The organism is Candidatus Margulisiibacteriota bacterium (assembly GCA_041658645.1).
Lineage (GTDB): Bacteria > Margulisbacteria > WOR-1 > O2-12-FULL-45-9 > XYB2-FULL-48-7 > JBAZZV01.
Window position 1 is genome coordinate 172403 of sequence record JBAZZV010000002.1, and the last position, 57671, is coordinate 230073.

50 protein-coding genes, 3 tRNA genes, 3 rRNA genes and 1 pseudogene (2 of these 57 running past the window's edge) are annotated in these 57671 nt (G+C 53.2%); 18 read left to right on the forward strand and 39 right to left on the reverse strand.

Annotated features, from left to right (window positions below):
• Positions 1-308, reverse strand: partial view of a serine/threonine-protein kinase gene (locus WC903_02470; protein MFA5892815.1) — the start only. 655 nt of this gene lie to the left of the window's left edge; the window shows 308 of its 963 coding nt (coding positions 1-308); its start codon is at positions 306-308; its stop codon lies off the left edge, out of view.
• A gap of 158 nt (positions 309-466) precedes the next feature.
• Here WC903_02470 and leuD point away from each other — a divergent pair, with 158 nt between their 5' ends.
• Positions 467-970 (forward strand): 3-isopropylmalate dehydratase small subunit, encoded by a 504-nt coding sequence (gene leuD, locus WC903_02475; GenBank protein MFA5892816.1) that lies wholly within the window; start codon positions 467-469, stop codon positions 968-970.
• On the opposite strand, the gene WC903_02480 is transcribed toward leuD, so the two are convergent.
• Positions 945-2108 carry a protein phosphatase 2C domain-containing protein gene (locus tag WC903_02480; protein ID MFA5892817.1) on the reverse strand — a complete coding sequence of 388 codons (1164 nt, stop codon included), beginning with the start codon at positions 2106-2108 and terminating at the stop codon, positions 945-947. The genes leuD and WC903_02480 overlap by 26 nt on opposite strands.
• Before the next feature lie 188 nt (positions 2109-2296).
• Positions 2297-3349: a 3-isopropylmalate dehydrogenase gene (locus WC903_02485; GenBank protein MFA5892818.1), complete on the reverse strand. Its 1053-nt coding sequence runs from the start codon at positions 3347-3349 to the stop codon at positions 2297-2299.
• Between the two features lie 83 nt (positions 3350-3432).
• Between WC903_02485 and WC903_02490 the strand changes: the two genes are divergently transcribed.
• Positions 3433-4260: a hypothetical protein gene (locus WC903_02490; GenBank protein MFA5892819.1), complete on the forward strand. Its 828-nt coding sequence runs from the start codon at positions 3433-3435 to the stop codon at positions 4258-4260.
• On the opposite strand, the gene WC903_02495 is transcribed toward WC903_02490, so the two are convergent.
• From WC903_02495 to WC903_02505, 3 genes are all read right to left on the reverse strand, one after another.
• The gene (locus tag WC903_02495) at positions 4238-4690 is read right to left on the reverse strand and encodes a thiamine-phosphate pyrophosphorylase (protein MFA5892820.1); all 453 of its coding nucleotides are present in this window, start codon (positions 4688-4690) and stop codon (positions 4238-4240) included. The genes WC903_02490 and WC903_02495 overlap by 23 nt on opposite strands.
• Positions 4680-5531, reverse strand: a complete 852-nt coding sequence (locus WC903_02500) for a M23 family metallopeptidase (protein ID MFA5892821.1) — start codon at positions 5529-5531, stop codon at positions 4680-4682. The genes WC903_02495 and WC903_02500 overlap by 11 nt, the downstream gene beginning before the upstream one ends.
• 335 nt (positions 5532-5866) lie before the next feature.
• A 16S ribosomal RNA gene (locus tag WC903_02505) occupies positions 5867-7363 on the reverse strand.
• A gap of 470 nt (positions 7364-7833) precedes the next feature.
• Here WC903_02505 and lexA point away from each other — a divergent pair.
• The 3 genes from lexA (at position 7834) to WC903_02520 (ending at position 10451) form a co-directional block, all read left to right on the forward strand.
• Entirely contained in the window at positions 7834-8421 is a 588-nt protein-coding gene (lexA, locus tag WC903_02510) for a transcriptional repressor LexA (protein MFA5892822.1), read from the forward strand.
• Between the two features lie 141 nt (positions 8422-8562).
• Positions 8563-9732, forward strand: coding sequence for a putative DNA modification/repair radical SAM protein (locus tag WC903_02515; protein ID MFA5892823.1), 1170 nt, complete (start codon positions 8563-8565; stop codon positions 9730-9732).
• A gap of 113 nt (positions 9733-9845) precedes the next feature.
• Positions 9846-10451, forward strand: a complete 606-nt coding sequence (locus WC903_02520) for a DUF4130 domain-containing protein (protein MFA5892824.1) — start codon at positions 9846-9848, stop codon at positions 10449-10451.
• 23 nt (positions 10452-10474) lie between these two features.
• On the opposite strand, the gene WC903_02525 is transcribed toward WC903_02520, so the two are convergent.
• From WC903_02525 to WC903_02570, 10 genes are all read right to left on the reverse strand, one after another.
• The gene (locus tag WC903_02525; protein ID MFA5892825.1) at positions 10475-11152 is read right to left on the reverse strand and encodes a hypothetical protein; all 678 of its coding nucleotides are present in this window, start codon (positions 11150-11152) and stop codon (positions 10475-10477) included.
• Between the two features lie 122 nt (positions 11153-11274).
• Positions 11275-11742, reverse strand: a complete 468-nt coding sequence (gene greA / locus WC903_02530) for a transcription elongation factor GreA (protein ID MFA5892826.1) — start codon at positions 11740-11742, stop codon at positions 11275-11277.
• Positions 11743-11763: 21 nt separating this feature from the next.
• Positions 11764-11836: transfer RNA gene (locus WC903_02535), tRNA-Ala, on the reverse strand.
• A 20-nt stretch (positions 11837-11856) separates the two neighbouring features.
• Positions 11857-13656, reverse strand: a complete 1800-nt coding sequence (gene typA, locus WC903_02540) for a translational GTPase TypA (protein ID MFA5892827.1) — start codon at positions 13654-13656, stop codon at positions 11857-11859.
• A 66-nt stretch (positions 13657-13722) separates the two neighbouring features.
• Positions 13723-13795: transfer RNA gene (locus WC903_02545), tRNA-Ile, on the reverse strand.
• 101 nt (positions 13796-13896) lie between these two features.
• Positions 13897-14014 (reverse strand): 5S ribosomal RNA (rrf, locus tag WC903_02550).
• Positions 14015-14120: 106 nt separating this feature from the next.
• Positions 14121-16994, reverse strand: a 23S ribosomal RNA gene (locus WC903_02555).
• 228 nt (positions 16995-17222) lie between these two features.
• A complete protein-coding gene (locus WC903_02560; protein MFA5892828.1) occupies positions 17223-17528 on the reverse strand; it encodes a hypothetical protein in 306 nt (101 codons plus the stop codon).
• A complete protein-coding gene (bioC, locus tag WC903_02565) occupies positions 17519-18262 on the reverse strand; it encodes a malonyl-ACP O-methyltransferase BioC (protein MFA5892829.1) in 744 nt (247 codons plus the stop codon). The genes WC903_02560 and bioC overlap by 10 nt, the downstream gene beginning before the upstream one ends.
• Positions 18244-18867, reverse strand: coding sequence for an alpha/beta fold hydrolase (locus WC903_02570; GenBank protein ID MFA5892830.1), 624 nt, complete (start codon positions 18865-18867; stop codon positions 18244-18246). The genes bioC and WC903_02570 overlap by 19 nt, the downstream gene beginning before the upstream one ends.
• 23 nt (positions 18868-18890) lie before the next feature.
• Here WC903_02570 and bioB point away from each other — a divergent pair, with 23 nt between their 5' ends.
• From bioB to bioD, 3 genes are read left to right on the forward strand one after another with little or no spacing between them, the layout of a single operon-like run.
• On the forward strand, positions 18891-19874 hold the full coding sequence (gene bioB, locus WC903_02575) for a biotin synthase BioB (protein ID MFA5892831.1): 984 nt from the start codon (positions 18891-18893) through the stop codon (positions 19872-19874).
• A complete protein-coding gene (bioF, locus tag WC903_02580; protein ID MFA5892832.1) occupies positions 19874-21049 on the forward strand; it encodes an 8-amino-7-oxononanoate synthase in 1176 nt (391 codons plus the stop codon). The genes bioB and bioF overlap by 1 nt, the downstream gene beginning before the upstream one ends.
• Positions 20995-21597, forward strand: coding sequence for a dethiobiotin synthase (bioD, locus tag WC903_02585; protein ID MFA5892833.1), 603 nt, complete (start codon positions 20995-20997; stop codon positions 21595-21597). The genes bioF and bioD overlap by 55 nt, the downstream gene beginning before the upstream one ends.
• 177 nt (positions 21598-21774) lie before the next feature.
• On the opposite strand, the gene WC903_02590 is transcribed toward bioD, so the two are convergent.
• From WC903_02590 to WC903_02600, 3 genes are read right to left on the reverse strand one after another with little or no spacing between them, the layout of a single operon-like run.
• Complete coding sequence (locus tag WC903_02590) at positions 21775-22308, reverse strand: epoxyqueuosine reductase QueH (GenBank protein ID MFA5892834.1); 534 nt, start codon at positions 22306-22308, stop codon at positions 21775-21777.
• Positions 22305-23837: a glycosyltransferase family 39 protein gene (locus WC903_02595; protein ID MFA5892835.1), complete on the reverse strand. Its 1533-nt coding sequence runs from the start codon at positions 23835-23837 to the stop codon at positions 22305-22307. The genes WC903_02590 and WC903_02595 overlap by 4 nt, the downstream gene beginning before the upstream one ends.
• On the reverse strand, positions 23830-24312 hold the full coding sequence (locus tag WC903_02600; protein MFA5892836.1) for a VIT1/CCC1 transporter family protein: 483 nt from the start codon (positions 24310-24312) through the stop codon (positions 23830-23832). The genes WC903_02595 and WC903_02600 overlap by 8 nt, the downstream gene beginning before the upstream one ends.
• A gap of 78 nt (positions 24313-24390) precedes the next feature.
• On the opposite strand from WC903_02600, the gene bioA reads away from it, so the two are divergent.
• From bioA to prmC, 5 genes and pseudogenes are all read left to right on the forward strand, one after another.
• Positions 24391-25674, forward strand: coding sequence for an adenosylmethionine--8-amino-7-oxononanoate transaminase (gene bioA / locus WC903_02605; GenBank protein MFA5892837.1), 1284 nt, complete (start codon positions 24391-24393; stop codon positions 25672-25674).
• A complete protein-coding gene (locus WC903_02610; protein MFA5892838.1) occupies positions 25671-26498 on the forward strand; it encodes a glycosyltransferase in 828 nt (275 codons plus the stop codon). Before bioA ends, WC903_02610 begins: the two co-directional genes overlap by 4 nt.
• 47 nt (positions 26499-26545) lie before the next feature.
• A pseudogene (gene rpmE / locus WC903_02615) lies at positions 26546-26740 on the forward strand (50S ribosomal protein L31).
• A gap of 122 nt (positions 26741-26862) precedes the next feature.
• Positions 26863-27924: a peptide chain release factor 1 gene (prfA, locus tag WC903_02620; GenBank protein ID MFA5892839.1), complete on the forward strand. Its 1062-nt coding sequence runs from the start codon at positions 26863-26865 to the stop codon at positions 27922-27924.
• Positions 27921-28808, forward strand: coding sequence for a peptide chain release factor N(5)-glutamine methyltransferase (gene prmC, locus WC903_02625; protein ID MFA5892840.1), 888 nt, complete (start codon positions 27921-27923; stop codon positions 28806-28808). Before prfA ends, prmC begins: the two co-directional genes overlap by 4 nt.
• On the opposite strand, the gene WC903_02630 is transcribed toward prmC, so the two are convergent.
• A complete protein-coding gene (locus tag WC903_02630; GenBank protein MFA5892841.1) occupies positions 28768-29628 on the reverse strand; it encodes an HDIG domain-containing metalloprotein in 861 nt (286 codons plus the stop codon). The two genes, prmC and WC903_02630, sit on opposite strands and share 41 nt — an antisense overlap.
• A gap of 105 nt (positions 29629-29733) precedes the next feature.
• Between WC903_02630 and WC903_02635 the strand changes: the two genes are divergently transcribed.
• The 3 genes from WC903_02635 to WC903_02645 are packed head-to-tail and all read left to right on the forward strand — an operon-like array spanning position 29734 to position 35506.
• Positions 29734-30279: an L-threonylcarbamoyladenylate synthase gene (locus WC903_02635; GenBank protein ID MFA5892842.1), complete on the forward strand. Its 546-nt coding sequence runs from the start codon at positions 29734-29736 to the stop codon at positions 30277-30279.
• A 53-nt stretch (positions 30280-30332) separates the two neighbouring features.
• Complete coding sequence (locus WC903_02640; GenBank protein MFA5892843.1) at positions 30333-31892, forward strand: hypothetical protein; 1560 nt, start codon at positions 30333-30335, stop codon at positions 31890-31892.
• Entirely contained in the window at positions 31889-35506 is a 3618-nt protein-coding gene (locus WC903_02645) for a hypothetical protein (GenBank protein MFA5892844.1), read from the forward strand. Before WC903_02640 ends, WC903_02645 begins: the two co-directional genes overlap by 4 nt.
• 21 nt (positions 35507-35527) lie before the next feature.
• On the opposite strand, the gene WC903_02650 is transcribed toward WC903_02645, so the two are convergent.
• The 8 genes from WC903_02650 to WC903_02685 all read right to left on the reverse strand — a co-directional run bounded on the left by WC903_02650 (position 35528) and on the right by WC903_02685 (position 44756).
• Positions 35528-36772, reverse strand: coding sequence for a hypothetical protein (locus WC903_02650; protein MFA5892845.1), 1245 nt, complete (start codon positions 36770-36772; stop codon positions 35528-35530).
• Between the two features lie 3 nt (positions 36773-36775).
• Entirely contained in the window at positions 36776-37939 is a 1164-nt protein-coding gene (locus tag WC903_02655; protein ID MFA5892846.1) for a hypothetical protein, read from the reverse strand.
• 135 nt (positions 37940-38074) lie between these two features.
• Positions 38075-39667, reverse strand: coding sequence for a bifunctional phosphoribosylaminoimidazolecarboxamide formyltransferase/IMP cyclohydrolase (purH, locus tag WC903_02660; GenBank protein MFA5892847.1), 1593 nt, complete (start codon positions 39665-39667; stop codon positions 38075-38077).
• Positions 39668-39817: 150 nt separating this feature from the next.
• Positions 39818-40426, reverse strand: coding sequence for a phosphoribosylglycinamide formyltransferase (purN, locus tag WC903_02665; GenBank protein ID MFA5892848.1), 609 nt, complete (start codon positions 40424-40426; stop codon positions 39818-39820).
• Positions 40423-41406, reverse strand: coding sequence for a phosphoribosylformylglycinamidine cyclo-ligase (purM, locus tag WC903_02670; GenBank protein ID MFA5892849.1), 984 nt, complete (start codon positions 41404-41406; stop codon positions 40423-40425). Before purM ends, purN begins: the two co-directional genes overlap by 4 nt.
• A gap of 45 nt (positions 41407-41451) precedes the next feature.
• Positions 41452-41646, reverse strand: coding sequence for a hypothetical protein (locus tag WC903_02675; GenBank protein ID MFA5892850.1), 195 nt, complete (start codon positions 41644-41646; stop codon positions 41452-41454).
• 18 nt (positions 41647-41664) lie between these two features.
• Positions 41665-43047 carry an amidophosphoribosyltransferase gene (gene purF / locus WC903_02680; protein MFA5892851.1) on the reverse strand — a complete coding sequence of 461 codons (1383 nt, stop codon included), beginning with the start codon at positions 43045-43047 and terminating at the stop codon, positions 41665-41667.
• Complete coding sequence (locus tag WC903_02685) at positions 43044-44756, reverse strand: proline--tRNA ligase (protein ID MFA5892852.1); 1713 nt, start codon at positions 44754-44756, stop codon at positions 43044-43046. Before WC903_02685 ends, purF begins: the two co-directional genes overlap by 4 nt.
• Positions 44757-45039: 283 nt before the next feature.
• Between WC903_02685 and WC903_02690 the strand changes: the two genes are divergently transcribed.
• Positions 45040-45606, forward strand: a complete 567-nt coding sequence (locus WC903_02690) for a response regulator (protein MFA5892853.1) — start codon at positions 45040-45042, stop codon at positions 45604-45606.
• Positions 45607-45656: 50 nt separating this feature from the next.
• Here WC903_02690 and WC903_02695 read toward each other — a convergent pair whose 3' ends face one another.
• The 4 genes from WC903_02695 to WC903_02710 all read right to left on the reverse strand — a co-directional run bounded on the left by WC903_02695 (position 45657) and on the right by WC903_02710 (position 50816).
• Complete coding sequence (locus tag WC903_02695) at positions 45657-46286, reverse strand: hypothetical protein (protein MFA5892854.1); 630 nt, start codon at positions 46284-46286, stop codon at positions 45657-45659.
• Positions 46287-46484: 198 nt separating this feature from the next.
• The gene (locus WC903_02700; protein MFA5892855.1) at positions 46485-48233 is read right to left on the reverse strand and encodes a YgiQ family radical SAM protein; all 1749 of its coding nucleotides are present in this window, start codon (positions 48231-48233) and stop codon (positions 46485-46487) included.
• On the reverse strand, positions 48226-49356 hold the full coding sequence (locus WC903_02705) for a type III PLP-dependent enzyme (GenBank protein MFA5892856.1): 1131 nt from the start codon (positions 49354-49356) through the stop codon (positions 48226-48228). Before WC903_02705 ends, WC903_02700 begins: the two co-directional genes overlap by 8 nt.
• Positions 49353-50816 carry a saccharopine dehydrogenase C-terminal domain-containing protein gene (locus tag WC903_02710; protein ID MFA5892857.1) on the reverse strand — a complete coding sequence of 488 codons (1464 nt, stop codon included), beginning with the start codon at positions 50814-50816 and terminating at the stop codon, positions 49353-49355. The genes WC903_02705 and WC903_02710 overlap by 4 nt, the downstream gene beginning before the upstream one ends.
• Before the next feature lie 83 nt (positions 50817-50899).
• Here WC903_02710 and WC903_02715 point away from each other — a divergent pair.
• Positions 50900-50974 (forward strand) — tRNA-Arg (locus WC903_02715).
• A gap of 3 nt (positions 50975-50977) precedes the next feature.
• Here WC903_02715 and rdgB read toward each other — a convergent pair.
• The 7 genes from rdgB to WC903_02750 form a co-directional block, all read right to left on the reverse strand.
• Positions 50978-51532, reverse strand: coding sequence for an RdgB/HAM1 family non-canonical purine NTP pyrophosphatase (gene rdgB, locus WC903_02720; protein MFA5892858.1), 555 nt, complete (start codon positions 51530-51532; stop codon positions 50978-50980).
• Positions 51522-53099 (reverse strand): tetratricopeptide repeat protein, encoded by a 1578-nt coding sequence (locus tag WC903_02725; GenBank protein ID MFA5892859.1) that lies wholly within the window; start codon positions 53097-53099, stop codon positions 51522-51524. Before WC903_02725 ends, rdgB begins: the two co-directional genes overlap by 11 nt.
• A complete protein-coding gene (purD, locus tag WC903_02730; protein MFA5892860.1) occupies positions 53089-54387 on the reverse strand; it encodes a phosphoribosylamine--glycine ligase in 1299 nt (432 codons plus the stop codon). The genes WC903_02725 and purD overlap by 11 nt, the downstream gene beginning before the upstream one ends.
• Positions 54387-56084, reverse strand: coding sequence for a single-stranded-DNA-specific exonuclease RecJ (recJ, locus tag WC903_02735; protein MFA5892861.1), 1698 nt, complete (start codon positions 56082-56084; stop codon positions 54387-54389). Before recJ ends, purD begins: the two co-directional genes overlap by 1 nt.
• Positions 56085-56250: 166 nt before the next feature.
• Positions 56251-56622 (reverse strand): type II secretion system protein, encoded by a 372-nt coding sequence (locus tag WC903_02740; protein MFA5892862.1) that lies wholly within the window; start codon positions 56620-56622, stop codon positions 56251-56253.
• A 31-nt stretch (positions 56623-56653) separates the two neighbouring features.
• Positions 56654-57073, reverse strand: coding sequence for a hypothetical protein (locus WC903_02745; GenBank protein MFA5892863.1), 420 nt, complete (start codon positions 57071-57073; stop codon positions 56654-56656).
• A 71-nt stretch (positions 57074-57144) separates the two neighbouring features.
• Positions 57145-57671: the final stretch of a type II secretion system F family protein gene (locus tag WC903_02750; GenBank protein ID MFA5892864.1), read on the reverse strand. Its footprint extends 700 nt past the window's final position; the window shows 527 of its 1227 coding nt (coding positions 701-1227); the start codon falls outside the window, past its right edge; it ends in the stop codon at positions 57145-57147.

The following is a 57671-nucleotide window of genomic DNA, read 5'->3' on the forward strand; positions in this document are numbered from 1 at the left end:
TAAATCTGCGGGAAACCCGATAGCGAACTAAGTCTTCGTCCGACCGCGCCTTCTTCCAAAAGAGAGAGCGGATACGTCTTAGTATATTTGGCGGCTAACGCTCTCCCCTTATAGGGGAACTTGTAAACATCGGCCATACCGCCCCGGCCGATCATATTATCAAGAATATGAATCTTGTCGCCAATCCTGATGATCACCTTGGATGAGCTGGCGGAGAGCGGCAAAATATTGATCGGGAAATCGGGCCGACTCTGGACCAGCGGCCTGATGACCGGTGCTATACCAGGTTGCGCGGTTTTCTTTGGCACTGGCCGGCTAACGCTGGGCCTCGTGGCTCTGGAGCGTAGATCGACTGGGTTAACTCTTAAAGTAGTACTCATTGATACTTGCCTCGTATATTTATCGGCAAAAAATGACTAAAATTTCACTTTCAAGGAGCTTTCGAAAGTGCTAAAATATGGGTATTATGAAAGGCCAGGCCTGGAAATTCGGCAACAATATCGATACCGACCTGATCATCCCGGCCCGGTATCTCAATACCTCCGACCCGGCGGAGCTGGCGCAATACGCCATGATGGATGCCGACTCGGAATGGGTCGATAAGATGAGCAAAGGCGATTTTATCGTCGCCGGTGATAATTTCGGCTGCGGCTCATCGCGCGAACACGCCCCGATCGCTCTTAAAGCAGTTGGGGTCTCGGCGATCATCGCCAAATCTTTCGCCCGGATCTTTTATCGTAACTCGATCAACATCGGACTGCCCATCCTGGAGGCGCCGCAAGCGGCCGAAGAGATCAAAGAAGGCGACGAGATAGAAGTCGATCTGAACAACGGCGTGATAAGGGATTTAACCTCCGGAAAATCATACAAAGCGCAGCCGTTCCCGGAATTCATGCAAAAAATAATCACAGCGGGCGGGCTGATAAATTACATTATAAACAAGATCAAAACTTTGAAACTGCGATCGTAATATTATCTTTCTTTGGAGTGGCATCATAAAGCCCTCCGGCAATATCTTCCGGGGACTCATCTCTTAGTCCAGCAACAACACTTTTGAATTTTTCAAGGGGGAGATAATTTAAACCGTCGCTGGACAGCACCAAGATATCGCCCTTTACCGGCTTAAAAGAACAAGTAAAAGGTTTTTTAAAAGGCAAGATTCCAAGATGATTTGAAACGGCGTTTTTAAATAAAAACAACTCGGAAAATCGATAATAACTTTCCGCACGTTTTCCGGGCATGGGGAATTTCGGCGGAACGCCACTTTTCATCACCTGCCAGAAAATATCCCCCTCCTTAACGGCCTGGCTGCCGTATCCCATTTGCAATTCGCGGGAAAAAATCAGCTCCATGCCTCTGCATAACGAATTTTTTACTGTCCCCTTCTCAACAAACTCCTCTTTTTCAAGAGCATTATAAATGACTAATCCGTTCGCTTCACCAAACTTTATTTGGAAATCTTCTTTTGAAACCTCTTTTCCTTCTGCACATCCGACAACGTAACTCAAAGCCGCCAGCAATCCGCCGTCGTCAGGAGTCAGGATATAAAATATACCGTTGCTTCTAAAAAGATAGCCGCGCGCATCCCCAACGCTGGCGACAGATAAGATCGGAGGCTTCCATAACGCCGCCACTGCTGTTGCTCCAGGAAACTCTTTCACTTCAGAAGATCTGTTTGTTTTAAATTCCTTATCCAACCTCTGCAGAACAAAGTCATCATCGAAACATAAGGCGTCGTTTGCAATTTCAAGCGCTTTAGAAAGCGGAAAGTCCGGCAAAGGAAACATCCCCGGATCTTGAAAAACCCTGCCGATCATTTCAACTGCGATTTTCGCGGCTTTTTCTCCACTCAAATGGCCGCCTAACCCATCCGCAACAACAGTCAGCTCTTCATCCTCTATAGCGGAAAAAAGCAGCGCATCCTGGTTATTATTAGGTCTGCCGGCCGCGTAGCATAATCCGGCAGAATTATCGATCCCGATCCTATGGCCGTAAAGTTCGCCTTCATTGCCGCCTGAAATACATAAAGTGTTTTTCCCAGGACGAAAGGACTCGTCATAAGTCAGCCACCACAGCCGGCTGGCCTCTTCTCTGATTTCTTCCGGCAAACGACTATCCCTAGCCAAGGGGCCCAAAACTCGTTCACGAATTGCAGTCAATTCCCTTCTGCCGGCCCTGGGAATGACGACTGTTCTAAAATATTCAATTGCAGCAGGAGCAATACTGCTTGAAGAGGTCCTCGGTGTTTTCACATATAATTATCGGAGGAAGAATGAAATAATTTCAATTTTAGAGATTATATATTTGAGACTACAGAATCTCCAACTTCAGTTGTTCCCATCCCCATCTTGCCGGCCGCCATCGACGGCATCTTGGCCACCGTCTTGATGATGGCGCCTTCGACGTCGGCGGCCGCTTTTTCTTCGCCGAGCTCGGCCAGCAGCAGCTGCATGGCGCCGATCGCCGCCAAGGGGTTGATCACATTTTTACCGGTATATTTGGGAGCGGAGCCGCCGATCGGCTCAAACATGGAAACGCCTTCGGGGTTGATGTTGCCGCCCGCCGCTATCCCCATGCCGCCCTGGATCATCGCTCCCAAGTCAGTAATGATGTCACCGAACATGTTGTCGGTAACAATAACGTCAAACCATTCCGGGTTCTTGACGAACCACATGCAGGTCGCGTCAACATGGGCGTATTCGCGCTTGATATCGGGAAAGTCCTTGGCGCCAATCTCATGGAAAGCCCGCTCCCAGAGATCCCAGGCGTAGGTCAAAACGTTGGTCTTGCCGACCAGGGTCAGCTGTTTGCGCTTGTTCCGTTTCCTCGTGTATTCAAAAGCGTAGCGGAGACAGCGCTCCACCCCTTTGCGGGTGTTAACCGAGACCTGGGTCGCGACCTCGTCCGGCGTCCCTTTTCTCAAATAGCCGCCAGTGCCAACGTATAGCCCTTCGGTATTTTCCCTGACCACCACAAAGTCGATCTCCGCCGGCCCCTTATCCTTGATCGGCGTGTAAACATTGGGATAAAGCACGACCGGGCGCAGGTTGATGTATTGATCGAGCGCAAACCGGAGCCGCAATAAAACACCATGTTCCAGGATCCCCGGCTTGACGCCGGGATCGCCGACCGCGCCGAGATAAATGGCGTCATATGTCTTTAACTCTTCTATATCCTGGTCGTCAACGAGTTTACCGGTCTTTAAATATCGTTGACCGGAAAAATCGAATTCCTTGAGCTGATATTGAAATTTATGTTTTTGGGCGGCCGCTTTGAGGACTTTTAACCCCTCGGCCACGACTTCGGGGCCTGTTCCGTCCCCGCCGATGACCGCAATTTTATGGCTCATTTTTTTCTCCTTCTCATCGCTACCTTTAAAATATTAGCAAAAAAAATGAAATTAATCAAGGAAAAAGACGATAAAAAAATCGTATGATCCCTATGTATGGTCACAATGGAAACCGGCCGATCCTTTGGCCGCGGCGGACACCGGCGATCGGTCTCCGGCATCACAATCCGCGACAGCTGTCGCGCACGCCCAAAATCGACCTGCTCAAACGGCTTGACACGATCCGCCAGTTGGAGGCCGGAGGAGGGATTGTAATGGAAAAGGTCTTGTCGCTGGAAATACTGATGCATAATTTCGAGAATGACCGGTCACTGGACTGCCTGGGTTCATTGATCCGCGCGGTATCTTTTGACCGCTATGCCAGGGCGCTCCTGATCGATCAAATCGAAGATCTAAAAAACAAGATCCGCGCTCATCCGGAAAAACTGCTTGATCTTAAAACGCTTGAGAGGCTCAATGGCGAAGTGCAAAGGGATTATATCGCTTCCCTGGGCGACGGAATAAAATTTCCAGGCTATAAAGTTCTGGCCGGGAGAGGCTACTTCCCCAATCAGATTTCAAAACATCTCAGGTTGATTATTCGCCTTCTCGCCAATTGCTTGGGCGGCTGTGAAATCAAAACAGTCCCGCTGACGGTTTTGTTGGACCACGGTTCTCATTTTTCCTCATCCGAGAAACGGCCTCCGCTGGCAACGATCAAGAACCTGATCGCCAGAAGCCCCCGGGCGCTGGGTGAAGAGGAAGAGATCTTGCTGGACGACAGATATCTACGCCTGTTTCGCGAGGCAGTCGAAAAAGCCGGGCAGATTATCCCGAAGCGCATCCTCACTTATGAAGCTTTGAAAACGATCAATGTTCAGGTCCTGGCGGAGTTCCGCCGGCAAGCCCTTAAAGATCAAAATCAAGCTTGATCGCTTTTATCACTTTTGGCGCGAGTTCCTTTTCCAGGTCGTAAATCTTAAACCTTAAGGCTTTAAAAGCTTTGCCATACGACGGCTTTAATAATTTGGAAAACTCTTCCAGGCACCTGACCGCTTCTTCCGCCCGCTTGATATTCGCTTTAAATATATTCTCCAGCCCGGCCCGGTTTTGTTCGTTTTTAGTATAGGGTTCGCGGCCGACATCGCCTTCGGAATCACGGCTGGCCAGTTCGTGTTTAATGACTTTTGATAACCGGCCGCGCAGCTGTTTCACTGCCAGGGTCAGCTTGGCGTCTTCAAGAATGAACCGGCAAATCTCTTCCACTACTCGCAGCCCTTCGGTTGCCCGATTAAGATTGGCGTCGATAATTCTCGTGATCCGTGATTCGTGGTTCGTGGTTCGTGACAGATTAGAAGGCATAGCGCACCCACTGCAGCGGATCGACCCTCAAGTTATGGACCGACATCGCCCAGTGAAGATGAGGACCCGAAGAATAGCCGGTATTCCCTGACAGCGCGATCACATCTCCCTTGGTAACTGCTTGACCGACCGGCGCCAAAAACTTGGACAGGTGCAGATATATGGTATGTATCCCCTGCCCGTGGTCAACTACCATTGTCCCGCCGTAGACGGTCAACTTCTTAGCAAACACGACAGTGCCGTCGTTAGCCGCAGAAACCTTCGTCCCGATCGGCGCCGCCAGATCTAGCCCCCGATGCTGGCCGGACCTTTTGCCATTAACTTTTTCGATCGTGCCAAAGTACATGGAAACAGGCGCCTTGACCGGCAGGATGAACGCCTGCCGCCAGTCCTGTTCGTCCGCCTCAAGCACCAGTTTTTTCTCGACCAGCGCCCACTCGTCGACGACCGCCGGGGTAGCCATCAATTTTCTTTTCTCTGGTTTGAGCCAGAAGGAAACTCGCGGGAATTTATAAGGCAGAACTTTGACCTGCCTTCCAATTTCGCTGGTTTGTCCCTTATCATCCGTCAGTTTAATTGCCAGCGGGTATGGGCCGGTTTTTTGAGCGACAGGAACGCCGATGATCGCCCGGTAATCGTCTCCGTTCTTGAAAAACTTGATATTTTTGCCCAGGAATTCGGCCGAGGCGTCCGTAATTCCTTCCGGTGAAACTAACCTGACCTCAAAGCACTTGCCCGGTTTGGCCAGGTTTAAATCAATCTTTAGCTGTGGATTTGCGAAACTAAAGTCAGGAAGCAGAAAAAGAGTTAGCAGAGCTATATATAATGCAGGTCTTTTCACAACTTAATTATAACATAACTATCATTACCACCCTCACTCGCTGTCACAAAAGGTGAGGGTGAAGGCAACGAGGCCCGTATCGGTGATGGTAATGGTGACGGCCGTTAACGTAAACGAACCACGATACGGGTCTCGTGACCGTCACCGTTATCCCAACAAAAAAGCCCCGCCTAAGGCAGGGCTTTTGTTGTTTTGAGAACCAGATAGGAGTCCGCCTACGCTCTTGCGAGCGCCGACGGATAAGATGCGAGCCGTAAATCCTCCAAAGTCCACTAGGACGAGGGAGGAACCGACCTAAGAGTAATGATCAACTTAATGACCAGTTAACTCCTTAGAAAGGAGGTGATCCAGCCACACCTTCCGGTACGGCTACCTTGTTACGACTTCACCCCAGTCACCAGCTCCACCCTAGGACCCCGAAAGGCACTTTAGGTGTTTCTGGCTTCCATGGTGTGACGGGCGGTGTGTACAAGGCCCGAGAACGTATTCACCGCAGCACGCTGATCTGCGGTTACTAGCGATTCCAGCTTCATGAAGGCAAATTGCAGCCTTCAATCCGAACTGAGCGATGCTTTTTGAGATTAGCTTATCCTCGCGGAATTGCATCCCTTTGTACATCGCATTGTAGCACGTGTGTAGCCCTGGGCATAAGGGCCATGATGACTTGACCTCATCCCCACCTTCCTCCCACTTATCGCAGGCAGTTTCGCCAGAGTGACCAACTTAATGATGTCAACTGGCAATGGGGGTTGCGTTCGTTGTGGGACTTAACCCAACATCTCACGACACGAACTGACGACAGCCATGCAGCACCTGTGCTGGCTTCCACCTTTCGGAGGATCGCTAACCTTTCGGCTCGCTACCACCAGCATGTCAAACCCAGGTAAGGTTGTTCGCGTAGCATCGAATTAAACCACATGCTCCACCGCTTGTGCGGGCCCCCGTCAATTCTTTTGAGTTTTAATCTTGCGATCGTAATTCCCAGGCGGTTCACTTAACGCGTTAGCTTCGGCACTAAAGGGGTCGATACCTTTAACACCCAGTGAACATTGTTTAGGGCCAGGACTACCGGGGTATCTAATCCCGTTTGCTCCCCTGGCTTTCGCGCCTCAGCGTCAGAAATGGCCCAGAAAACCGCCTTCGCCACTGGTGTTCCTTTCGATATCTACGCATTTCACCGCTACACCGAAAGTTCCGTTTTCCTCTACCACTCTCTAGCTCATCAGTATCGGATGCGGCCACAGGTTAAGCCTGTGGATTTAACATCCGACTTAATAAGCCGCCTACGCGCCCTTTACGCCCAATGATTCCGGACAACGCTTGGCCCCTACGTATTACCGCGGCTGCTGGCACGTAGTTAGCCGGGCCTTCCTCTGCGGGTACTGTCAATATCATCCCCGCTGACAGTGGTTTACATTCCGAAAAACTTCATCCCACACGCGGCGTCGCTCCGTCAGGCTTTCGCCCATTGCGGAAAATTCCTCACTGCTGCCTCCCGTAGGAGTAGGGACCGTGTCTCAGTTCCCTTGTGACTGGTCGTCCTCTCAGACCAGCTACCCGTCATAGCCTTGGTGGGCCGTTACCCCGCCAACTAGCTGATAGGACGCAAGCCCGTCTCCAAGCCCATTACTGGTTTTATCAAGCAAAACATGCGTTTCGCTTGACACATCTGGTATTAGCCCGCCTTTCGGCGGGTTATCCCAGTCTTGAGGGTAGGTTGCTTACGTGTTACTCACCCGTTTGCCGCTGATGTATTGCTACATCCGCTCGACTTGCATGTGTTAGGCACGCCGCCAGCGTTCGTCCTGAGCCAAGATCAAACTCTCAGTAAGTTTGAAAATGCTCTAAATCAATCAATAATCTATCAAAATGAATCAAAAAAGGACTCGCATCTATTCTCCCTCAACAACTCTTGCGAGCTGAAAAGGGGCTCCATATCTGATTGTCAAAGAACAAACCCGTTTCGGGTTAAACTCGAATGATCAAACTGAACAATGACGAAATAAATTTCAACGGCCAATCACCAATTGGAACATTGAAGAATTGAGGCTTATTTCGTCATTCGAGTTTGGTTATTCGAATTTGGGGTGAAAGGAGGTCAACCAAAAGTACAATCCCGTTGCGGGAGCCGAAGATCAAACCCAACCCTCCTTTCTTCCGGCGTGGTGTTAAGTATACAGGAGCGCCCGCCGGCTTGTCAAGGCTCATTTTACCGGCTTGAATAAAAACAGATTAAATCCCCCCTTGACAAACTCCCAACCTGGTATACACTTGTATACTCGAAGCTTAAGGGAGGTCAATTATGTTAAACCAGAAACAGCAGGAGATCTTCAATTACGTCCGGCAATACATTGACGACCGGGGCTTTCCGCCGTCGATCCGCGAGGTTTGCAAAGCCGCCGGATTTTCTTCCCCCCGCGCCGGGCAAAAATATCTCGAGGCGCTGGAGCAACAGGGTTACATTCAGCGGGAGAACAAACCGCGCGGGATAAAACTCCTGGCCGGGGCCACCATCAAAGGTGTCGCCCTACCCTTCTTTGGATATATCGCCGCAGGGGCGCCGATCGAGGTCTGTGAGCAGACAGAAGAGGTCGAGGTGCCGGCAACGCTGGTCGGTCGGCGTCCCTGTTATGTTCTCCAAGTCAAGGGGAACAGCATGATCGAGGACCATATCTTGAGCGGAGATCTGATCGTGGTCGAGCGCTGCGAGACGGCCGATGACGGCGACGTCGTCGTCGCCCTGGTCAACCGCTCCGCGGCGACGCTGAAACGGTTATACAGGGAAAAGGATCGGGTCCGCCTGGAGCCGGCCAACTCGTCCATGAAGCCTATATATGTAAAGGATGTCGCTATTCAAGGCAAAGTCAGGGGATTATTCCGCAAGTTCTGATGTTTAACCTCAAACATCCAACTTCAAACATCCAAACAAATGGCAATAAATAAATCACAAATACTAAATATTTTGTTATTTCCGAATTGGAACTTGCCCTTTGTTTTGAAGTTTGAGGTTTGAAGTTGGAAGTTGATTACGGTGGACACTGAACAGAAACTAGAAGTTCTGGGCGCGGCTGCAAAATACGACATTTGCGCTTCGACCTCGATCAAGTCGTCCCGCCCGACCGGGCGCGACACCATCGGCTCGCATGCCCCGGCCGGCATCTGCCACAGCTATACCCCCGACGGCCGCTGCGTTTCGCTGTTAAAAGTCCTGATGACCAACTCGTGCCGGAACGACTGCCAGTATTGCGTCAACCGGGTCAGCAACGATTTTGAGCGTTCCAGCTTTGAGCCGGAAGAGCTGGCCAAGCTCTTCATCGAACTTTACCGCCGGAATTATCTCGAAGGGATATTCTTAAGCTCCGGGGTCCAAAAGAGTTCTAATTACACTATGGAGCGGATGATCCGGGTCGCCGAGATCCTCCGCTATAACTATAAGTATCGTGGTTATATCCATCTCAAAGCCCTACCCCACTCCTCACCCGACCTGATCGAACGGGGAGCCCAGCTGGCCGACCGGATGTCGGTCAATCTGGAAAGCCCGAATCCGGACCGCCTGAAATTGATCGCCGCGGAAAAGAATTTCATGCTCGATCTGATCGCCCCGATCGATGCCATCCAGAAACAGATCCAGAAGGGCTTATTAAAAGCCGGACAAACGACCCAGTTCGTCGTCGGCGCAGCGGGGGAGACCGACCTGGAACTCCTGAAAACTACGAATTGGCTTTACAAAAAGAAGGGGCTTAAACGCGCCTACTTCAGCGCCTTCGTCCCTCCCGACGAACAACGAACCACGATCCACGAACCACGAGTCCCCCTGCTTCGCGAACACCGCCTCTACCAAGCCGATTGGCTAATGCGTTTCTACGAGTTTAAACTGGAAGATCTCGTGCTGCAGCAGGATGCGAACCTAAGCCTCGACCTCGACCCCAAAATGGTCGCCGCGCTCAAGCACCGGGAACGGTTCCCGCTGGAGATCAATACCGCTGGCTTCAAACAATTGTTGACGATACCCGGGGTCGGCCCGACGGCAGCCAAACGGATCTGGCGGGTCCGGCAGGAACACCGTTTCACCGACCTGAATGAGCTGAGAAACGTCGGCGTGGTCGTCAAGCGGGCCAAGCCGTTCATCCTGATCAACGGCAAAAAACAAGGGAGCTTTAGCAGCATTATGCCAGTCAAGCAATTGGAGCTTTTTACGTGAAAAATAGCCCTGCCCTCATCCGTCTCGCTGAGGATTCTCACCTTCTCCCAGTGGGAGAAGGTGATACGCTCTGGGCACCTAGCGAGTTACCCTCTCCCCCTGGGAGAGGGTGCGTGGATTTAGCGCTGACGGGTGAGGGCTGGAAAAACCTCAAAGGTGATCCGGCAGCAGCGGAGATATTCCGGCGAGAGGTTTCTTTGGCCCTCCTCCACCGCGATCCGGCCAAATACGCAGTCATCGACCGGGCGATCGAACAAGCCAAGGAAAAAGGGATCAGCTATGTCCTTTGCAAAGTCTCGACGGAAGCTAGGAAGTTCATGAAGCTGGCCCGGGCGGTCGGAGCGGAAAAGTACCGGGCGACCGCTTTTATCCGCCTCCAACCAATTGACCAGCATCGCGTCCTCTACGGTGAATTCCAGATCGAACACCAGACCGCCGAACTGATCATGCTCCACTTCATGAAACGGTTCCCTAAGTTCAACGTCATGATCGTCTTTAATAGCGAGGTATTCATTGGGAGAAATAAAGAAATATTCCGGCAGGCTCTGGGCGACAGAAAGATAGATCTGCCAAAGGCCCCGGACGAGTTCGAGCGCTACTGGCTCGCTTTTTACCGCTCGCAATATATTCCGGAACGGAGAAATATCAAGTATTTAAAACGGATGATACCCAAGAAGTACTGGAAATGGGTTACGGAGCTGAAGGAATTTGGTTTGTAGTACCACAAACTTCCTGACGCCGCTCAGCAACCAGGATAAGCTAATGCCCCGATAACTAAGGTAATAACATTTGAACTTTTCTCTGATAGAACGCAAGCCGGAATATACAAAGTCAGCTCATTAGTTACTCCGCTTTGCATGATAGTGATGTCCATATTATTGTGTACACCAGTGATATATACTCTTTGTACGCCTCTTCCTTTTATAAGATCAATTGCCTTTGTTGCAGGGTCCAATATCCGGTTAAGATTTGCTAATTGGACCGGATTTAATTCAGAAGCAGACTCAATCGTAATCCCACTAAAACCTTTAATGCATAAAGCAATATCTTCAAAGGTTGGGTTTTCCGCGAAATCACGGTCCATTTCGTTTGAAACCAAGTATTCGGATTGACTCGTGCCGCATAAGCGGTAAAAAATAGGATTTCTCGGGTCACCAAAAGCGGCCATGAGCAATTTCTTTGACTCAAGGTCCCTAACCAGTTCTAGGCTTAATGCCCCATTGCTCGCAAAGTGATCGTTCAACTTTTGCAATAAGGCGGGGTCTCGATCAAGCGTCTGCAAAGCGTGCGGAGTAATTAAATGGAACCGGCCAAAAACAGTTGGGTATTTTGAAACATTTTCTAACTGCCGTTCGCCAACTCCCGCCTTTATTAATTGGAACTGAATTCTAGGATGAAAACCAATTCTATGTATGGGCATAACAGACCTCCATGTAATATCATTTCCTACATCTGTTTATCTGCTATGATTTAAATAAATTTCACTCAATCTGCGGATGATCCCGATGAAATACTGGAAATGGGTAACGGAACTGCGGGAGGTTAAGATATCTTAAGGATCTTGTACTTGACCATTCCCCGGGGCGCTTCAACCGCTACCACTTCGCCAACTTTACTGCCGGCCAGAGCGCTCCCCAGCGGCGATTCGTTGGAGATCTTGTCCTCAAAAATATCCGCTTCCATTTCCGAGACAATCTTGTACTCAACTTCCTTGCCGGTCTCGAGGTCGCGGATCTTGACCTTCGAGCCCATGCCGACCCGGTCTTTCGGCTGGTTCTTGTTGTCAAATACGGTCGCGCTGCTTAGTTTCTCTTCCAGGTCGCGGATCTTAGCCTCGTTCAGCCCTTGCTCCTTCTTGGCTTCGTGGTACCCTGAATTTTCCTTAAGGTCGCCACCCTCCCGCGCCTCACCAACGGTCTTGGCCAGCTCTTTCCGCTTGACCCCTTTCAGGATGGCAAGTTTAGCTGTTAATTCCTCAAACGCTTCGGGGCTCAAATAATTCTCTGCCATGACTTTTCCTTTCGGGTAATATGGAGCCGAGCGGGATCGAACCGCTGGCCTCTAGAATGCAAATCTAGCGCTCTCCCAACTGAGCTACGGCCCCATTGGCCTTATTATATCAGATTACTTGCGGTTCTTTTCGCGGTCGTTCTCGGTCAGGTACTTCTTGCGCAGGCGGATGCTCGTCGGGGTGATCTCGACCAGCTCGTCTTCAGCAATGAATTCCAGCGATTGTTCTAAATTAAGGGTGATCGCCGGAGTCAGTTTCGCCGCTATATCGGCCCCGGCCGAGCGCATATTGGTCAATTTCTTTTCCTTAGTCGGGTTGACTGGCACGTCCATCCGCCGGGCGTTCTCGCCGACGACCATCCCCTCATAAACCTTGACTCCCGGCCCGACGAACATCTTGGCCCGCTCCTGCAAATTGTCGAGGGCATAGGCGGTAGTCGTCCCGGTATTGGTCGAGATCAGGACGCCGTTCTGCCGCTTGCTGATCTCTCCCTTGAAGCGCTCGTAGCGCGAAAAAGCGTGGTTCAATATCCCCTCGCCCCTGGTGTCCATTATAAATTCAGCCCTGAAGCCAAGTAAACCGCGAGTCGGCACGGAATAGGTCAGGGTCGCCGTCCCGTTCTTGCTCTGCATCTCCAGCATCTCGCCGCGCCGCTTGCCCAGTTTTTCAATGACCGCGCCGGCATATTCGTCCGGCACCAGGATGATCGCCTGCTCGATCGGTTCCATCTGCTCATGGTTGATCGTTTTCATGATGACCTTGGGTTGGGAGACCTGGATCTCGTAACCTTCCCGACGCATCCGCTCCAGGAGGATCGACAGATGGAGCTCGCCCCGCCCAGAGACCTTAAAACCTTCTGTTCCGCCCAGCGACTCGATGCGCAACCCGACATTTGTTTGCAACTCCCTATCCAGCCGTTCCCGGAGATGCCGGTTGGTGACGAATTTACCTTCCCGGCCGGCAAAAGGAGAATCGTTGACCAGGAACTCCATCGTTAAAGTCGGCTCGTCGATCGTTAAGAGGGGCAAAGGGTGCGGATTATCGGCATTGGTGATCGTTTCGCCAATGGTGATGTCAGGCATGCCGGCTACGGCCACAATATCGCCGCATTCGGCCTCGGTAACCTCTTCCTGCTTCAGGCCAACAAAGGTATTGAGCTTGGTGATCTTGCCGGGGACGACGCTCCCGTCGCGTTTGCAGACGGCAATATTCCCCGCTTTATTCAAGCGGCCGGAGGTTACCCGGCCAATCGCAATGCGGCCGATATAATCGTCATAATTAAGGTTCGTCACCAGGAGCTGGAGCGGGCCGACGCTATTGTCAGGAAAAGGCTTGACGTGCCGGAGAATAGTCTCAAAAAGCGGGGTCAAATCCTTCCCCTCGTCCTCCAGATTGTATTTGGCTATCCCCTCGCGCGAGATAGCGTAGACGATCGGGAAATCGAGCTGTTCATCGCTGGCGTCCAGCTTGACGAACAGGTCAAATATCTCGTCGACAACTTTGAGGGCCCGGTGCCCTTTCTTGTCGATCTTGTTGATGACGACGATCGGCCGCAAGCCGAGCTTGAGCGACTTGGCCAAGACGAACTTGGTCTGGGGCATGGGACCTTCGCGGGCGTCGACCAGCAGGAGGACGCTGTCGACCATCTTCAGGACGCGCTCGACCTCGGAACCGAAATCGGCGTGGCCGGGGGTATCAACGATATTGATCTTGTAATCCCGGTACTGGATCGAGCAGTTCTTGGAGAAAATGGTGATCCCGCGCTCTTTCTCCAGTTCATTGGAATCCATGACCAGCTCGCCGACCTCTTCCCGCTCGCCAAAGGCCCCGCCCTGGCGGAGCAAGTGGTCGGTCAGCGTCGTTTTGCCGTGATCGACGTGCGCGATGATAGCTATATTAATTATTTTTCTCATAATTTCCTGAAACAGCTAAAACTATTACGGCGTTACCCAGCTATAAGTTATAGGTTATAAGCGAAATGGGCGGTACTGGACTCGAACCAGTCACCTTGCGATTATCAGTCGCATGCTCTACCAGATGAGCTAACCGCCCGAAAACATTTTCGATTGTTTTATTCATTTTATCAGAGCTGAAACGTCATTACAAGGCAAAAAAAATCCTCCTTCATTCCTTTCGGAACTCCGGAGGATTTAACCCGGCAACGTTCTACTCTCCCTCCAAGCGAAGCAAGGAAGTACCATCGACCCTGGAGGATTTCACTGCCGTGTTCGGAATGGGAACGGGTGGGACACCTCCGGCATGGTCACCGGGAATTTAATTATCAAATATGGTTGAAGAAATCTCGACGCTGTGACAGCGTCACTTCTCGAGACCCCAACATAATGTCGGGGCAGCAGTTGACTCCCGCACCTTGAAAAAGATCAAGTCCTCGACCGATTAGTACTGGTCAGCTCAGGCATTACTGCCTTTACACCTCCAGCCTATCAACCTCGTGATCTGCGAGGGGTCTTACTCCTTCATCCGCCTTGCGGCGGAATCCAGATGGGGAAACTAATCTTGAGGTGGGCTTGATGCTTAGATGCTTTCAGCATTTATCCCGTCCAGACATAGCTACCCAGCGTTTGCAGGTTGGCCCCACAACTGGTACACTAGAGGTCTGTTCCTTCCGGTCCTCTCGTACTAGGAAGGACTCCTCTCAATTTCCCTTGCGACTGCACCGGATATGGACCGAACTGTCTCACGACGTTCTGAACCCAGCTCACGTACCGCTTTAATGGGCGAACAGCCCAACCCTTGGAACCTGCTCCAGCTCCAGGATGCGATGAGCCGACATCGAGGTGCCAAACCTCCTCGTCGATGTGAACTCTTGGAGGAGATCAGCCTGTTATCCCCGGGGTAGCTTTTATCCGTTGAGCGATGGCCCTTCCATTCAGAACCACCGGATCACTAACTCCGACTTTCGTCCCTGCTCGACATGTACGTCTTGCAGTCAAGCACCCTTATGCGTTTACACTCGGCGCACGATTTCCAACCGTGCTGAGGGTACCTTTGAACGCCTCAGTTATCTTTTGTGAGGCGACCGCCCCAGTCAAACTACCCGCCTAACTCTTTCTCCCGACTTGCACAGCCAGGGTTAGAACTCTAAAGCAACTAGGGTGGTATTTCACTGTTGACTCCCCCCCAGCCAAAACCAGGGGATCATCGTCTCCCACCTATGCTACGCAAGCAACTTCAAAATCCAAAGTTAGGGTATAGTAAAGCTCCACGGGGTCTTTCTGTCCTGATGCAGTTAAACCGTGTCTTCACGGTCATCCCAATTTCACCGAGCCTCTCTCCGAGACAGTTCTTCCTTCGTTATGCCTTTCGTGCGGGTCGGAACTTACCCGACAAGGAATTTCGCTACCTTAGGACCGTTATAGTTACGGCCGCCGTTCACTGGCGCTTCGGTTAGGCCCTTGATATAATCTCAAGCCACCCCTTAACGTTCCAGCACTGGGCAGGCATCAGCCCCTATACATCCCCTTACGGGTTTGCAGAGACCTATGTTTTTGATAAACAGTCGCGGAAGACTGGTTTCTGAGACCCTGGCTTGCGCCAGGGCGTCCCTTTTCCCGAAGTTACGGGACCACTTTGCCTAGTTCCTTAGAGAGAGTTATCTCGCGCGCCTTGGCTTACTCAGCCTGTCTACCTGTGTCGGTTTTAGTACGATCGCCTGCCACAATACCCAAGGCTTTTCTCGACAGCGTGGAGTCACCCGCAATCCCAAATAAATTTGGGGTACACAATCCAATAAGTGCCGCGAGCTATCCTTCTGCTTCCCCTTGGTTAACAAAACAGGCGGTAACGGAATATTAACCGTTTTGCCATCACCTACGCCTCTTACTGAGGCCTTAGCTTAGTTATCGACTTACCCTGGGAGGACGAGCCTTCCCCAGGAAACCTTAGACTTTCGGCGAACATGATTTCCACATGTCTTTTCGTTACTTATGCCGTCATACTCACTTCCGGTTCGTCCACCGTGCCTCGCGACACGACTTCAACCTACAACGGAACGCTCCTCTACCACCATCCCGAATAAATCCGGGACGATCCGTAGCTTCGGTAGTATGCTTAGCTCCGTGTGTTTTCGGCGCAAAATCGCTCGACCAGTGAGCTGTTACGCACTCTTTAAAGGGTGGCTGCTTCTAAGCCAACCTCCTGGCTGTTTGTGCGACTCTACTTCCTTTACCACTTAGCATACATTTAGGAACCTTAGCTGACGGTCCAGGGCTGTTTCCCTTTCGACCACGAGGCTTATCCCTCGTAGTCTCACTCCCAAGCAATTACTCCACAGTATTCGGAGTTAGCGAGAATTTGGAATCCCTTTCGGGACCCTAGTTCAAACTGTACTCTACCCCTGTCGAGATAAACTTGAGGCTGGCCCTAAAACCATTTCGAGGAGAACCAGCTATCTCCGAGCTCGTTTAGCTTTTCACTGCTATCCTCAGGTCATCCTGAGATTTTTCAACATCAATAGGTTCGGGCCTCCCTCAGATTTTACTCTGAGTTCACCCTGCCCAAGGATAGATCGCTATCGGTTTCGGGTCTACAACCACGCACTAATCGCCCTATTCAGACTCGCTTTCGCTACGCCTCAGGCTCAACACCTTAAGCTTGCGCGTGACTGTAAGTCGACGGCTCATTCTTCAATAGGCATGCTGTCACCCGGCATTGCTGCCAGGCTCCAACTGCTTGTAGGCACACAGTTTCAGGTTCTATTTCACTCCCATTCCTGGGTTCTTTTCGCCTTTCCCTCACGGTACTTGTTCACTATCGGTCACCAAAGAGTATTTAGCCTTAGGAGATGGTCCTCCCTGATTCCAACAAGATTTCTCGTGTCTCGTTGTACTTGGGATACCGCTAGAGCCTTCAGATCTTTCGCTTACAGGGCTTTCACCTTCTCTGGCCGGACTTTCCAGACCGGTTCAGCTAGATCATCGGGTCTCACAGCGCGGTCCCGCAACCCCAGCCGACGTGTCGGCTGGTTTGGGCTGTTCCGGTTTCGCTCGCCACTACTACCGGAATCGTTGTTACTTTCTTTTCCTCCGCTTACTTAGATGTTTCAGTTCAGCGGGTTGTCACCCTTGACTTGCGTCAAGGATAATACGGTATGACCCGTATTAGGTTTCCCCATTCGGAGATCCCCGGATCAATGCTATTTTGACAGCTCCCCGGGGCTTATCGCAGCCAATCACGTCCTTCATAGACTTTTGGTGCCAAGGCATCCACTATGCGCCGCAGTAACTTGATCATTCTCGGTGCGAGAATCAATTTCTGCTTCTTCTATACCATATTCAATTATCAAGGTCCTATGTCGCGCTCTCCGTCCCCATCCAAATGGGCTAGGGAGAAACAAAAAAGCGCACATCAAGTGCGCTTTGCCTTTGATGTATAACTCGATGCGTCAGCCGGTTAATACTATAGTCATCAAGTTGAAGAATAATTATAGGTTAGGCCGGCCGGCTTGTCAAGGGGAAAATTACCTGCCCACCCGGCTGGCCCGCCAGCCGGCATTGGCCAGCGAGATCAGGGCCGAACAACTGATGACCGGGGACCAGTTGATCTCCCCGCCCTGGGACATTTGCGAGGCGACCGCGTAGCTCCAAAAGACCGCCAGGGGGACGGTTTGCCAGAAAGTGATATCAAATTCCGCCAACCGGCTCCTGGGATAGGCCTCCTGGGTCTCGGCCGGCACCGCTCCGGCCAAGCTGACGACTAAACAGCAGACCACAAAAAGCTTGCGCGCCCGTTCGATCATTTCCGCCTGACCAAATTTCACCTGCATGACGGATAATAATAGGTCAGATCGCGGCAAAAGGCAAACAAAGCCTCAAAGGTCGCCTGGAGCTCTCTTTTGTTCCGCAATGACCGGAAAACGCTTGCCTCTCCCCCCGCCTGCCCCGTACTCTGCGCCCCCAAACCTTTCAAATAGGCGTGCAATTCCCGCGGCCCCGCGAAAGAAAGCTTATGCATCTCCGCCTCAAACTTGATCTGGTTAAAATATTGGCCGGCCAGGGCGCGCAGTTCATCAAGCGAGAGGAAAGCATTGACCCGCAGACCGATCGCTTTCAGCTCGCTCAAGGTTTGCGGTCCAAAGGTTGAAAAGAGGAACGACCCGCCCGGCGCTAAAACCTTGCTAACCTCCCCAAAGACTTTCTCCGGCGCCATCCACTGCAGTGAGGCGTTGGAGACGACCAGGTCAAAAGAGCGTCCGGGCAAGGTTAACGACTCGCCGTCGCCAACAATAAAAGATAAATTATCAAAACGATGTTTCTGTCGCGCGACCTCGATCATCCCCGGGGCCAGGTCGAGCCCCAGCACCGTCGCTTGCGGAAAATCATGCGCTAAGCGCGCCGCCAAATAGCCGGTACCGCAGCCGATGTCGAGGATCCTCTCCGGTTCCGTCTCGGGCAGTAGAGAGAACAAGCGGTCAGCCATCTCTTTTTGCAGCACGGCGTGTTCGTCATAATCCCGCGCGCTGCGGGAGAAATTGGCGCTGATCAGTCGTTTAGCCAGCATAATAGTTCATTGAACCTTTCGGGCACTTCGATCAACGGCGCATGCCCCACCTCCGCCATCAGCACCAGTTCACTGCCGGCGATCTGTTCGTTCATATATTGAGCGGCGCCGGGCAGGCAAATTTCATCTTTGGCGCCGTGGATTATCAAGGTCGGCGCTTTGACTGAAGGGAGAAGACCGCGCAGATCGACTTTTTCAAGCGCCGCCAGTTCCTGCAACGCCTGCTCGACCGTCAGATCAGCCAAACCGGTACTGTGTCCGTCCGGGAAGACCAGTGAATGGAACGCCCTGATCCCTTCGGCCTTAATCCGCTTTTCCAGCCGCCGCAGCAGCGCCAGCGGCAGGCCGGCAGGGAAAGCGCCGTCCGCGATGAATTTCGGCGTCGTCGAAACGAGGACAAGTTTTCCAATCTTTTCGGGATACCTGGCCGCGACGAGCAGCGCAACCATCCCGCCCATCGACCAGCCCACCAGATTCGTTCTTTTTCCTAGCCCTTTGCCTACCCGCTCCGCTTCCCGCTCGAAGTCGTCAAAGTGTAAATGAGGGCCGCCGCCGGGCCAGATCTCGGGGGTTGTCGCAAAGCCGTGCAAAAAAACGAGGTCCATATTAATATGGTATAATTTATTTAATGATTTATCAAGGATTAGCGGCCAAAGCCATCGCCGAAACCGGTGTCAATCAAGCGGAAGCGCTGGTACTGATCAATGCTCCCGACTCCGAACTTTTCCCCCTCCTCTCGGCGGCAGAAAGGATCAGGCGGCACTTTCATGGCAACAAGGTCAAGCTTTGCGGGATCGTTAACGCCAAGTCCGGCCGCTGTTCGGAAAACTGCAGCTTCTGCGCCCAGTCCGCCCATCATCAGACCGCTTGTTCAGTTTATCCATTAATGAGCGAAAAAGAATTGGTGACAGCGGGAAAAAACGCTGAAAGGGGCCAGTCGGCCACCTGTTTTTCTTTCGTCACCTCCGGCAAGACGATCCACACGGACGAGGAATTATCAATGATCGGCTCCGCCCTGACCACCCTGGCCAAAGAAACAAAACTTAACCGCTGCGTTTCGCTGGGAACTCTGGACCTCGAACAGATCATTAAGCTAAAAGAAGCCGGGCTTAAACGCCTGCATCACAATCTAGAGACCGCGGAAAGTTATTTTCCCAAGATGTGCACGACCCATTCCTATGGGGATCGGGTTAAAACAATTAAGTTTGCCCAGGAAGCCGGCCTGGAAGTTTGCTCCGGAGGGATATTTGGCCTTAGCGAAACACTAGAACAAAGGGTCGAGCTTGCTTTCGCCCTCAAAGCGCTTGGGGTCCAATCGGTACCGATCAACATTTTAAACCCGGTTGAAGGGACCCCGGCCGCCAAGAATTATCAGCCGCTGACCCCGTTTGAAGTCTTGAAGCTAATCGCAACCTATCGATTTATTTTACCAACCCAGGACATTGGTGTTTTTGGCGGGCGGGAAAAAGCCCTCGGCGAACTGCAGCCGCTGATGTTTATCGCCGGAGCGAACGTGACCCTGATCGGCGATTACCTGACGACCAAGGGACAAGCCCCGGATAGAGATTTGAAAATGATCGCCGACCTCGGCCTGGAGATCGAGCGGAACTGATGCCCGACTTCATCAAGAAAGAACTTGCTCGGTTGAAAAAAGACGGTCTCTATCGGCAATTAAAACAAATAGGCCCGGCCACGTTAGTCTTCTGCTCTAACGATTATCTGGGACTCTCTCAACATCCCCGGGTTAAAGCGGCCGCCATTGCCGCCATTGCCAAATATGGTTTTGGCGCCGGTGCGTCACGCTTGGTCAGCGGCAACTCGCCGCTTCAGGAGGAGTTGGAAAGAAAGATCGCCAATTTCAAAGGACGCGCGGCCGCGATCGTCTTCCCGACCGGTTATATGGCCAACCTAGGAGCAATTTCTTCTCTGGTTGACGAAAACGACACAGTTATTATCGACCGCCTCGACCACGCCAGCATCATCGATGCCTGCAAGCTGACGAAAGCCAAGCTTCAAGTCTATCGGCACAACGACCCGGCGGCGCTGGAAGCCATTTTAAAACGTTCCGCCAAATTCAAAAAGAGGCTGATCGTCACCGATTCTGTTTTCAGCATGGATGGCGATCTCGCTCCTCTGCCGGAGATCGTCGCCCTAGCCAGGAAGTATGACGCCTTAACGATGATCGATGAAGCTCACGCCACCGGGACGATCGGCCAGACCGGACGAGGTCTGGAAGAACATTTTGGGCTCAAGGGCCAAGTCGATATCGTTATGGGAACGCTCTCCAAGGCGGTCGGCAGCGTTGGCGGTTTTGTCGCCGGCAGTGCCGAACTGATCAACTACCTGCGCAACAAAGCACGCAGTTTTATTTACACGACCGCCCTCCCCCCCGCCGCCTGCGCCACCTCGCTCGAAGCCTTGAAGATCATTGAGCAAGAGCCGGAGTTGCTCAGGAACCTGCGAATGAATTCGCGGTTCCTAAGAGAAAAAGTAGCGGCGGTCTTTAGACCGCCATATAATGGCGACCTGAAGGTCGCCGCTACAACCTCAGGTTCCGATGAGATCCCAATCATCCCCATAATCATCGGCGACTCGACCAAAACCATGGAAATATCTCGGAAGTTGTTAGAGAGAAGTATTTTTGTTTCCGCCATCCGGCCCCCGACCGTCCCCCAGGACCAAAGTCGTTTAAGGATAACCATCTCCGCAGTCCACAAAAAGGAGGATATCGTATGCCTGGCCTCTTCATTACGGGAACTGATACCGGCGTCGGCAAAACGTACGTAACCGCCCTGCTGGCCAAACACTTTCTGGCCGAAGGAATTAACGTTGGGGTGATGAAGCCGATCGCCTGCGGCCCGCGCGCCGAAAATGACGCCCGGCGGTTAAAGAAAGAGTTGAAGCTGGCCGATCCGATCGAATTGATCAACCCGATCGAGTTGAAACGACCACTCGCCCCCTATCCCTCCGCCAAACTGGCCAAGAAGAAGATCGACCTGAACAAGGTCCTGGCCGCCTATAAAGAATTAAGCCTCCGCCATGACCTGCTTTTGGTGGAAGGGGTTGGCGGCGTCCTCGTCCCGCTCACCAGAAATTTAACGGTCGCCGACCTGATCAAAATAATGGGTTTGCCGGCGATCATCGTCGCCCGGGCCGGTCTCGGCACGATCAATCACACCTTGCTGACCGTGGAAGCGCTCCGGCAAAGAAAGGTCCCAATCATGGGGATAGTCATCAACGGATTCCGGAGAAAAGAGCTGTCGGAAAAGAGCAACGCGGAGATGATCGAAGAATTATCCGGCTTGCCGGTGATCGCCCAAATACCGTGGAACTGATTCCTTCTCCCTCACCCGCTTAAGCAAAGTGTCCCCCCTCTCCCAGAGGGAGAGGGGTTTTCGATTATTTAATCAAACCCATCGTATACTTCTTTCTTTACTTTGCCTAAAAACCCTTCTCCCCCTGGGAGAAGGTCACAAGCCTCAAGGTCATTAGATGAGGGAGGTGAGGGCGGCTTAATGGGGCAAACTAAACTCACACCCGCAATATTTTTGCCGGTAGATATTGTGTTCCCGGGACAGTGCCATCCCCCGGCGATGGGCCGCGTGGGGGTTAAGAGACAATTGCTCATACCGCAAACCAAACTCCGCGGCCAACTCCGCACCATGCCGGTTGATAAAACTGACATCTTTAAAGCGGCTGACGCTTAAGGTCGTGGCAAAACGATCGAATCCGTTCGCTTTAGCAAACAGCGCCGTCCCCGCCAGGCGGAATTTGAAACAGGCTTGGCAGCGCGCGCTATTCTCCGGATAACTTTCCGGCCGGTCCGGCAATTGACCGGTGACATATGCCAACCAGGCCTCGTGGTCATAGGCGCCGACCAACAGTTCAAGCTGGTACAATTGGGCGATTTTCTCCGTCTCTTTTAAGCGTTTATCATATTCTTCCCGGGGATAAATGTTCGGCCCGTAGAAAAAGAGGGCCGGCTGGTCAGCCGCCTCGATCAACGGCAAGGCACACGGCGCGCAGCAGACATTCAATAGAATCATTTTTTCCTAAGGCACAAGAGGAGCGTGCATTTCCCGATCTCATCCTGGCGCAATGGTTCGACCCACTCCACCTTCGACCCCTGCCTCAGACTGCCGCCGACTAAAAGGTACTTTTCTTTCAGCAGTTTAAATAAATACCTGTTGATCAACCTCGGGCTGGTGGGTAAGATCAGCCAGCTAAGCGGCGACCGGACGAATATTATGACCTTGGGTTGGCGCCGCTCCAGCTCCGCGATCATCTCGCGCTGATAATCGGCCGCTTGGGGCGAATCCATCATCAGGCCGTACATCCCAACTAACCGGGTGGGACATAACCGCTTGGCATAAAAGTATATCTCCGATTCCGAGCCCGCCACAAAGAGATAATCACCCGGCGCGGTCAGCGCCGCCGCCCGCTTGGCGGCCAGCGGCGCCTCGAGAAATGGGTTGGCCGGGCTATAGAGGGCCGTCACGATCCGCGGTCCCGGCATAAAGTAATATCCCGCCACCGGCCAAAGCATCGAGCCGATCACCAGCGCTGGAATAATGATCATGAGGGCCGGCCGCTTGACGCAGGCCAGGAATGAATCGAGCGCCACCGCGGAAATGATCGCCCAGACCGGCATCAATATGATGTAGTAATGGCCATAGGGGGTGTTGTAAAAAGGGAGCCAACCAATGATCAGCAGGGTTATATAAAATATCCAGCGCGGCGGACGCTTGAGCACGAACCAGAAGAGGAGAACGAACAAGAGCGGCCAATTGGCCAGGAACATTTTCAAGAAAGAGGCCAGCCAAAAGAACGTTACCCCGCCGTAGGACATGGCGTAATAACGGTTATAGACCACCGTCCCTTCCCAGAAACCGGGGAAACCGCCCCGGAGGAAAAAATAACCAAGCGTCACGGCAGAGATCAACGCTCCGCCGGCTACCGCCCAGGCGAACTTTCGCCAGGCCTCCCCTTTATCTTTCCGCCGGGCGCGTTCTTCGAATAACCAGTAAATAATGATGAAAGCGACCATCGGCAAAGCGATCTGTTTAAAAAGGACCGCGGCCGCGGCAGTGGCTCCGGCCCAGAACCAGTGCCAACGGTTAGAGTTTTCCCGGTTCAGCACGTAGATAGCCAGTGTCCCGATCAACGGGAGGATCAGGAAACGTTCGCTGTTAGCGGCAAATGGGCAGAGACGAGGGAACAGGATCATCGGCAAAGCGAAATATACGGTCAGCCAGCCGGCCCTCTCCCCATATTCCTTTTTCACCGTCAACCATAATAACCAGAGCGTAAAAAAGAGAAAGAGCCCGGCAACCAGCCGGGGGGGCCAGTAGGCGTCGGGGTTGATCAGTCCGGCCAGGAAATAAGGGAAATAGATCAGCGGCGGTTTCTGCTCCAAAGTATCGACATAGGGGACCAGTCCCTGGGTCATGATCCAGGCGCCGTAAGCGTAATGCCCTTCGTCCCGCTCAAAAGGGACGTTAAAGGTATTCGCCAGCAAGCAAACGGCAAAGAGGCCGAGGCCGACTATTAAAACGAACCTTAACCGGTTAGACAAAGACCGATCTTACCCAATCGCCGACATAGTGGGCCAGGAAAATGACGACCGCGGCGATAAAGACATGTTCCAAAATAACATGCCAGGGAGCGCTTTTCTCCAGCCTGGCCAGAAAATAACTGAAAAGTGCCAGCAGGGCCAGGCCATAGATCACACTGATCAAAACCGCCTGTTCGAGCGGCGCCAGCAAGACTGGGACGATAAAACTCATGGCTACAATAAATTTAGACACGAAAGTAAACAAAGTCGAAGCCCAGATCTCGGCGGGCGTATGCTTGATCTCCGCCTCCTCGGCAACATGGATGCCCAGGGCGTCGGAAAAAGCGTCAGCGATGGCGATGGTCAGCACCCCGCCGATGACGGCCAGGCGGGAATGGGTCCCGGCCTGCAACCCGACCATCAAGCCCAGGGTGGTGATTATCCCCGAGGTCAGGCCAAAACTGAAACCGGTCCGGAGTGATTCAGCTAATTTCAATTATTGCTCCCCCCATAGAATAACCGGATTATAGACAAATTATTGCCGTTAATCAATCGCCAGTGATATACTGGAGCGATGAAAAAGCGGACGAGAACCCTGCTCCAACAAGACAAACAATGTCTCTGGCACCCTTTCACCCAGATGAAAGATTGGCAGGCCCACGACCAGCTCATCATCGAACGGGGTGACGGGGCCTATCTTTTTGACACCGACGGGAATAAATATCTCGACGGCGTCTCTTCGCTCTGGGTAACCGTCCATGGCCACCGGAACAAGGCGATCAACGACGCCATAAAGGCCCAACTCGATAAGGTCGCCCACTCCACCCTGCTCGGTCTGGGGAATGTCCCGGCGATCGAGCTGGCCCGAGAATTAATTAAAATAGCGCCAAAGGGATTAAGCAAAGTATTCTATTCGGATGACGGGTCAACCGCGGTCGAGATCGCGCTGAAGATCGCCTTCCAGTACCAACAGCAGACCGGCCAGAAACTAAAAACAAAATTCATCACTCTAGTCAATGCCTATCATGGCGATACGGTCGGGGCGGTGTCGGTCGGCGGGATCGACCTCTTTCATAAGATCTATAAGCCCCTCCTCTTCAAATCATTCAAGGTCACGCCAGGGAACATTCCCCAGTTGGAAACGCTCCTGAAAAAACGGCACCGGGAGATCTCCGCCATGGTCGTCGAGCCGCTGGTCCAGGGAGCGGCCGGGATGCTTTTAATGCCGCCAGGTTATCTGAAAGCGGTCCGGCGGCTCTGCACCAGATATAATGTTCTGCTAATAGTTGACGAAGTGGCGACCGGTTTTGGCCGGACCGGCCAGATGTTCGCCTGCGAACATGCCAAGGTCTCGCCCGATCTGATGTGCGTCGCCAAGGGATTGACGGGCGGTTATCTGCCGGTGGCCGCGACCTTGACGACCGATCGGATCTTCCAAGCTTTTCTGGGAGAGCCAGCGGAGAACAAAACGTTTTTCCACGGGCACACATTCACCGGCAACCCGCTCGGTTGCGCCGCCGCCCTCGCTTCCCTCCGGTTATTCGCAAAGGATCGGGTCCTTGACCAGGTCAACCGCTCGATCAAATATTTAGAAAATGCTCTACTGGATTTCTACAAACTCGATCATGTGGTCGAGATCAGACAGCTCGGGCTGATGGTTGGGATCGAACTGGGTGGTTATGCCGCCAACCAGCGGATCGGCCACCGGGTCACTCTCGAGGCCCGGCGGCGCGGTGCCATCCTCCGCCCGCTCGGCGACGTCATCATCCTGATGCCCCCCTTAAGCATTACCCGCCCGGAACTTGAACGCCTGGTCAAAATCACTTATGATTCAATCCAGGCGGTGACAAGGGCATGAAGATAAGCGTTATTATCGGCACCTATAACCAGCGGGACGTCTTGAAAAAGACGCTGGAGTCCCTCTTCCACCAAACCCTCTCTCCAGAGTTTTACGAGGTCCAACTGATCGACAGCTCATCCAATGACGGGACGGACATTATGGTCGAGGCATTGAAGCCGACCTGCCGCTTTAATTACGTCCGGGTCGAAAACAAGGGTAAAACGGCCGCCCGGAACCTGGGAATTAAAAAAGCGGCCGGTGAGATCATCTTCCTGACCGATGCTGACATGGTAGCCGATCCGAAACTGCTCCAGGAACATCTACTAGCTCAAGCCAAAGAACCCCGGGCTTCTTTTGAAGGGTTGACGATCAACCCAGACGGCCAACCGTATATCAAAGCGCGCCTCCGCTCCCGCCAAAAGCTCGCTTGGTCATATTTCCTGACCGGCAACCTTTCGCTCAAAAAAAGCATCATCGTTGACGCCGGGTTATTCGATGAACAGTTCCAGGGTTACGGTTGGGAAGATATCGAACTTGGTTATCGCCTCCACTTGATGAAAGTCCCGCTCTATTATCTCCCCACCGCGGTCAACCATCACCATCATCCGGTCTCCACTGAAGGAATGCTGCAGCGCAAGTTCGAAACGGGGCGATCCGCCGCGCTTTTCTACCGGAAACACCCCAACCTGACGATCAAACTATTCCTGGGAATGAACCCCCTGGCTATGGGGATATATCGCCTGCTCAAAGCCCTCCCCGGCTGCCGCCCCTGGCTCGGGCAATATCTGCGCGAAGAGTACGAATACCGGCGGGGCCTGGAAGAAGGGCTTGCCCCGGCGTAAAGTCGGGGCTTGGCAAAGCGGCGGCCCTGTGATAAAATCATAATGTTATGAAGGAAGGCATTCATCCTAAATATTTCCAGACCACGGCGACCTGCGCCTGCGGCGCCGCCTACGAGATAGGTTCGACCAAGCAGAACCTCCGCGTCGACATCTGCTCGGCCTGCCACCCGCTCTTTACCGGCAAGGAGAAGATGCTTGATGCCGAAGGCCGCGTCCAGAAGTTCCAGAAAAAATATGCCGGCGTCACCGCCCGCGCCAAAAAGCCGGTCAAGAAAAAGCCCGCCAAAAGCGGATCCGCCTTCGGCGGAAAAGCTGTCGCCAAAAAGACCGCTCCCAAGAAGTAGCCGCCTACCCCCCGCTCATCATGCTCACTGACAAATTAGCTAACGTCGAAAAAAGATACCTCGAGCTGGAAAAGCAGCTCAGCTCGGCCACGGTGATCAACGACCGGGCCAAATTCACGGAATACGCCAAAGAGCTTAGCAGCCTCAAGGCGATCGTCGACCTCTATCGCACCTACAAAAGCGTCCTCCGGGAGATCGACGACACCGAAGGGATGATGGAAGAAGAAGGGATGCGGGAGTTAGCCGCGGTCGAGCTGGAAGAGCTGAAAGAGCAAAAGACCACCCTCACCCGCGAGCTGGAGGTCCTCTTGATGCCGAAAGACCCGATGGACGACAAGAACATCATCATGGAGGTCCGGGCCGGGACCGGCGGCGACGAAGCCGCGCTTTTTGCCGGCGACCTCTTCCGGATGTATCTCCGCTACGCGGAACGCCAGGGCTGGAAGACCGAGATCATCGAAGCTGATCCGACCGGCCTCGGCGGTTATAAAGAAGCGGTCGTCAACATCATCGGCCAGGGCGCTTACAGCCGGTTAAAGTTCGAAAGCGGCACCCATCGCGTCCAGCGGGTCCCCAAGACCGAAGCGAGCGGCCGGATCCATACTTCGGCGGCCACCGTCGCGGTCTTGCCGGAAGTTGAGGAAGTCGATATCCACATTAACGAGAACGACCTGACCTTCGAAGCTTTTCGCGCCGGCGGCGCCGGCGGCCAGAACGTCAATAAAGTATCGTCGGCCGTGCGCATTATCCATATCCCCACCGGGACGGTCGTGGAATGCCGGGAAGAACGCTCCCAGCTCCAGAACCGGGTCAAAGCGATGAAACTCCTCCGCTCCCGGATCTATGAAGTGGAAGAGGAACGATTGCGCAAGACCCGCGAATCTTCCCGACGGATCATGGTCGGGACCGGTGACCGTTCGGAAAAGATCCGGACCTATAATTTCCCCCAGAACCGGATCACCGATCACCGGGTCGGGTTTACTACCCACCGCCTGGCCGAAGTTCTCGACGGCGATCTGAATGAACTGATCGACGCTTTAGCCACTGCCGACCGGGCGGCCAAATTAGCCAAGGTGGAATGAGGCTCGACGCCCTGCTCGCCCGCGCGGTCAGTGAGCTGAAAACAGCCGGGATCGCCGATCCGCAGATCGAAGCGGAGATCTTGCTCGCCCACGCTCTCGGTTTTAGCCGGACCGAACTTATTTCCCGGAACGACCTCGATCTGGCACCCCAGCAGTTGTCGGCGTTCGTGCCGCTACTGGAACGGCGGTTGAAACACGAGCCGACCGCCTATATCGTTGGTTATCAACCTTTTATGGGATTAGATTTCTATGTTGACCGCAATGTCCTGATCCCCCGGCCAGAAACAGAACTGCTCGTGGAGGCAGTTTTACGAGCCACGAATCACGAACCACAATCCATCCCTCGACTTCGCTCGGGACAAGCGAACCACGATCCACAACTCACGATCGCCGACCTCGGCACCGGTTCCGGTTGCATCGCGATCGCCCTGGCCAAACAGCTGCCGGGGGCAAAGATCATCGCCTGCGATTCGTCAGCGGAAGCCTTAGCGGTCGCCCGGCGGAACGCGCGCCGCTATCAGCTTGAAGGGTGGATTGATTTTCGCCAGGGGGATATGTTCGAGCCGCTGCCGGAGCCGGTCGAGATCATCGTCTCCAACCCGCCCTATATCCCATCCGCCGAGATCGACCGTTTGCAGCCGGAAGTAAAAGATTGGGAACCGCGAGGAGCACTGGACGGAGGCAAAGACGGCTTAGATTATATTCGTAAGCTCTTGAACAAAGCTCCTAATCACCTGATCTTCGAGTTCGGCTTCGGCCAGGCGGGCCTGATCAAGGAGCTCGCCAAGAAAAGTTACCCTCGTTTTGAGATCAGCAAGGATTATAGCGGGCTGGAGCGTATCTTTAGCGGCGTGAGGACGGAAAAGTCAGCCGTTCATCATTGAGCGGGCCTTCACCCTGGGGCGTGCCGGTGACATCAAGGCGATGATAGAACCGGAATAACCAGGTAGTAAATCTCTCCGCGGCGATGTTTAATTCGCTGCCGGTCAAAGTGCTGTTGGCCAGCTGGTCCGCCGCCTGCAACTCCTCCCCGATCGTGTCAACTATTCCCCGCAGATGTTCAGCAGACGGCTCTGCCGGCCAGCCTGTCTTGCGCATTAGCCCGTCGACGCAAGCTTGCAGGCAATCAGCATACATAACTAGCGCTATCTCTTTGGTTGCCGGCCGGGGGCCGGGATAACGGCGCGCGCCTATCGGCAGCCTGGCTGACAGATCTTCGCTCAACCTTACCCTAGAAAAACCATCCCCGTGATGCTGAGGCAATAAAACCCGCATTTCTTCCGGCAAACCATGATCTTCAGCATATTCCCGCGAAGCCAGAGGATGATCGAGGATCGTCCTAAGTTTTGCTTCCGTGTCTATCGCGCTCAAGCTGGCCCTATCCCCCGCCTTCGCCTCGCCAAATAATTCAGGATCGCGTAATTTACCGGTATCATGATTGTAACCGATCGCCCGAGCCAGGTCCGTATCCCCTCCAATATGAGCGGTGGCGATCGCGGCCAGGCTGCCGACGATGATCGAATGGCGATAGGTCCCCGGCATCCGTCCTTCCATCTCGAGTAGTAACGGATGGTCAGGGTTGAGATAAGGCAACAGACCCCGATCGACCCGTTGGACGCCCCCGGCGCCATTACTCAATTTGCGATACATCGCTTGGGCATGTTGCCGCGCCCAGGAGATTCCAGCTATGCCATTACCAGCCATATCTTATTATCCAACGGTCTCGGGTGAAATTTCGGGTAATTTTCACCGGAGCGGGATGACCCCGGCCAAAGCGCCGGGAGACCAAGTTATGATATACTCGTTAGCGTGAATAAAAAAGCTATTGCGGCAGCCGTCAAAGCCTTAAAGGCCGGGGAAGTCGTCGCCTTCCCGACCGAAACGGTCTTTGGGCTCGGCGCCGCCCTAAAACAGCGCGGAGCGATCGAACAGATATTCAAGATCAAAAACCGCCCCAAAAACAAACCACTCCAGGTTCTGGTCGCGTCGATCGACCAGGCAAAAAAGCTGGGGAGGTTCAACCAACAGGCCCTGGAACTAGCTAAAAGGGAATGGCCCGGCCCCCTCACCCTAGTCGTCAAAAAAACCAAGGTCGTCCCAAAAATCATAACCGGGGGCACCAATAAAGTCGGCCTGCGTATACCTGACCACAAAGTAGCGTTGGAACTGATAAAAAAGGCCGGTCCGATCGTAGCCACCTCGGCCAACAAAAGCGGCAGCAGACCGGCCCTGACGGCTCAAGCAGTCAAAAAGAACCTGCCCGGGATCGATCTTATCCTCCCCGGCCGCGTGCGTTCGGGCGTCCCCTCGAAAGTCGTTGATGCCACCAAAGGCATTAGGATACTGCGAGGCTGAATCCTCTTTTCTTGAAATTCCCCGGCTAATTTGACGATAAATAAAAGAGATTTATGGCTGAAATTACCAGAGCAACATTCGTGCAGAGAAGGATATCCCCGATAGCCACCCGGTTATTTTCGGTTGCCTTCCTTGGCCGCCACCAAATCGCCTCGGGCATCCGTGCCCTGGCCGGTTCGTTCAAAGATGAGAGAGCCAATATCCACCTGCGCCTTGCTCTCATCAGTCAGGGCATTATCCTGCAGGACTATCGCGCCGTGCCTCTGGACAAGATCGAACATTACCATTTAAGCAAAACCGTTACCGCCAGGGACCTCTCCCGGGCAGCCATTTCATTTCGCGAGCAGTCCGGCCGGCAAGAATTCATGAGCCTCGTTTCGGGTATCATAACCGGACAAAACATCGAGATCAAGCCTGGAGAAGTCGATTATAAGCAGATCTTTAGTTCGGCGGTCAAATCGAGGATAGACAAACTTCTGGACGAAAAGAGCTTGAACGCCACGGTGTTGGAAAAAGCTTTTGAACTGGCCTCCCGTCAGGGCCCGACCAATCGGGACACCCTGATCTACCGCATGCAAAAGATGTCCGATATCGGCGGCAATGTCCAGGCGATCATCGCGGCGCTCTTCATGGACCGGCCAGCCGAAGCAGCGCACGAGCTGTTCCGTCAAAGCAACGGCGAATTTTTGGGCGAACGCAGCGAGCCGGTTTACGCCAGGATCAGGGAATATCAGGACCTGCTCGGCGGTTTTTCTTTCGACGGTTTGGAGATGATGAAAGATGAAAACTATCTGGCTAAAAAAATGGCGGAACTGGTAAAAAGATCTCAAAATCCGCAGGCACTGCTGTTATTCTTTTTACACAAGTTGAACGAAGCCCGGCAAGCTCAAGATTTTACAGCTCCAATCTTTGGCGAAATACGCTATCTCTATGCGCCGCTGGCGGAAAGAATGTCCCTCGTCTTTCTGGCCGATGACTTCCGGGACCAGTTCCTGCGCTTGAGCCAGCCGGAAAAATATGCGGCAATCAATCAAAAAGTCTTTGCCCGGATCAAGATGAGTTATGCCGACGCCAAAATATTCTTAAGCCTGTACACCAGGAAGTTGTTTGGCTACTTGCAAAAAGAGCTGGCGGCCGACAGTCAAGAACTGATCATGAAATTCAGGGTCAAATCGCCCTATAGCCTCTGGAACAAGGTCGAAGTACGCAGAGAATATAGTTTTGACGGCCTCAAAGATATCCTGGGCATCAAGATCATCTGTGAAACAAATGAAGCCATGGAGGCCGTCATGCGCTGCCTGGTTAAAAACAACAGGATATTCCGGTTCAAAGAGGGCGGCCCTAAAAAAGGGGAATGGCGCGGGATCAAGCTGGTCGGCGAGCATGAGAGCCTGCCGATCGAGATCCAGATCGTGACCCAGGCAATGAACCAAGAGAACAACTGGGGCAAAGCCGCTTCCTGGATCTATAATCTGGAAAAAGATCTGCAGGCAAGAAACATAAAACAGGTTTTTCGTTTCAAAGAGCCGCCGGAAGCCATTACCTCAAGTTATGTTGAAAACTATATTCTGATCCGCGATTTTTGCGAGCCCTATCTGGCTGGAATTTCATGAGAGGGATTAACTCTATTAATTCCCGTTTTACTCGCGCCTTGGTTTTCTCCGCCGGAGTCCATCTTGCGGCTTTAGCCGGCATTTGGAGTTCTCAAAGGCCAATCAAAACAAAAACCGCCGAGCATTGGCAACTTCATGGAGCGATCAGCTTACCCAACCCGCCGCCAGCGGAAGATCTGTTAAAACAGCCGTTAAATAAGCCTAAAAACGTTCTCGGGGTGAAAGAGATCGCCGATCTGATCTTTCGCTCCCTTCCTCCGATATCAAACAAAAAAGAACCGCCCTCTTTGCCAAAAGAAGCTGCCGTTCATCTGGCAGACGAGGGATTCGGTCCGAACGAGGCCGCGACTCGATTCCGGCCGGGACCGGTCAGGACAATTCTTATAAGAGACCAGCAGGCTTTCGAAACCATCACACCGGCCCAAGAAAATAACGCGACAGCCCCTGCCCTTGTTCCAAATCCGCTTTCGCCGGCCCAGCGAGCGGAAGCGCGCCGGCAGTTTGAATCGCTGGCGGAGGTTGGCCGGGACTGGGTGGGGAAATATCTGGACCATAAAGCGACTATCACTACTCACGATTTTCTTTCGTTTATGTTGGCGAGCCACTACTGGTTTCAGCGGATGCAGGACAAGGTCTATCTAATGCCGGACAGCCGGGCGACACTGCCCGATCTGCGGAACGAACTCGAACGCTGGGTCAAAGAATTTGAACCGACCGCGAATGACCCGAAATTGAGCCTAGATGATAAAAAACAGCGTTTAAAAGGGATCATTCGCTCCAAAGCAGTTTATGACCCTGACGCGACTAATTTAGTTTCTACTTTAAGGGAAGTAACTATTAACGGACGAAGGATAAGCATTAATGCCGGCGGCCAGCAATGCGTTACCAGGGCCTTGCTCGCCATCGGCTTAATCCTCCGTTTCCCCAATATCCTGGGGCCGCACAATCGCCTCCTGTTTTCAAGATATGGAAATGATAACAATGTTGTTGTTAATAATCCCGATCACGATGACGTGGCAATTTATAACACTAAGACCCAACAGGTTTTATTAGGGGATTATTCGACCTGGATGCCGCTTAGCGCGGTCCGGGGTAATTTACTCGACCCGATGTATTATGTGGCGGCGCTGGTTGGCAGGGGATCGACATCCGAATTTATGTTTCATGAGAGTGAAGTCAATCAAGGGAAAAACAATGCCAAGGCAGTTGTCCCTGGGGAAAAAGACCCTAATCCCCCATTTGGCGGAGGCGCTTCCCGCAACACTTTTTATCAAGGGGGAAAACCGGTCGTCTTGAGCCGCCAAACGTCGTTCTCCGATGCCGGCAGCTTACAACCGGGAAGCCCGGCAATTTGGCTAGGAACAGCCCCCAGCGGCAGGCCTGGATCGGCAGTTAAGCCGACTGCGCTGCCCCACGCTGTTGAAGGAAGAGCTTTACTCCAACAACTGACAACTGAAGCAAAAAGAATAATTGCTCAAAGATTTCAAAGCGAAGCGGAAGAAAAAGCGGCGGCAAAAAGATTATGTAAGCTCGATGTCGTGTTAACATCAGAATTCTCCGATCGGGAAAAAGATCGGCATTGGGCGCTGATCCATAAATGGCGGGTTCATTTCCCCCTTGAACTATGCAATCTCGGATTGAGCGGCACCGCCAAAAGCGAAGTAGAGGACTATATTTTCAGGCGATACAGATCTGACCCGTGGCAACGTTTGTTTGCTTTCGGTTTTTTCAACCGAGACGCGGAGGGACTGCTGACCAGAAGCCCGGCGGCATCCCCATCAGTTGATTTCCTCAAACGGTTATATGATACGTATCAAACCCCCAATAATCAGTGGCGCGGCAAGCCGCTCGCCGATTATCTGACGCTCGATTTAAGCTTAATACTTCCTCTTCAGCCGGAACGAATAATCTCAAATTTAACCAATTTTTACAAAGAACTTGTTGAGCTGATAGATAAGGCGCAAGCCTTGCCGAATGACCAGCGGATCAGCCAGCAACTGCTGATTAAATTTAAAGAATTTTCCCAGCTGTTCTTCGTGCCGGACAGCGATTTCAGGCTCCCGCCTGAAAAAGCGCTGGTCTTATTGAAAACCATGGCCGACAATACCGCCTTTTACGATCGGCTTCGTTCCGGCGATTACATATTAGAAGCGGTCGCGCTAGACCTGGCCGAACCGCTCAACTATGATGTAGTTTTACGGCACAAGGATGCCGTTCAGCGATTGGAAAAAATCGATTGGCTGCCGAAGGAACATAAAGACGCCATTAGACTGGTCCTGGCCCCGACACGGAGCGTCGATCATTCTATCACACCTGATACAATCACCTACTTATTCACTGCACTTGGTATGGACATTGGAAAAGTTGCCTTATTACTGGACCAAGAATCGGGAAAACACGCAAAAACATCCCGAGCAATATCTCAAGAGATCATTCGTTCAATGACAGCTCCCGCCACGCCGGAAAATAAAAGGGAATTACTTAATAAAGTCAAAGCTCTTTTTGCTGTCCAATGGGAATATCAGAAGATAATCGATTTGAAGGATCGGGTCTTAAATTCTAACGACAACAGCTCCATCCTCCAGCCCCTGCCCGGATTAAACAGAGCGGAATTTGTTCCGTTAGCCAATCTGATCATTGAGTCGTTTGATTATTACAAGCGCCTTTACTTCGGCTATGCGGAACAATTAGTCTCCTTCGGCCTGGCGGAACAGCTTGACCACGGAGTTGTCTTGATAAAAGAAGACGCTATGCTTCGCCTGGAAAATATTGCCCTGGAAGACAAAAACCTGAAAGCGGAACTTCAAAATTTCTTAGGGTCGGCCGAGACATATGCTTTTGCGGGAGTAGCGTCAGATATATATTCATTACTTTTCCAAATGCGCGATCGCGGCCGGGAGGATACATTCATCACTCTAGTTATAAACCCCTGGATAAATGAGCTGAAGAGATTAGCCAACGCCAGCCCCGCGGATACCCAGGCGATCACCCGACAGCGCACCCTACTGGCAAAAATCAACCGGGGGAGGGTTCTCGTCGCCAGTCAAAATCAGGGTTTGTTTGAGCGTGTCGTCAATCCTCATGAATTTGAGGCGTTGTTAACCGCCTATCTTCGTTCTTATAATCGAGAGGCTACCCAACCGGCGCTCCAGGACCGTCAGGCTCTGGCCGGAGATCTGACAACTCTGGCGGCTCTGGCTGACACAACCGTTGAACGCGGCTTGAAAACGGTCCTGAACAATTATGATGAAATATCTTTCTTCCCGCCTAAGGAAAAGGCAGAGCAGACGCCGGCGTCAGATCTGCCTCAAGTTCGATCTTTGGGCAGTGATGATCATGTTTTCCAGGTCAATTCGTCGGAGGGGAATTACTTCACAATTGGAATCGAGTTGGTCCCTCCGCAGGAAAAGAAAACGAGCGAGGAGCAACCAACTCCCGCTAAACGACGGCTGGTCGTTAACCGGGACAGTTTCATCAGCTTTGTCCTGACTTTTCCCTGGAAGGGAGACAAAGACGCGAACCTCCCCGCTCTCAAACCGGTGTTGAACGCGCTCATCGCCAAATTAGACGATGATTCAAGAGCCGCTGTGGGCGATTTACTGACTAATCGCTAAATCCGCAAGCTCAATGCTAGCTCATTGACCTGACCGGCCGGGCCAAAGTCCGGCGAGCCTGACCAGCCCATAACCCGCCAGGATGATCAGGAGGGGCTCCAGCGGCGCCCGGTATTTCCAGTTAAAGAACGGCCCGGTCAGCCCGTAGACCACTGTAAAGGCGACCAGAGCCAAAATCAAGACCGTTATCCTCCGTCTCTCCCGCCAGGAGAAATACACCCCAAAGGCCGCGCCAAATAAGATGAAGGCGTATTCCATCATCCAGAACAAGTTGTTCTCTTCGTACGGGTTGAACCACCAGAAGTAATAGACCTTGCGGGCAGTTAAGTTCAACCAGCGGGGAATATCCGACAAAATAAAAGAGAGGGCTTTCGGTTTAAGATATTGGTCCAGCTGCTGCTCATTCAGGTAAGAGATCTCGCGGGAGAGCGGCGCGAAATGGAAAGTAATGCCATCGTCGGGGTTCCTAGGGATGAGGCCCTTATGCCGCAAATAAATCGTCCCGGTGGCATCAGGATTATTGCCCAGGTAGACATTGAACCAAAAACCGGTCCGCAACGGGACAAAAGAGCGAAAGACCAGGCTATTGCGGACAGACCAAGGGAGTATGACCGAGACCATTACCAGCATTACGACCACTAGTTTAGTCACATCAGCGCGGTACTTGACCAGCCAAGAGACGAGTAATAAGGCCACGAAAGCTAAAACCACCGCGTTGGTCAAGACGGTCACGCCAAAAACCAGACCGAGCCAGGCCGCTTCTTTATACGACCGGTTCGAATAGGTTAAGGCCAGGTGGACGATCAGCGCTACGAGCAGGCAAAAGAGCATGGTATCCCAAACAAATCCGGTCAGGGTAATGAGCGGCCAATAAAGCGCCAGCAGGAAAGCTGACACCTGGGCGGAGAGCTCACCATAAAGTTCGCGCGTGATCCTGTAGACCACGGCCCACAGGCCCAGCAACATGATAATTTGCAGCAGACGGATAACAAAAAAGGCCCAGCTCAACGAATTAAAAACAAAGATCGCGCCGGCTAACAGGTAAGTATAAACAGGCTGGAGAAAAGCCGACGGCGCGATCATGACCCTAAAAAAACCGGAGCTAATATAACCCTGCCCGGCCACGATATGCCTGGCCAGGTCGGTGTACTCGTGGTAATCGACCACCAAGGGGTCGCTAAGAACAAAGAGCTGGTAGAGCGCCAGGACCAATAACAGGCCACAGACCCGGCGCAGGTACTGGTTTCGCCTTAGGCGCTCAAGCACTATTTACAGGCTAAGCGCGATCTCGTAATACTGCGTTGATTCAACTAACCCCTTGGCCGGGTTATAAGCTTTGAAATAATGCGCCACCAGGCTGGTATTCTGATTGAGTTTATAGGCCACATCGGCTCCGAGGATCGCTCCCTGCTCCAGAGTGATCGAGCGGAAATCAACAAAGTTCGGTTGTTTATAGTAACCTCTGGCGCTAATCTGTTCACCCAGTTTCGCGGTCAGATCAGCGGTCAGCGTTGAATTACTGTCATTATAGCTTTCATAAGCGGCGTTTAACGAAGCTAGGCCCAGAGCGTTGACCCCCAATTTGGCCAGGTAACCGTTCTTTGGTGAGTTGGTCGCCTCGGCGGACGCCAGATCGACCGGGTTGTTCTCATAGTCGACACCGAAATAACCAGGGACAAAGGCCTTGTCCATCATCCGGTACTCCGCCGAAAAAGAGGCGTTGGCAACCATTAGATCGTAAGCCCAGGACAGGCCGGCCGAAAGTCCGCCGCCATGATTGATGAGTTGCCCGGCTTCGGCGTAAGCTTGAAAGTTAGCCGGCAGCGGCATGGTGGCATCGGCGCCGATCGCGGCGACCGGCGGGAAGCTTTTTGGTGTTCCGCCGGTTTGGGCGATCGTTCGTCCGGTCGAGTCGTTAATGTAATATTGCCCCAGCTTTAGTAGAGGATTGATCCGCTCTTCTACTCTCGCCATATAAATATTTGACCGGGTCATCATGCCGCTCACGACATATTTGTCCAGGTCAACGTACCCGTGATAACCCATTTGCTCGTTGTTGATCATCCCCTGGTTGCTGCCAGCTCGCGTCGTGTAATTGTTCATGACCAAGCCATGTCCGACCGTCACGCCAGCCAGGAGACCGTATCTCAAGCCTCTTTTGGAGTCGTCATATTCAACATAGCGCAACACGGCATTCTCATAATTAGCCGGTTTGTTGTCCCCCAACCCCAGGTTGACGTCCGCCCCCAGTCCCCATGGACCGAATTTAAAATCCGGGTGCCAGCCGAGGGTCCCCACCTCAGCCGAACCGACCTTGATATAGCCGATGGTCAGGCCGCCGATGTTGGATTGCAGCTGAGTCGGGCCGCCGGTCGAGGCAGTCACGGTGGTAGTTGTCGGCATATCGACTGCATAGGCCGCATTAACTTCCAACCTCAAACCTCCAACTTCAAAACAAAAGGCAAAAGCCAAAAGGCAAATAAAAATAAGTTTGGATATTGGGCATTGTTGATTGATATTTGTTTGGAAGTTTGATGTTGGATGTTTGATGTTCATTTTTGCCCTCCTTTAGTGCCTAAAATGCCTTCGTCCGGTAAAGACCATCGCGATCCCCGCTTCGTTCGCTTTGTCGATCGACTCCTGGTCGCGCTTACTGCCGCCCGGCTGGATGATCGCCGTGATCCCCTCTTTCGCCGCCAATTCTACAACATCACTGAACGGAAAGAAAGCGTCTGAGGCCAGAACCGAATCTTTGACCTTGCCGCCTGATTTCTTGACGCCGATCTCGGCCGCGTCGATCCGGCTCATCTGGCCGGCGCCGATACCGACGGTCTTTCCATCCTTGACGTAAACAATGGTGTTTGATTTGACATACTTGGCAACCCCCCAGGCAAAGAAGAGATCTTCCATCTCCGCCATGGTCGGTTCGCGTTTCGTCACCACTTTGATCTCGTTAATGCCGAGCTGGGCTAGGTCTGGTTCCTGAACGAGCAACCCGCCGCTGACCCGCTTGTAATCCAACCCCTTAAAAGGCTTATTGATCGACTTCTCACCCATCTCCATGATGCGGAGGTTCGGTTTTGTTTTCAGGATATCCAGCGCCTTGGGCGTATAGGAAGGGGCGATGATCACTTCGACAAAAAGCGCGGCGACCTCCTTAGCCGTCACTTCATCGACCCGCCGGTTGGCGGCGATGATCCCGCCGAAGGCGGAAACCGGGTCGCAGGCCAGGGCACGCTGGTAAGCTTCGACCAGTGTCTCCCCTTTGGCCACGCCGCACGGATTATTATGCTTAACGATGGTTATGGCCGGATCGGCGAAATAGTTAGTACAGTTCCAGGCGGCGTCCATGTCAACGATGTTGTTGAACGATAGTTCCTTGCCGTGGAGCTGTTTGGCTTCGGTGATGCGCCCCTCACCCTGCGCTCCCCGTTCCCGATAGAAAGCCGCTTTCTGATGCGGGTTCTCCCCGTAACGCAGACCCTGGATCTTCTCCAGCATAATGTCTATCTCGACCGGGAATTCCTCCTGTCCCTCGAGCCGGGCCGAGAAGTACCGGGAGATCAGGGTGTCGTATTGGGCGGTATGCTTGAACGCCTTGAAGGCCAGGCGCTCGCGGGTGGCCAGCGGGACCGACCCCGCCGCTTTTAGCTCTTTAATGATCTCAACATAATCACCCGGGTCAACGACCACCGCCACGTTTTGGTGGTTCTTGGCCGCGGCCCGGACCATGGCCGGGCCGCCAATGTCGATATTCTCGATCGCTTCGTCGTGGGTAAAGCTTTTCCTGGCGGTCACTTCTTCGAACGGATAAAGGTTGCAGACAACAATCTCGAACGGGGTGATCTTGAATTTTTTTAGCTCTTTTAGATGGGCTTTGTTGCGCCGGTCGGCCAAAATGCCGCCGTGGATCAGCGGATGCAAGGTCTTGACCCGGCCGTCGAGCATCTGCGGATATTTGGTGATCTTGGCAACCTCGGTCACCTTAAAACCGGATTTCTTGAGGAATTTAGCCGTCCCGCCGGACGAGATGATCTCAAAACCGAGTCCTTTCAGTTCTTTAGCGAAACCGGCCAGCCCGGCCTTATCGTAAACGGAGATCAGGGCGTATTTTTTGTTTTTCGTCGTCGGTTTTTTTTCCTTGCTAGTCTTCTTTTTCATTTCGACATCCTTTCTAATGTAGGGACAACCCTTGTGGTTGTCCGCCGGGTCCCGGACAGGGATTAACCCTGTCCCTACATTACTTGGAAACCGCGACGTTTAGTCGCTGGTTTCCACCCGATTCATTGCGGACGGGGACAAGCCCCGTCCCTACATCTGCTTTAATTTTACTCTCCGGCCTTCTATTTTCAACTTGTCTTTAGCAATAAATTCGATCGCCAACGGGTAAATGTGATGCTCCTGTTCCAGTATCCTGGCCGACAATGTTTCTTCGGTATCATCTTCCTTGACCGGGACCGCCGACTGGATGATGATCGGGCCGGTATCGCACCCTTCATCGACAAAGTGGACAGTACAGCCGGTGACCGTCACGCCATGTTCCAGGGCCTGCTTTTGGGCATGGAGACCGGGAAACGACGGCAAAAGCGACGGGTGGATGTTGACGATCTTCCCGCGGAAATGGTCCAGCAAGACCTGGCCGACGATCCGCATATAACCGGCCAAGCAAACCAGGTCAACTTTGTGCGCCTGCAAGACCTTAACGATCTCCAGCTCATAAGTATGCTTATCCTGGAAATTACGGTTATCGATGACCACTGTCGGAATATTGTGTTTCTTCGCCCGTTCCAAGCCCGGAGCCGCGGGATCATTCGAGATCACGACCGCTACCGTGGCCGGTATCTTCCCCCCCGCGCAGGCGTCAATGATCGCCTGCAGATTGGACCCGCGGCCGGAGATCAAAACAGCCAGCTTGATCAAATGATAATAACCTCGCGATTCCCCTTGCCAATCTCACCGATAATATAGGCGACCTCTTTTTTCCTGGCGAGGAACTGCAGCAGCCGCTTTTCATCCTTGGCATCGACCACCAGGATCATGCCGATCCCCATATTAAAGGTCTTGTACATCTCTTCATGGTCGACCTCCCCCATCCGCTGGATGAGCTTGAAGATCTTCGGGATCGGCCAGGAATTAAGCTCGATGACCGCCTGCCTCATCGGCGGGATGATCCGGCTTAAGTTTTCCGGGATGCCGCCGCCGGTAATGTGGGAGATCCCCTTGAGCTTGAACCTCTTGATCAATTCCAGGATCAACGGGGTGTAGATCCGGGTCGGGGTCAGCAGTTCTTCGCCGATCGGCTTGCTGAACCCTTCGAGCTTCTCCTTCGGCTTGATCTGTCCCTGGCCGAAGATCACCTTGCGGGCCAGAGTGTACCCGTTGCTATGGAGGCCGGAAGAGGCCAGGCCGATGATCTTATCCCCTTCCTTGATCTTAGCTCCGTTGATCACCTTATCGCGGTCAACGATCCCAACGGCAAACCCGGCCAGGTCGTATTCCCCTTTTTGGTACATATCCGAGAGCTCGGCTGTTTCCCCGCCGACCAATTGGACACCGGCCAACCGGCACCCCTCGACTATCCCTTTGATGATCTTTTCCACCTGATTAGGTTCAACTTTATGGACGGCAATATAATCCAGGAAAAAAAGCGGTTTGCCGCCCATCGCCACTACATCATCAACGTTCATCGCGACCAGGTCGATACCGATCGTGTGGTGCTTGTTCAGCGCGAAAGCGATCTTCAGCTTGGTCCCGACACCGTCGGTCGCGCCGATCAGATACTGTTTGCCCAAGGGATAGAGGCCGCCGAACAGGCCGATCCCCTTAGCCATCTTTTTGATCCGGCGGACCACTTCGTAACCGGCCTCGATATCGACACCGGCTTGTTTATAAGTTATCATTCGTCACCTCGTTTTATCCCCCGTCGCTCGCAGAGCGTCGGAAGACTATCTGGCCGCGTCGGCCGTCGCTGTACCGTAATAGACGTCGCCACCGCGCAGGACGATAAAGAACCGGCACTCCTTATCGGTGCAAGCCCACGCCTTGTACTTGATGGCGACCGCGTTGTTGCTAAAATCGGACAGCGGCACCAGTACCCCCTTATCACACTTCTGGCATTTCGGAAAACATTCTTCGGGCATCCCCAGTCACCTCCTTGGTCATTTCAAGAAAAAGTCGAGACTTTCCAATCGTTCCGGTTGCTTAATGGGATATTCCCCGTTCAGGCAGGCTAGGCATAACCTTTCTTTCGGGATATTGACCGCCTTGACCAGGCTCTTCAAGCTTAAATAGCCCAGACTATCGGCCTCCAGATATTTCCTGATCCCTTCGACCGACAGGTTGGCGGCGATCAATTCTGTCCGGTTCGGCGTATCAATTCCATAATAACAGGGTGAAATGATCGGCGGCGAGGAGACCCGGAAATGGACCTCCCGCGCCCCTTGCTCTTTCAACAACTTAACGATCTGGCGAGAAGTCGTTCCCCGGACGATCGAATCATCCATCACCACGATCTTCCGGCCGCGGATAGCATCGCGGATCGGATTGAGTTTAACTTTGACCCCGATCTCGCGCATGCTCTGCGTCGGCTGGATAAAAGTCCGGCCAATGTAGCGGTTCTTGATCAATCCCTCTGAAAATGGGGTCCCGGCTTCCGAAGCAAAACCGATCGCGGCCGGGATGCCGGAATCAGGGACGGCAATGACCATTTCCGCCGTGGCCGGGTGTTCCTTCGCCAGATATTTTCCCAGATGGACGCGGACGTCGTGGAAGCTCCGCCCGGCCAGCAAACTGTCCGGGCGGGCGAAATAAATGAACTCAAAGATACAGAGCGATTCTTTTTCTCCCAGGCTCCAGGTCATTGACTGCAGGCCGTCCCCGTCGATCACGACTATTTCGCCATTGGTCACTTCGCGGACAAACTCCGCTCCGACCACGTCCAGGGCGCAAGTTTCCGAGGCGATAACGTACGAGTTCTTCATCCGGCCGATCGACAGCGGCCTGATCCCGTGCTGGTCGCGCACGCCGATCAACTTGTCCCGGGTCATGATCACCAAGGAAAAAGCGCCGCGGCACTTTTTCAGGACAGCGGTCAGGGCCGGTTCGAATTCTTTCTCCGGAGAGTTGGCGATCAGGGCGGCGATCACTTCCGAATCGGTCGTGCTCTTAAAGGGATAATTAGGCAGTTCGGACCGGAGCTGGTCGGTATTGACCAGGTTCCCGTTATGGGCCAGGGCGATCGGCCCGAATTTTGATTCGACCACGATCGGTTGGGCGTTCGCCACCACGGAAGAACCGGTGGTGGAATAACGGACATGACCGAGGGCGATATGGCCGGTGATATCCTTGATATTCTCTTCATTGAAAACCATGTTGACCAACCCCATCCCCACCCGCCCGTTAAAAGTTTTACCATCCGAAGCAAAAATGCCCGCTGCTTCCTGGCCGCGATGCTGCAAGGCGTAGAGGCCGTAATAAACCGACTTGGCCAAATTGTCGCCGTTAAAAGAGTAGATCCCAAAAACGCCGCAAGCTTCCTTCATTTCTTCCCCTCTATCTGGCGCTTGAGCCAGCCGACCGCTTCGGCCACGGGGAGGAGTTCAGTCGCCCCGCTCCGCCGCACTTTCGTTTCAACTTTCCCCTCTTTGAGCGCTTTGCCAATGATGATCTTGAACGGGAGGCCGATCAGGTCCATATCTTTTAATTTAACCCCCATCCGCTCGTCCCGGTCGTCGATGATAACGTCCAGTCCGGCCTGCAAAGCTTGCTTATAAAGCTGTTCCGCAGTCTCCACCTGCTCCTTATCCGTGACATTAGCCGGAATGATCGCTCCAACGAACGGAGCCAGCGGGGCCGGCCAGATGATCCCATCTTTGTCGTGGTTCTGCTCGATCGCCGCCGCCGCCGTCCGGCTGACGCCGATCCCGTAACACCCCATGATCATCACTTTTTCCTGGTTCCCCTCGTCAAGATAGGTGCAGTTCATTTTGGCCGAATATTTCGTCCCGAGCTTGAAGATATGCCCGACTTCTATGCCGCGGGACGATTCGAACGCCCCCGCCGCGCAGCGCGGGCATTTATCCGCCTTGACCGCGTAACGGATGTCGCCGGTCAGATCGGCTTTATAGTCGCGCCCGTAGGCGATATGGGTGACATGATGATCTTCTTTATTCGCCCCGGAAGCGCCGTCGGCGATCAGTTCTACCGCCCGATCGGCCACGATCTTGACCCCTTTGAGGCCGACCGGCCCGGCAAACCCGACCGGCGCGCCGGTCACAGCCTTGATCGTTTCAGCCTTGGCCAGGCGGAGGTCTTCAACCCCGGCAACCTTTTTCAGTTTCGCTTCGTTGATGGCGTGGTCGCCACGGACCAGCGCCGCGAGCGGCCCCTTGTCCGTTTCATAAATAAGCGTTTTGATCATTTGCGCCGGGCTGATCTTGAGGAAAGCGCTCACTTCTTCAACCGTGCGAACATTGGGGGTGTGGACCGATTCAATAGTTTGAAGTTTGAGGTTTGAAGTTTGAAGTTTATATTCCCCAACGCCGGCCGAATCGCGGCTGGCGGAATAGTCGCAATGTGAACAATGGAAGATCTCTTCCTCGCCGGTCTCGGCCAGGACCATAAATTCCTGGGAATAGCCGCCGCCGATCAGCCCGGAATCGGCTTCCACCACCCGGTATTTAAGTCCCATCCGGTCAAATATCCGGCAATAGGTGTCATACATATTCTGGTATTCTTTATCCAGCGATTCTTCGCTGGTATGGAAAGAATAGGCGTCTTTCATCATAAATTCACGGCCGCGCATCAGGCCGAAACGGGGCCTGATCTCGTCGCGAAATTTGGTCTGGATCTGGAAGAGATTAACGGGCAGTTGTTTGTAGGAGCGGACCACGGTCCGGACCAGGTCGGTGATGACCTCCTCATGGGTCGGGCCCAGGCAAAATTCACGGTCGTGGCGGTCTTTGATCCTGAAAAGTTCCTTGCCGTAGATCCCCCAGCGGCCGGTCTCCTGCCACAATTCGGCCGGCAAAAGGGTCGGCATCAGGACTTCCTGGGCTCCGGCGCGGTTCAGCTCTGCCCGGATTATGTTGGTAACTTTGTTAAGGACGCGGAAACCAAGGGGTAAAAACGTGTAAACTCCGGCGGCCAGCTTGCGGATATAGCCCCCCCGAAGCATCAACTTGTGGGAAACGACCTCCGCCTCTTTCGGGTCCTCCCGCAGTGTCGGCACCAGGACCTGCGACATTCTCATCCGTTAAACTTCCCTCCCCACCGTACATTATTATTATAACCTAAATGGGTGAAATTTTCAAGTCGACCCGGCGATACTAGATAAGCAGGAGCAATGGATCAAAATGACATTTATCAGCCGTTTATATCGGCCAAAAATAGCGGATAGACAGCCAAAACCGGCCTGGAGGCGGCCTCCGCAATCAACTAAGCCCGCAAACAAAGCGGCCGAGCCGATTACCCTGGAGTCAGTAGCCCCGGCAGTCAGAAAAGTTCTCCATGACGCGAATAATTCTCTGTCGATTATGTGTGTCGCGGGATTCTTACTCGAGGATGTTAAAGCCGGCTGCGCTACCACAGAAACTATTATTAAAGACCTCACTGATATCAAAGCCGCCGGCACAAGGTTGACTCAACTATTGAAACAACTCCAATCGATTATAAAACAAAGCAAAGCGGACATCGAAACAGAAGCTGTTTACCCGACAAAAAGCACCCCGCCTTATCTGGCCAATATCCTGGTAGTTGACGATGAGCCCGTTTGTCGCGGAACGGCCAGCGGCGTATTAAGGAAAAAAGGCCACACGGTCACGGGGGCCGCGAATCCGACCGAAGCCTTGGCTCTCTTAGCTCAAAAACATTTTGACCTGGTTATAACCGATGTCGACATGGGAGAGGAGATCAATGGGCTTGGTTTACTGGAAATTATTAAACAAAACTATCCCGGAACGAACGTAATTGTCATGAGCGGGGAAGCCGCAACTGATCGGGCAGAGGAAGCAATGACTAAAGGCGCAAGCGCTTTTATCGCCAAACCATTTGAATCAGCCGCTTTACTGCCGATCGTTAACGGTTGCCTGCCCGAAAAATAAATTCCCCTTCCTTAAAGATATCTTCCGGTTTAGAGGGTTTTTTCTCCCGATCAAAAGTTAAAGAACTTAGTACCGGAATATGGGTCGTTCTTTTTCTTCTCCGGCGCCGGATGGGGCGCGGCTGGCGGCGGCGGAGCGGCCGACGGCTGGGGAACCGGCTTGACGACCGGACGGGTCAGTGATTTCTCGGCGTTAAAGATCGAGGTTTGATAGAGCGCTTTTGGTTTCTGGCCCGCCAAGGGCCTTGGCTCAACGGCCACCGGCTGGGCCTGCGCCATCGTCACCGGGGACAACCTGGCAGCCGATTCTTTCCCCGCCAGATAAACGAGATCATGGTCGCGGACATGCTCGCGGACCTTGAGGCCGACATCGTCGCCCCGCTTGACCTTCTCAACTTCCCGGTGGTTGATCTGCATAGAAGCGATCTTCTGGACAAAATCTGTCGTATGCCCTTTGATATGGATAATGTCGCCAACTTTGAACGGCCCTTTGACCTTAATAGCGGCAACGGAGATTTTGTCAAAATAATGGTCGATCTTACCGATGACTTTCTCCTTGGGGGCGGCTTGAACCTTGATCTTCTTGACCGCCTTTTTGCGCAGCAACACTTTCTTCGGCTTTTTGCCTTTCTTTACTTTTTTAACAACTTTCTTGATCGCTTTCTTCTTTGGCTTTGCCATACTAATCACCTCACCTGTAATCTTATAAAATATCGGAGCAAATTTCAAGCACTTAGTGGGTCTTTCAAACCCTCACCCGATCCGCTTAACTTTCTCACCCTCTCCCAGCGGGAGAGGGTATGTCGCCTTGCGAAACACCTTCTCCCTCTGGGAGAAGGTGCGTCAATTCGGCAAGTCGGATGAGGGAAGCGCCACCCACTAAGCTGTTAACTTCTTCAATAAATCAGTTTTGCCCAACAGCTTCAAAGCCTTAGCTACTAAACGGAAATTACTCTTCAGATACGGCTGGAGGAGAGCTTTCTGGAAGCTCCGCTCCTCTCCCTTCGGCACATGGACTGGCTTGCCGGAGAAGGGATCAAGGCCGGTATAATACATGCAGGTCGAGACGGTCATCGGGGTCGGGGTAAAGTTTTGCACCTGTTCGATCTTGATCCCCTCTTTTTTCAGGAACAACGCCAGCTCCAAAGCATGCGCCAGCGTACTCCCCGGATGTGAAGAGATAAAATATGGGACCAAGAATTGCTTTTTGCCGTGTTGCTTGCTTAACTTCTCGAACTTCTCTTTGAATTCCAGGAACTTATCCGCCTTCGGTTTCCCCATCATTAAAAGGACCTCTTCGCAGATATGCTCCGGAGCAATGCTCAACTGCCCGCCGACGTGATGCCGGACCAATTCATCCAGATATTCATCATCGCGCAAGGCCAGGTCATATCTGATCCCGGAGCCAATAAATAAACGTTTCACTCCGGGCAATCCCCTGACCTCCCGCAAGAGCTGGAGCGATGGTTTTAAGGAAGCGTCCAGGTCCGGACAAACGGCCGGATAGATGCAACTAGCCCGGGTACAGCCCCCCGCGCGGCGGCAAACCATCCCGTACATATTGGCGGTCGGGCCGCCAACATCGAGAATATTCCCGGTAAAATCAGCTTGCGGGACGATCTTCTCTTTGATCTCCTTTTTGATCGAAGCGAGCGAGCGGCTGGTGATATATTTACCCTGGTGCTGGGAGATGGCGCAGAATGAACAGCCGCCGAAACAACCGCGATGGGAAAGCGTTGAGAAACGGACAAAACCCCAGGCCGGAATTTGTTTCTTCCCGTACATCGGATGAGGGGCCCGGACGAACGGCAGTTCGAACAAGCCGTCTAACTCGGCCGGCGTCAGGTTCTCCGGCGGAAAGACGCCCAGGTAGCGCCCCTGGCACGGCTGGATGATCGTCCGCGGATGCTTCTTCCGCCCTTCGGTGTAGAACAGCTTGAACGCCTCGGCATACTTCTTTTTATCCGCCGCAACTTCTTCGTACGACGGCAGGATCAGCGCGTCTTTGTATGCGGAGATGTCTTTGGCAATGATTGATCCGTTGGGAATAGTAGCGGCGGTCTTTAGACCGCCATTTTTTGGCGACCTAAAGGTCGCCGCTACATTTTCTGCTATCCTTAAAATTCCTTTTTCAGCCATCCCATAGACCAGATAGTCAGCCTTCGCGTCAAACAAGAGAGGACGTCTAACCTTATCATCCCAATAGTCATAATGAGCAAAGCGGCGCAGGCTAGCCTCTACCCCGCCCAGGACGACCGGCACCCCGGGGAACAAGGCTTTCAGTTTGTTGGTATAAACGATCGTCGCCCGATCGGGCCGGTGGCCAGCCTCGTTATCCGGGGAATACATGTCGTTGCGGCGCACCTTCTTGCCGGCAGTATAATTAGCGACCATCGAGTCGAGGTTTCCGGCGGCAACGCCAAAGAAGAGCCGGGGCGGTCCCAGCTCAAGAAAATCATCATCTTTGGTCCAGTCCGGCTGGGCGATCAGACCGACGCTAAATCCTTTCGACTCTAAATAGCGGGCGATCAGGACCGAACCGAAACTGGGGTGGTCAACATAGGCGTCGCCGGTGACCAGGATGATATCGAGCGGTCGGCCTCGTTTGACCGGGAGAAAATCAGGCATTCAAGTTGAGGATCTTCGCCTTGGGGAAGCCGTTGAAGTTGGTCGCGGAGGCGTTGGTATAAGCGCCGGTGTTCTTGACGTACAACAGCTCGCCGATCGCCAGATCAGGCAGGTTCTCCGAGGTCGAGACGGTGTCAAAAGCGTCGCAGGTCGGGCCGACCACGGCGCTCAACTTCTTCTCCCCGCCCCGGAAAGCATTGAAATGGTACGGGCAATGGTCAAAGACGACTCCGGAGAGAGTGCCATAGACGCCATCATCGATGTAATAAACCATCTTGCCGTCGCGGAAAGACTTACCGACGATACTGACGACCAGGGAGGCGGCGGTCGCGACCAGGAAACGTCCCGGTTCGGCCACCACTTCGACTTCCGGCGGAAATAGCCGGTCCAGTTCCCGGCGGAGCTTGGCGGCCAGTTTGCGGAAATCGGTCGCCGTTTCATCATAGGGGACCGGGAAGCCGCCGCCGATATTGAGGATGCGCAGTTTGTGGCCGCGGCGCTGGACCTCGGCAAAAATATTGGCCGAAGCTTCCAGGGCGGTAATGTAATTGTCGATGTTGTTGCACTGGCTGCCGACGTGAAAGCTCAACCCTTCAACGGAGAGGCCCATTTTCAGCGCCTGCTCGATCAGGTTCGGCGCGTCCCCCGGCTCCACCCCAAACTTGCTGGAGAGCTCGACCATCGAACCGACATTCTGCACTTTGAGCCGGCAGATCAAGCCGGCGTCCGGGCAATATTTCTTGATCTTGGCCAGCTCGTCCGGATTGTCAAAGGTCATCAGGGTATTGAAATTGGCCAGGCGTTTCAGGGTGTCGACCGGCTTGATCGTGTTGGCCACGATGATCTTGTCCCAGATGAACTTGTTAAGTTTCTTGCCGCGCAGGTCCTTTTGCGGGACATTGGCAAGGACGGTCAGGAATTCCTGGAGAGAGGCAACGTCGTAGCCGGCGTCGAGCGGGTAAAGGGAGCTGATGATCTGCGGCTCGGAATTCGCCTTGATGGCGAAATAGACCCCGACCCGGGGGATCTGCTTGCGAAAACGCAAATAATTCCGCCGGATGATATCGTGGTCAATGACCAGCAGCGGCGTGCCGTGCTTCTTGGCCAGCGCTTTTAAGTTCAACTTTTCACCAGGAAGGTCGTGAACTGCCAGACATCTTCCTCTTTGGGAACGGCCATGTCATATTTCGTGAATTTATTATTTAGATTTTTGAGCGGCGTCCAGTCGACCGCTTTGGAGACGAACGGTTTGATGTACGGCATTGATATCCTCAAGATCTCTTCGTGATCAAGATCGTCCGGCAGGAGAAAACCGCGCCGCGGGTTCTTGATCATCCAGATCGAGGCGGCCACAACCGAGATCGCCACCTGCATCGTCGTCGCCTGCTGGTGCGGAACGAGTTTGCGGGAAGTGTGAATGTCGAGCAGGCTGCCACACCACCACGCCTTAAAATCATGCCCCATTAGTAGCACTCCCAACTCGTCCCGGCCGTCGATGATCTCGTCGCTCATGATCCGCTGTTTCTCCTGCATCTTGAACTGGCGCATCTCCAGTTCGTGCAGTGAGTTGATGGCGCAATCCGACGGGCAATAAGCGTAATGAACGGTCGGGCGGTAAACGGCTTTGTCCCCTTCCCAGACCGTCAGCCGGTCGGAGATGCTGAACGCTTCGCCGTGGCGCACTACCATGCCGGTCGTTTCGCCGCACGGCACCCAGGAACGGACCCAGGTCCTCATCCCGAGCGTCCGCAGGCAGATCTGGTTGCGCGGGCCGGTCTCGTGGAAGAAAGCCCCTTCCGGCACGTATTTCTCGTGCGTCCCCCACCCGAGTTCGGCCGGAGCGACCCCTTCCTCGAAAAAACCTTCGATGCTCCAGGTGTTAACGAACTCGTTGACCTGTTTCGGCTGGTCGGTGATCTGGGTATCACGTTCGGAGATGTGGATGACCTTGGTCCCGGTCAGTTGAGCCAGTTTGGCAAAGTTCTTTGCCGCGATATGATCTTTTAATTCCGGGACCCGCTTATCTTTCGGCTTCTCGGCGATGATCTTTTTAGCCAGATCGATCAGCGCGTACTTGGTAAAGTGCGAAACAAGCCCGGGGTTGGCACCGTGGTCAACGACCATCGAAACTCCGCGGTTATCGCCCCACCCTTCCAGCATCTTTCTGATCTCCATATGCCGGGCGTAGAGGGTGTATTTGGTCGGGTCGTTGCGCTGTTCGTCCTTGTAAGGATCCCACTCTTCAACGGAAGTGTTAACATAGAGGATCTCGTTCTCCCGGCACCAGGTAGTGATAGCGCGGCAGTCGATGTTCCAAGCGAGATCGATGATCAGGTCGCCCGGGCCAACGTATTTGGCCAGCAGTTTCTTATAGTTCTTCTCCGTGACCCGGTCAAAAACATATTTAACGCCCTTCTTCATCGGCTCCTTGACCCGCTGGCGGTTATCGGTAAAATCCATGATAGTGATGTTCTTGGCCGGAACATCGATCAACTGCAGGACGATCGGGACCGCGCACTGCGCCACCGAACCGCAGCCGATCATCAATATTTTACCGTTAAACTTAACGTGTTTTTTCATCATTACCTCCGGATTTTCCGCCGATTTTATTCTAACACAAGATAATCATTTTTCAAACGAATAATATTGTATAATAAGCGAGGCGTGCGCCCGTAGCTCATCTGGATTAGAGCGATTGCCTTCGAAGCAATAGGTAGCAGGTTCGACCCCTGCCGGGCGCATTTTTATTTCAGGATCTCGCGCAACTTTCTCAACGCTCTCCCTCGATGGCTGATCCTGTTCTTCTCCACCGCCGACATCTCGGCGAAAGTTTTTTTATAACCGCAGGGGCGGAAAACGGGGTCGTAGCCGAAACCGTGCTTTCCCTGCATCTCGCGGGTGATCCGCCCGCGGCAAACGCCTTTCACCGTCCTGATCTTGCCCGACGGATAAGCGATGGCGATAACACAGACAAACTTGGCGCCTCGATCTGGGCAGTTTTTTGTCACCCGGAGCAATTTGGCGCAAAGATTGGCCGGCGTTGGAGGAGTAGCAAACCGCGCTGACTTGACCCCCGGCTTACCGCCGAGACAATTAACCATTAACCCAGAATCATCAGCGATCCCGATCTGCCCGGGCTTTAATTTGAGCGCTTTGACTTTCTTGATCGCGTTCGCTTCAAACGTTTTCCCGTTCTCCGTGACTCGTGATTCGTGGCTCGTGACTCGTAACTTCAGGATTTGCGTAATCTCACGCAATTTATGCCGATTAGCCGTTGCCACTACGATCTTACTTTCCATTTAGCAGCCTTAAATATTTACGGGCATCGATATGTTCGGGATTGACCTTCAGGGCCTTTTCCCAAAGGCCTTTCGCCTCGCCGATCCTCCCCTGCCGGGCATAGAGCAGGCCCAGGTTAAAGAGCGCGTTATCATAAAGGGGATTAATCTTTAATTCCTCCAGAAACTCGACCTCGGCCGCCGCCAGCTTACCCTGGTTCAGGTAGATCAGCCCCAGATTATTGTGGACCATCGGTTCGGCAGGATTTAGTTCCAAGGCTTTCTTATATTCTTTTCCAGCTTTAGCTAATTGACCGTTCAAATAATACATCGCCCCTAAATTCCTGCGGGCCAGCGGGTGATGAGGCGAGGTTTTAACCGCGTTCCGCCAAAAACTAAGCGGGTCTTTAAAAATATCGCTGTGAACAATATTTAAGCCCGAAAATAAAATTATTATGGCGGCACCTATGGCCAGCGCCCATTTTCTATCGCGGCCGATGATCTTGACCAAGCCGGTCTCCAGGAACAAGATAATAAAGCCGATCAGCGGCAGGTAAAGCCGGTGTTCATACAACGCCACGCCGGTATAGAGGGAAGGATCAGAAAACACCAGGGAGGGCAACAGGAAAAGGAGGAACCAAACGGCTCCCAAGACAATGAGGCCGTAATGCTTTTTTTTCGTGAAGAGCAGCAGGGCACAAATAATAACCAGGGCCATAAAACCATAAGCCAAAGATGAATCCCGCAAAGTCGGCAGGGGCGACAGATTAAAAGGCAAAACTATTTTTCCGATATAGAGCGTCACCGCCGCCGGATTAAATATTGACCTAAACACGTAGTCCATCGTCAAGGTGACCGGCTTGACCAGGATCGCCCGCCTCAGCAAAAACCAGACGACTGAAATAAGGAACCAACCCGCAGCCAAAAACTTTAGGCTGGGGAGAGAGTCTTTTTGTTTATTAACGAGATAAGCATAAAGCGGGCACAACAAGATCAGAATCAGCGCGGGCTCCTTCGTTAAGAGGGCCAGAGCAAAAAATAGCAGATGCCAGAAATAGTAAGACCACCTGCCTGTTCTTAAATAATCCAAGAAGAAAATAAAGGCCGCTAAAACCAAAACCGTCAACAGCGCGTCAACCATCCCCGGGATCCAGACGACCACCGCCGCTAAGGCCGGATGAACGGTAAAGATCAGGGAAAAAATATAAGCCAAAAGCCGGCTGTAGCCCAGTTTCACCAAAAAGAGGAAAAGGAGGCAAGCGGCCAGCAGATGGCAGGCAATGTTTATGCCGTGATAAACCAGGGGGGAGCTCCCCCCTATTTGGGCGCCTAAAATATAGGGGATGACCGCCACGGGCCGATAAAAGTCTCCAAAGGCAGGCACAATAATTTGACTAAAGACATGGAAAATATTAAATATATTTTTTAGGGCGTTTTGGCTGTCAAGAATTACCACATTGTCATCTAAATACGTAAAACCAAAGAAGAGGGCCCTAAAGTAGAGCAACAAGCCGACAGCCATGATCCACAAGTAAGGGCGGAAAGATCTTAAAAAGATCCGATCGATCCACTCTTCCTTATCTTTCATATTTGAGGGCTTTTTTTCCGATATCCTTCCGATAGTGCATCCCTTTAAATTTTATCAGATCGACCGCTTGGTAAGCTTTATCGATCGCGAACTTGATCGACCCGCCCAAGGCAGTCACGCCCAGAACTCGCCCGCCATTGGTGACAATCGCCCTGGTCCCTGGTCCCTGGTCCCTGGTCCCTAACCCCGTGCCAGCGTGAAAAACCATCACATGATCTAATTGATCGATTTTATCTAAGCCCTTGATCGGCAAACCCTTCTCGTATTTACCGGGATAGCCACCGGCGGCCAGGACGACACAAACGGCCGCCCGCTCGTCCCATTCGATCAGCCGGTCATCTAGTTTCCGGTCGATGATCGCCTCCATGATCGGCACGAGATCGGATTTCAACCGCATCATGATCGGCTGGGTCTCCGGGTCGCCTAAACGGGCGTTGAACTCGAGGACCATTGGTCCTTTCTTCGTCACCATCACTCCAGCGTAGATCACTCCCTGATAAACGATCCCCTCCTGCTTCATCCCATTAACAAAAGGCTTCAGGACGTTAACATCGATCTCCGACATTAAATGTTCGGTCACGACCGGCGCCGGCGAATAAGCCCCCATCCCGCCGGTGTTGGGCCCTTTGTCCCCGTCATTGATCCGCTTGTGGTCCTGCGAAGAAGCGAGCGGGATGATCGAATCGCCGTCAGTTAGAGCGATGATCGAAGCCTCTTCCCCGACCAGACATTCTTCAATGATCACCCGGTCGCCGGCCGAGCCGAATTCTTTCTTCTCCATGATCAACTTGACCGCTAGGGTCGCCTCGGTTTTTTTCTGGCAGACCATGACCCCTTTCCCCGCCGCCAAGCCATCCGCTTTGACGACCAGCGGCGCCCCCATCTGCTCAATGTAAGCTAAGGCTTCAGGTAGTTTAGAAAAGATCCCGGCCTGGGCGGTCGGGATGCCGTATTTGATCATGAACTCCTTGGAGAAAACCTTGCTCCCCTCGATCCGGGCCGCGGCCTGGCAAGGGCCAAATATCCTTAGCCCCTCTTTAGTAAAAAGGTCAACGATCCCGGCGACCAGCGGGACCTCCGGACCAACAACGGTCAGGTCAATCTTTTTCTCCCGGCAGAACTTCAGCAGCCCTTTTATATCGTCCGACTGGAGCGGGACGTTCTCCGCCAGCTCGGCCGTCCCGGCGTTACCCGGCGCGCAGTAGATCTTTTCCGCCAGCGGGCTCTGGGCTATTTTCCAGACCAGCGCGTGCTCGCGGCCGCCGCTCCCCACCACTAGTATTTTCATCACTTTTCCTCCCTCAAGTCGTTCAAGGATAATTGGACCGATTCGAAACCATTATACTCGTTACTTTCCAGGTTGACCGCTAGGTCGTAGGGCTGCTGGAAGACTAAACTGTCGGCTATTTCCCCGAAGCCAAAGCCGATCGTCTCCAGGGTCACGCCGTCGCGTTCGAACCGCGCCTTGAGGTGCTTGCCACCCTTGCCGACTTTTTTCCTCTCGGTCAGCCGCATCCCCCGCAAGAGCAACAACGGCTCGGCGTTATCTTCCCCAAAGGGGGCCAGCCGCGAAAGCTCCCGGACCAGACCGAGAGAGACCTGGGACGGCGAAAGCTCCGCATCTATTTCCACCGTAGGGAGAAGTTGTTCCGGGCCGATCAGCTCCTCGACCTTGATCTTGAGCCGGCGTTTCAACTCCGGGATATTGTCGGCCGCGATCGAGAAACCGGCCGCCCCCTCGTGCCCGCCAAAATCGAGAAAGAGGTCACGGCAGGAATCGAGCAAAGCAAAAATGTTAACCCCATCGACCGAACGGGCTGACCCGCGCCCCACCCCTTCGTTGATCCCGATCAGGACGGTCGGGCGGGAATAGGCGTCAACCACCTGGGAAGCAATGATGCCGATCACCCCGGGGTGCCAATTCTGGCCGGAGAGAACGATCAGTTTATGCTCGGCCACATAAGCCGCGCTCAATTGGGCAAAGACTTCTTCTTTGATCCCAACGCCGATATCCTGGCGCCGGATATTGATCCGGTTCAACCCCTGGGCCAGCTTCTTCGCCTGCTCCGGATCGTCGGTCAGGAGGAGTTCCAGGGAATGAGAAGCGTGCTCCAACCGTCCGGCCGCGTTAAGCCGCGGCGAGAGGGCAAAATAAACATTGTTGACCGTGATCTTATCACGCAACGAAGCCGCCTCGGCCAAACTTTTCAGCCCGACCCGTTTCCGCTCGTTGATCAAGCTCAACCCGCCGACGGCCAGGATCCGGTTCTCGTCGGTTAAGGGAACAACGTCGGCCAGGGTCCCTAAGGCGGCCAAGTCGAGCAAGGAGGTAAGAAAAACGGCGTCACGCACCCCGGCGGTCTTGAGCAACGCCCAGGCGAACTTGAAAGCGACCCCGGCCCCGGCCAGATATTTCGACGGATGCTCGCCGCTGATCATTTTTGGGTTGACGACCGCTACAGCCGGCGGCAACTCTTGCGGCAGGTTATGGTGATCGGTCACAACGACAGCCATCCCCAGGCGGTTCGCTTCCGCCACTTCTTTGGCGCTGGCAATGCCGCAATCGACGGTGACGATCAACTTTACTCCAAGTGCTTCGATCTTTCTGACCGATTCGAGCGACAGGCTGTACCCTTCCCCATAACGGTGCGGGATATAATGCGCCACATCGAGACCGAGGAATTTGCAGGTGTGGACGAGAATGGCGGTGCCGGTGACGCCGTCAACGTCATAATCACCATATATCAGAACTTTTTCTCCCCGCTCTTTGGCCAGGAGGACCCGTTCAGCGCCGGTTTTTATGTTCGGGATCTCGAACGGATCACGGAGCTGGGCCAACTTGGGGTTTAGGAAGAGCTCGGCCCGCGCCAGGTCACCCAGGCCGCGGTTAACCAGGATGCTCGCCACCAGCGGAGAGACTTTCAGGGCGGTACTTAGCCGCTCAACTTCCGCCGGAGGGACTTTATGGAGTAACCACTTCTTCACGGATTTTTAGTATATCTCAAAACGCCCAGCCGTTCAAACCACTTACCCCTAACCCCTCTTCTCCCCTTCCCCCTTATTAAGGGGGAAGGGGATGGGGGATAGGGGTGAGGAAAAAAACTGGGGCCCTGGCTTAGCCAGGGCCCCGTTATGATCCCAAAAACTAATATTAGTAACTGGAATAAGCGCTGTTGTTGATCCAAACCCGTCCGTTGACGGAATCATACATCCAGCCTGTACCACCGGCCTCCGGAGTCAGGCCAAGGTTAACAGTAGTAACGTTCGAATACGGTTCGACCGGGAGGTTCCCGTCATGGAACAAGGCCGCGGTAATATTAGCAGGCATGCTGGCGTTGCCGTACGCCGCGTTGCTGGCATATTGGATCGCCACCGCCGCGCGGATGCTCCCCAGGGTACCTTTGGCTGCGTTCTCCTTCGCCTTCGATGACAGATCAATAAAGCGCGGCAGAGCGGTCGCGGCCAGGATCCCCAAGATCACGATAACCATCACAAGCTCAATAAGTGTAAAACCTTTTTTCATCTATTCACCTCCTTCGTTATGAACTTTCTTGCTAGCGGATCAACAGCAAAGCGTAGAAAATATAGATCGCGCCCAGGACCAGGATGACCCCGAAACTTTTGCGCGTCCCGTTGCCGATCTCACCGGTCGAGAGGAGCATTTGGTCGGCAATCCGGCTAATGGTCCCCAGCCAGTTCGGCAGGAAGAGGTAGAGAAGACCAAAGAAGATGATGACCGCCCCGACCAAGTGCAGCCACCAGAGTTCAGTATAGCTAAAGGCGACCGAAATGATCCAGCCGCCGGCAATAACCAGGAGGATCCCGGCCGGCATCCGGACCGCCATGACCGCGCCATCGACTTGAGCGACGGTCGCGTTAAGGACATTGCCGATACGACGGAGGGTCTCACCGGAAAAAAACAACAAGAGGCCGGTACACAAGCTAAGAACTCCAGCGGTGATTAATAATTCCATCTCTCTTTGGCTCCTTTTTTGAACGTAACGAAATTATAGCTCCCCCCCTCTCCTTGTCAAGGGGTAGATTACTAATTGGTCTTATAGACATTGATCAAGTCCCACATCGGCAGGAAAATGCCCAGAGCAAAAAGCAAAAGTATGAAACCGAGCCCGAAGATCAGCAACGGTTCGATCAGCGGCGTCAGGTTATCAATGGTGTAGTCGATCTCCCGGTCAAAATAATCGGCCGTCTTGCCGAGCATGTGCTCCAGCGTACCCGCCTTCTCCCCGATCGCGACCATGGAAATGGCGATCGGCGGGAAGACTTTGCTCCCCCGCATCGGTTCGGCCAGGCTTTTACCCTGTGAGACGGCGTTGCGAATATCGATGATCACGCGGGAGATGACCTTGTTATCGACCGTCGCCGCCGTCACGGTCAGCGCTTCCAGGATCGGAATACCCGAGGCGAGCATGGCCGAAAGCATCCGGCCAAAACGAGACAAGTAAATCTTGGAATAGAGCGGCCCGAAGACCGGGGTAGAAAGGATAAAGTGGTCCCAGCTGTAGCGCCCTTTCTCGGTGGCCAGGAACTTCCGGAAGAAATAAACGCCAGCGA

What these genes read in the sequence shown, in the direction of transcription:
- WC903_02725 (MFA5892859.1), bottom strand. Translation starts at nt 53,099, where the DNA reads ATGAAAGATAAGGAAGAGTGGATCGATCGGATCTTTTTAAGATCTTTC.
- WC903_02560 (MFA5892828.1), bottom strand. Translation starts at nt 17,528, where the DNA reads ATGCAGGTGAAATTTGGTCAGGCGGAAATGATCGAACGGGCGCGCAAG.
- WC903_02645 (MFA5892844.1), top strand. Translation starts at nt 31,889, where the DNA reads ATGAGAGGGATTAACTCTATTAATTCCCGTTTTACTCGCGCCTTGGTT.
- WC903_02485 (MFA5892818.1), bottom strand. Translation starts at nt 3,349, where the DNA reads ATGAGCCATAAAATTGCGGTCATCGGCGGGGACGGAACAGGCCCCGAA.
- WC903_02675 (MFA5892850.1), bottom strand. Translation starts at nt 41,646, where the DNA reads ATGCCCGAAGAATGTTTTCCGAAATGCCAGAAGTGTGATAAGGGGGTA.
- purH (MFA5892847.1), bottom strand. Translation starts at nt 39,667, where the DNA reads ATGAAAAAGAAGACTAGCAAGGAAAAAAAACCGACGACGAAAAACAAA.
- WC903_02695 (MFA5892854.1), bottom strand. Translation starts at nt 46,286, where the DNA reads ATGGCAAAGCCAAAGAAGAAAGCGATCAAGAAAGTTGTTAAAAAAGTA.
- bioB (MFA5892831.1), top strand. Translation starts at nt 18,891, where the DNA reads ATGATTTATCAAGGATTAGCGGCCAAAGCCATCGCCGAAACCGGTGTC.
- purD (MFA5892860.1), bottom strand. Translation starts at nt 54,387, where the DNA reads ATGAAAATACTAGTGGTGGGGAGCGGCGGCCGCGAGCACGCGCTGGTC.
- WC903_02685 (MFA5892852.1), bottom strand. Translation starts at nt 44,756, where the DNA reads ATGAGAATGTCGCAGGTCCTGGTGCCGACACTGCGGGAGGACCCGAAA.
- WC903_02640 (MFA5892843.1), top strand. Translation starts at nt 30,333, where the DNA reads ATGGCTGAAATTACCAGAGCAACATTCGTGCAGAGAAGGATATCCCCG.
- prmC (MFA5892840.1), top strand. Translation starts at nt 27,921, where the DNA reads ATGAGGCTCGACGCCCTGCTCGCCCGCGCGGTCAGTGAGCTGAAAACA.
- bioA (MFA5892837.1), top strand. Translation starts at nt 24,391, where the DNA reads ATGAAAAAGCGGACGAGAACCCTGCTCCAACAAGACAAACAATGTCTC.
- purF (MFA5892851.1), bottom strand. Translation starts at nt 43,047, where the DNA reads ATGAAGGAAGCTTGCGGCGTTTTTGGGATCTACTCTTTTAACGGCGAC.
- WC903_02690 (MFA5892853.1), top strand. Translation starts at nt 45,040, where the DNA reads ATGTGTGTCGCGGGATTCTTACTCGAGGATGTTAAAGCCGGCTGCGCT.
- typA (MFA5892827.1), bottom strand. Translation starts at nt 13,656, where the DNA reads ATGAGAAAAATAATTAATATAGCTATCATCGCGCACGTCGATCACGGC.
- leuD (MFA5892816.1), top strand. Translation starts at nt 467, where the DNA reads ATGAAAGGCCAGGCCTGGAAATTCGGCAACAATATCGATACCGACCTG.
- purM (MFA5892849.1), bottom strand. Translation starts at nt 41,406, where the DNA reads ATGATAACTTATAAACAAGCCGGTGTCGATATCGAGGCCGGTTACGAA.
- rdgB (MFA5892858.1), bottom strand. Translation starts at nt 51,532, where the DNA reads ATGGAAAGTAAGATCGTAGTGGCAACGGCTAATCGGCATAAATTGCGT.
- WC903_02570 (MFA5892830.1), bottom strand. Translation starts at nt 18,867, where the DNA reads ATGGACCTCGTTTTTTTGCACGGCTTTGCGACAACCCCCGAGATCTGG.
- WC903_02495 (MFA5892820.1), bottom strand. Translation starts at nt 4,690, where the DNA reads ATGCCTTCTAATCTGTCACGAACCACGAACCACGAATCACGGATCACG.
- prfA (MFA5892839.1), top strand. Translation starts at nt 26,863, where the DNA reads ATGCTCACTGACAAATTAGCTAACGTCGAAAAAAGATACCTCGAGCTG.
- WC903_02700 (MFA5892855.1), bottom strand. Translation starts at nt 48,233, where the DNA reads ATGCCTGATTTTCTCCCGGTCAAACGAGGCCGACCGCTCGATATCATC.
- WC903_02610 (MFA5892838.1), top strand. Translation starts at nt 25,671, where the DNA reads ATGAAGATAAGCGTTATTATCGGCACCTATAACCAGCGGGACGTCTTG.
- bioD (MFA5892833.1), top strand. Translation starts at nt 20,995, where the DNA reads ATGCCTGGCCTCTTCATTACGGGAACTGATACCGGCGTCGGCAAAACG.
- WC903_02740 (MFA5892862.1), bottom strand. Translation starts at nt 56,622, where the DNA reads ATGAAAAAAGGTTTTACACTTATTGAGCTTGTGATGGTTATCGTGATC.
- WC903_02525 (MFA5892825.1), bottom strand. Translation starts at nt 11,152, where the DNA reads ATGCCCATACATAGAATTGGTTTTCATCCTAGAATTCAGTTCCAATTA.
- bioC (MFA5892829.1), bottom strand. Translation starts at nt 18,262, where the DNA reads ATGCTGGCTAAACGACTGATCAGCGCCAATTTCTCCCGCAGCGCGCGG.
- WC903_02630 (MFA5892841.1), bottom strand. Translation starts at nt 29,628, where the DNA reads ATGGCTGGTAATGGCATAGCTGGAATCTCCTGGGCGCGGCAACATGCC.
- lexA (MFA5892822.1), top strand. Translation starts at nt 7,834, where the DNA reads ATGTTAAACCAGAAACAGCAGGAGATCTTCAATTACGTCCGGCAATAC.
- WC903_02490 (MFA5892819.1), top strand. Translation starts at nt 3,433, where the DNA reads ATGATCCCTATGTATGGTCACAATGGAAACCGGCCGATCCTTTGGCCG.
- greA (MFA5892826.1), bottom strand. Translation starts at nt 11,742, where the DNA reads ATGGCAGAGAATTATTTGAGCCCCGAAGCGTTTGAGGAATTAACAGCT.
- WC903_02590 (MFA5892834.1), bottom strand. Translation starts at nt 22,308, where the DNA reads ATGATTCTATTGAATGTCTGCTGCGCGCCGTGTGCCTTGCCGTTGATC.
- WC903_02710 (MFA5892857.1), bottom strand. Translation starts at nt 50,816, where the DNA reads ATGATGAAAAAACACGTTAAGTTTAACGGTAAAATATTGATGATCGGC.
- bioF (MFA5892832.1), top strand. Translation starts at nt 19,874, where the DNA reads ATGCCCGACTTCATCAAGAAAGAACTTGCTCGGTTGAAAAAAGACGGT.
- WC903_02745 (MFA5892863.1), bottom strand. Translation starts at nt 57,073, where the DNA reads ATGGAATTATTAATCACCGCTGGAGTTCTTAGCTTGTGTACCGGCCTC.